This is a genomic window from Rhizobacter terrae, from assembly GCF_003852895.1.
Taxonomy (GTDB): Bacteria; Pseudomonadota; Gammaproteobacteria; order Burkholderiales; family Burkholderiaceae_C; genus Albitalea; species Albitalea terrae.
In genome coordinates this window covers 1-57,671 of record NZ_QUSW01000010.1, presented here as the reverse complement: position 1 = coordinate 57,671, position 57,671 = coordinate 1, and the positions used below count along the sequence as shown (strand labels likewise).

Below are 57,671 nucleotides of genomic sequence, written 5' to 3'. Positions count from 1 at the left end.
CGCGAACTCGACAACATCGAGTTCCATCCCAACGTCACCTTCTTCGTCGGCGAGAACGGTTCAGGCAAGTCGACGGTGATGGAGGCGCTCGCCATCGCGTTGGGCTTCGGCCCCGAGGGCGGCACGAAGAACGTCCAGTTCCGCACCGTTGAATCCGTCTCCCCGCTGCACGAAGTCCTGCGGGTGGCGCGCGGCGTGCCCCAGCCCAAGGACGGCTACTTCCTGCGGGCCGAGAGCTTCTTCAACGTGGCCTCCTACATGGACGAGGTCGGCTACGTCGATGGCTACGGTGGGTCGCTCCATGCCAGGTCGCACGGCGAGTCGTTCATGGCCGTGCTGCTGCACAAGCTCAAGGGCAACGGGCTCTATCTTCTGGACGAACCCGAAGCCGCGCTGTCGCCCAGCCGGCAACTGGCGGCCCTGAGCGCCATCCATCAGCTCGTCGAAGACTCGTCGCAGTTCGTGATTGCCACGCACTCGCCGATCCTGCTGTCCTACCCACACGCCAAGATCATCCAGTTCGATCGCGCAGGCATCAGCGAGGTCGCCTACGAAGACACCGAGCACTATGCCGTCACCCGGGACTTCCTCAACAACCATCCGCGCCGGCTCGAGCAGTTGCTCAGCGATGACGAAGATCCGGGCGATTGACCTGTCCCAGGACGGACCATGTCTCTTTCTCGATAGTGATTGACTCATTGTCGCGAGACAGACGCCACTGGAATTCAGACAATTCCGGATTGCCGATCCTTCTCGCGCCAAAGCTTCAATGACGAATTCAGCCACAGCCGCCCTCGACACTTCCGGCACCATCGCCCCGGCCCGGCCTGCCACGACGAAGCCGGCCTACGGCATCCTGGGCGCCATCAGCGGTGCGCACATGGTCAACGACATGATGCAGTCGCTGATCCTGGCGATGTATCCCATCCTCAAGGGCGAGTTCACCCTGAGCTTCGGCCAGGTCGGCCTCATCACGCTGACCTACCAGTTGACGGCGTCGCTGCTGCAGCCACTCGTGGGCCTGTTCACCGACCGCCGGCCGCAGCGCTACTCGCTGCCGATCGGGATGACCTCCACGCTGATCGGCCTGCTGCTGCTGGCCATGGCGCCCAGCTTCGGCGTGGTGCTGCTGGCCGCCGCCTTCGTGGGCATCGGCTCGTCCATCTTCCATCCCGAGTCGTCGCGCATCGCACGGCTGGCGTCCGGCGGCAAGCACGGCTTTGCGCAGTCGGTCTTCCAGGTGGGCGGCAACACGGGCACCGCCATCGGGCCGCTGCTGGCCGCCGCGGTGATCGTGCCCTTCGGCCAGCGCAGCGTGGCGTGGTTCGGGCTGGCCGCGCTCCTGGGCATCGTGCTGCTGCTCCAGGTGAGCCGCTGGTATGCCACGCACCACATCGCCGCGCCTGGCGCGAAGAAGCCCGTTGCCGACGCGCCCTACCCGCCCCGCGTGGTGGCCGGCGCGATCGTGGTGTTGCTGGTGCTGATCTTCTCCAAGTATTTCTACGTGGCGGGCCTCAGCAGCTTCTACACCTTCTACCTCATCGACCGCTTCGGCCTGTCGGTGCAAAGCGCGCAGCTGCACCTGTTCATCTTCCTGTTCGCCTCGGCGATCGGCACGGTGGCTGGCGGCCCCATCGGCGACCGCATCGGCCGCAAGCCTGTCATCTGGGCGTCCATCCTGGGCGTGGCGCCGTTTGCCTTGCTGCTGCCGCACGCCAACCTGTTCTGGACGACGGCGCTGACCGTCGCCATCGGCCTTGTGCTGTCGTCGGCCTTCTCGGCCATCCTCGTCTACGCCCAGGAGCTGATGCCCGGCAAGGTGGGCATGGTGTCGGGGCTCTTCTTCGGCTTCGCCTTCGGCATGGGCGGCCTGGGCGCCGCGGTGCTGGGCCTGCTGGCTGACCGGACCAGCATCGCGTTCGTCTACGAGGCCATCGCCTACCTGCCCTTGCTGGGCCTGGTGGCGGCGCTCCTGCCCAGGCGCGCGCACAAGGCCTGACGGCCCTCGCTCAGAACAGCTGCCTGAACAGCCAGTACAACCCACCCGACAGCAGGATCGCCGCCGGCAGGGTCAGCACCCAGGCCATCAGCAGGTTGCGGATGGTCGACATCTGCAATCCCGAGCGGTTGGCCGCCATGGTGCCGGCCACGCCCGACGACAGCACGTGCGTGGTGGACACCGGCAGGCCATACATGTCGGCCGCGCCGATGGTGAGCATGGCCACGACTTCGGCCGACGCGCCTTGCGCATAGGTGAGGTGCGACTTGCCGATCTTCTCGCCCACCGTCACGACGATGCGTTTCCAGCCCACCATCGTGCCCAGCCCGAGCGCGATGGCCACCGCCACCTTCACCCACAGCGGAATGAACTTGGTGGCATCGTCGATCTGCTTCTTGAAGGCCTTGAGGTTGGCTTTGGTGTCCGCATCGAAGCTGACCGCCCTGTCTTTCTCGATGAAGCGGATGGCCTCCGACGTGAGGTACATGTCGTTGCGAACGTTGGCCACCGCTTCCGCCGGCACGCGGGCGAGCGAGCCGTGCGACCTGACCTGCTCCCCGATGCCGCCGGCCAACGCCGCCAGCGCGGGCACCACCTCGGGCGTCAGCGCCTTGGTGCGCACGTACTCGGAGATCGTCTTGCGCGGATCGGCCGGCGCAGCACCGGGCGCCGCCTTCACCAGCGATTGCTGCGTGACCTGCGCCACCGCCACGAACTGCGTCATCTGGTCCACCGGCATCGCGCGGTTGAGCGCATAGGCCATGGGCACGGTGCCCACGAGGATCAGCATGATCAACCCCATGCCCTTCTGGCCGTCGTTGGAGCCGTGGGCGAAGGACACACCGGTGCAGGTCACGATGAGCAGGAAGCGGATCCACAACGGCGGCGGCTCGTTGCCCTTGGGCTCGTCGTACAGCGCGCGGTTCTTGACGAAGGCCCGCAGCGCCAACAGCAGCAGCGCCGCGCAGCAAAACCCCACCAGGGGCGACAGCAGCAGCGAGTAGCCCACCTTCGTGGTCTGGGCCCAGTCCACCCCCGAGGTGCCGTCGCGCCCATGCATCAAGGCATTGGCGATGCCCACGCCGATGATGGATCCGATGAGCGTGTGCGACGACGACGCCGGCAGCCCCAGCCACCAGGTACCGAGGTTCCACACGATGGCCGCGATGAGCAGCGCGAACACCATTGCGAAGCCCGCGCCCGAACCGACCTGCAGGATCAGCTCCACCGGCAGCAAGGAGATGATGCCGAAGGCCACCGCGCCGCTGGACACCAGCACGCCGATGAAGTTGAACAGACCCGACCACACGACCGCAACGCTCGGCGGCAGCGAGTGCGTGTAGATGACGGTGGCCACCGCGTTGGCGGTGTCGTGGAAACCGTTGACGAACTCGAAGCCGAGCGCAATCAGCAGCGCCACCCCCAGCAGGATGTAGGGCACGTAGGTGGTCGTCTGTGCGCCCGCCTGGTTGACGTCGGACACCAGGCTGTAGCCGGTGAACAGCAGCCCCAGCGCCAGCGCGCCGATGAAGATGATGGCCGTGACGGGCCCTGGCTGGTGGTCGAGGCGGGGGCGCGAAGAAGCGGCAGGCGACGGCGCCGCCATCGACGCGGGCAGGACTTGATCCATGGGAACTCCAGTCAGTAAACCTGAGGAACGAGCAGCTCGCGCGGCACCGGCCGGCGCGAATAGTCGTCGTGGCGCTCGCGGGGCGGAAGCTCGATAGCCGGGTGATCGACCTCCTGGTAAGGCATCTGGCCGAGCAGGTGGTGGATGCAGTTCAGCCGTGCCTTCTTCTTGTCGTCCGCCTCGACCACCCACCATGGCGCCTCGGTGATGTGGGTGCGCTCCAGCATCACTTCCTTGGCCCGGGTGTAGTCCTCCCATCGGCGGCGCGACTCCAGGTCCATGGGGCTGAGCTTCCACTGCTTGAGCGGATCGTGGATGCGACTCATGAAGCGCAGGCGCTGCTCGTCGTCGGTGATGGAGAACCAGTACTTGATCACCTGGATGCCCGAGCGCACCAGCATGCGCTCGAACTCCGGCGTGGAGCGGAAGAACTCCTCGTACTGGTCGTCGGTGCAAAAGCCCATCACCCGTTCGACGCCGGCGCGGTTGTACCAGCTGCGGTCGAACAGCACGATCTCGCCGGCGGCGGGCAGGTGCGCCACGTAGCGCTGGAAGTACCACTGCGTGCGCTCGCGGTCGTTGGGCGCGGGCAGCGCCGCCACGCGGCACACGCGCGGGTTCAGGCGCTGGGTGATGCGCTTGATGACGCCGCCCTTGCCGGCGGCATCGCGGCCCTCGAAGAGGATGACCGCCTTGTGGCGCGTGCTGACCACCCAGTCCTGCAGCTTCACCAGCTCGCCCTGCAGGCGGAACAGCTCGCTGAAGTACTGCCGGCGCGCGGCCCGCTCTTCGCTGCTGGACGGCGCGAGCTTGCCGGCGGCCAGTCCGGCCAGCGCATCGACGCTGCGGTCTTCCAGCTCCAGTTCCAGCTCTTCGTCGTAGCTGTCGCGCAGCTCTTCGTGCAGGCGCTGGACGAGGTCGTCGTCGAGTTGTTCCATGGGCCGGACCGCAGGGAATGAAAGCGATCCAGCCTATGGGTGGGTGATGTCGGTTGTGTGACACCTCGCCCTGGCCGGGCGAGGTTCACGCCTTCGATTCGCCCGGTGCCGCTTTACTTCGCGCGGGTCAGCACGCCAGGCGTCAGCGTCGCGATGCGGTACGCCGCGCCGCGGCCCACCACGTACAGCGTGCGCTTGTCCGCCCCGGCAAAGGCCAGGTTCTGCGGGGCCTTGGGCAACGCAATGGTGCCCAGGGCCGTGCCCTCGGGCGTGAACACCTGGATGCCCACGCTCGTCGCGACGTACACGCGCCCGAGGGTGTCGATCGCCAGGCCATCCGCGCCGCTGCTCGGACCGTTCTCCGTCTGCTTGAAGCCCGCGAGCTTGGCGAAGTCGCGGCGCGGACCCAGCGTGCCGTCCGCACCGATGTCATAGGCCAGCACATGCTCGCCCGCGGTGTTGGCCACGTACAGCACCTTCTCGTCCGGGCTCAGCTGGATGCCGTTGGGCCGCGTGATGGTGGCATCCAGCCGCTGCAGCTGGCCGGCCTTGGTGATGCGGTACACCGCCGGCTTGGCCGTGGGTGCGGGCGGCGGCGCGGACGCGGCGTTTGCCGGCCGGTTCGCGCCGGAATCGGTGAAGTACACCGTGCCGTCCTTGGCCACCACCAGGTCGTTGGGCCGGCCGAAGGGCAGGCCTTCATAGTTGTCGGCCAGCGTCTTCGCGTGCCCCGCCGGGTAGACGATGCCCACCCGCGTGTTCTGCACCTGCACCGCATACAGGTCACCGTTGGGCGTGAAGCCCAGGCCGTTGGAGCCGTTGCTGTTCTCCAGGAAGGTCGAGGTGCTGCCGTCCGGCGCGATCCGCGTGATGCGGTTGGCCTGCGTCTCGGTGAAGATGAGGCTGCCGTCGGGCAGCGTGACCGGGCCTTCGGTGCCGTTGAAGCCCTCCTTGATGAGCTCGATGGGCGTGCCTTCGGTGACGACGCCCGGGACGGAGGGCGTGCGGGTTGAAGCCAGCTTCTGCACCACGTCCAGGGCCTGCTTGACGTTCTCATCCGGCGCGATGCCGCCCACGGTCGTGGCGACCTTGCCGTCCGGCGTCACGATGAAGGTCGTGCGCTCGGTGCGTCCATGGTCGATCTCCTGCCCGCGCGTGTCCTTGCGGCCGGCCGGCGTCTCGGTCACGGCGAGGTCGTAGGACTTGGCGATCTTTCCGTCCGCGTCCGAGGCCACGGGAATCTTGCCGGCGCAATACTCGGGGTCGGCCGAGAAGTCGTTCAGCCGCTTGATGCTGTCCAGCGACACGCCGATGATGGATGCGCCCGCCTGGGCGAACTTGTCGGCATTCACCGCGAAGGTGTGCGCCTGGATGTTGCATCCGCCGGTGTAGGCCGACGGATAGAAGTAGACGACCACCGGCCCCTTCTTCAGCGCATCTTTCAGCGAGTACTGGAAGGCCTTGCCGGCCAGCGAAGCCTGCGCATTGAAGTCTGGCGCTGTGTCGCCTTCCTTCAGCGCGGCCATGGCCGGCAACGTGGTGGTGATGCCCAGCAGCATGGCCGCGGCCATGTGCTTTGTGATGCTCATGCAGTTCTCCTCGTGAATCGTGCGGTGGCAAGAGCAACTGTCGCGCCAGGGTGGATGGCAAGGGAACCGCTGCACTTTACGCAAACAGCAAGACCTTCTGCTGAAAATGCAGCAGCCGATGTCCGGCAGCCATCAAGCTGGCTGCCATCCGACTTGGCATGCTCATTCCTTCTTGTAGAACGTGTGGCAGGTCCGGCAGGTGCGCGACAGATCCGTCGCCGCATTCGTCGCCGAGTCGAAGTCGCTGCCGCCCACCGACTTGATGATGCTCTGCGCCAGCGTGCGGCTCTTGCGCGAGAGGTCCACAGCGTTGGCTGCGTCACCACGTTCGGTGAAATGCGCCTCCACCTTGGAGAACAGCTCGTCGAGTTCCTTCGCATCGGCCAGCGTCGCCTTCGTGTCGCGCAAGGCGATGTTGGACGACAGGCTCTTGTTGAGGTCCTTGATGGTCTGCATGATGTCCATGCCGAGTTCGGCCACCGCGGCCTGGGCCGTGGCGAACACCGCGGCAAGGGTCAGGAAGAAGAGAAGCTTTCGCATGAATGAAAAGGGCGCGCGAGTCATCGCGCGCCGAAAGTCCACCGAGAGATCGTCCGTCGCCAGCTCAGGCGAGGATGTCCTTGATCACCTTGCCGTACACCACCGTCGGCCGCTCCGACCGGCCGTTGTTGAGGAAGGTCGTCTTCAGGTGGTCCAGGCCCAGCAGCTGCAGCACGGTGGCGTGAAGGTCGTAGGTGTCCACCGCCTTGTCCTTGTCGGCCACCTGCAGGCCGATGTCATCGGTCTCGCCATAGGTGAAGCCGGCCTTCAGGCCGCCGCCCGCCATCCACTGCGTGTAGCCCCAGGGGTTGTGGTCGCGGCCGTTGCCGCTCTGGCCGTACGAGGTGCGCGAGAACTCCGAGGCCCACACCACCAGCGTCGAGTCCAGCAGGCCGCGTGACTTCAGGTCGGCCAGCAGGCCGGCGATGGGCTTGTCCACCATCTTCGCCATGAGGCCGTGGTTCTCGTCGAGGTCGCTGTGCGCATCCCAGCTGCGGCGGTCGTTGTCGGTCACGCCGTCCGGGTAGCCCGACACGACCTGGATGAAGCGCACGCCCTGCTCCACCAGTCGGCGTGCCCGCAGCAGCACTTCGCCGTAGCTGCGGCTGGTCGGATCGTCGATGCCGTACAGCGCCTTGGTCGCATCGGTCTCGCGGCTGAGGTCCACCGCCTTGGGCGCGGCCGCCTGCATGCGCTCGGCCAGTTCGTAGGACTTCACGCGCGCCTTCAGCTCGCTGTCGTTGGGGTAGCGCGAGACGCCGATGTTGTTCAGCCGCTTGAGCAGCTCCAGCTGCGCGCTCTGCTGGTTGGCACCGCGCACGTCGGGCCGGTCGAGGTAGAGGATGGGCGAGTTGCCTGGGCGGAAGGCCACGCCCTGGTACACCGCCGGCAGGAAGCCGGAGTTCCAGTTCTGTGAACCGGCGGTCGGCTCGCGGTCGCCGTTGTAGAGCACGACGTAAGGCGGCAGGTCCGGGTTGGCCGAGCCCAGCGCGTAGGTGATCCATGCGCCCAGCGACGGACGGCCGGGGTTCAGGTCGCCGGTGTTGAGCTTGAGGATGGAGATGTCGTGCGTGGCGCCGATGGTCACGCTGGACTTGATGAAGGTCATCTTGTCCGCATGCCCGGCCAGGTTGGGCAGCAGGTTGGAGAACCACGCACCGCTCTCGCCGTACTGCTTGAAGCTGCGCTTGTTGGAGACGTAGAGCTTGCCCACGCCGCCTTGCGTGCTGGTCTTGATGCCCTTGAGGAAGGACGCCGGCACGTCCTGCCCGGCCAGGCGCACGAGCTCGGGCTTGTAGTCGTACAGGTCCAGCGTGCTGGGGGCGCCGTTCTGATGCAGCCAGATCACCGACTTCACCTTGGCCGGGAAGTGCGGCTGGCGCGAGGCCAGCGGGTCGATGAGGTCGGCGGCGAAGGCCGACGACAAACCCAGGCCGGGGATGACGCCGGTCAGCGCGGCGCCGCCGAGCGCGAGCCCGGAGCGGGCCAGGAAGTCACGGCGTGAATTCGGATGGAAGCACATGGTGGTGTCCTCGATGAAGTGTGGTTGGACGCGGGCGCGTCAGAAGCGATGTCAGAAGCGATAGGCGAAGTCGTTGGAATTGGCCACGGTGTGGACGAGGTCCACGAAGGCAGCGGCCCGCAGCGGATTGATCTGGGCATCCGGCTTGAGGCCGGTGGGCACGGCCACCTCGAACCGGCCTGGCTTCTCTGCCACCTTGTGCTCGATGACCTTCTGCTGCTGGTTGAGGAAGGCCTTGAGCGCCGTCTTTTCGGACTTGGTCGGGGTGCGCGAGAACAGCACTTCGTAGAGCCGGTCGAGCTGGGCCGATTCATCCTTGCCGGCCTCGTTGATCACGCGGCCTGCCAGGGCTTGCGACCAGCCGAACACGACATCGCTGTTGAACAGGGTCAGCGCCTGCAAGGGCGTGGTGGTGACGTCGCGCTTCTGGTGCGGCTGCGCCGGGTTGGCCGGGTCGAAGCTCACGGTCAGCGGGTACGGCACGCTGCGGCGAACGAAGGTGTAGATGCTGCGACGGCGTGCATCCTCTTCGTTCTTCGCTTCCTGCCACAGGTCGCCCGCGCCCAGGTTCTTGGGCACCGGCGGGAACACCGCGGGACCGCCCACCTTGTCCACCAGCTGGCCCGACGCGTATAGCAGCGAGTCGCGGATTTCTTCGGCCTCCAGGCGCTTGCGCGGGTACACCGCGAGCAGCTTGTTGTCCGGGTCGGCCTTGAGCACGTCGGGGCGCTCGTCGGACGATTGCCGGTAGGTGGCCGACAGCAGGATCTCGCGGTGCAGCTTCTTCACGCTCCAGCCGTTCTTCACGAAGTTCGCGGCCAGGTGGTCCAGCAGTTCGGGGTGGGTGGGCTTGGCGCCGGCGCGGCCGAAGTCCTGCACCGTGCTGACGATGCCCTTGTCGAAGTACTGGGCCCAGACACGATTCACGTACACGCGCGGCGTGAGCGGGTTGCGGTCATTGGCCAGCCAGTTCACCAGCGCCGTGCGGCGGCCCGATGAGGTGGCGGTGGGCACGATCTTCGGCTGCTCGCCGGCCACCCACAGGGCGGGAATCGCGGGCTGCACTTCCTCCGTGGGCTTCTCATGAACGCCGCCGAAGCGGATGAAGGTGGGCGGCGCGTCCGCGTGGCCGAGCTCGGTCGCGGTGGTGAAGTTGTTGGTCACGCCCTCGTTCTTCGGCTTGAGCTTGTCGAACTTCTTCAGCTCTGCCGTGAGCTGCTGGTATTCCTTCCAGCGCTCGACGTTGGCCGGGTCGTACTCGGCGCTGTCCTTCTCTTCAGCGGACAGCTTGAGGTAGGCCGACGCCGCGGCCTGGTCGGTGCTCACGCTCTTGTGCCGCCAGTTCACCCAGCGGTCCAGCGGCGTCCACTCCGATTCCGGCTTGAACAGCGCCTCGCGGCTGTCGGTGAGGTAGCGCTCCTTCTGGTACTTGATGCCTTTGTCCATCACGGTCTTCAGCAGCTCGCGCTGCCGGTCGCGGATGGCCTTGGTGGCTTCACGGTAGGCGGCCTGCGCCTTCTCGTACTCGGCGTCGGTCTGCTTCGTCTTGAGCGGCGCCTTCTCGTCGAAGGCCAGGTTGGCGAAGTAGGCCTGGAGCTGGAAGTACTCCTTCTGGCTCACCTTGTCCGCCTTGTGGTTGTGGCAACGCGCGCAGCCGATGGTCGCGCCCAGCAGCGACTCGCCGACCAGGTCGGTCACGTCGGTCTCGATCTGGTACTTGCGCTGCACCAGGTCGCGCGAGTTGTTGTTGTCCGGGTAGCCCGCGATGAAGCCGGTCGCGATCTTCGCCTCCTCGCTGTCGGGAAACAACTCGTCGCCCGCGATCTGTTCCTTGATGAAGAGGTTGAAGGGCTTGTCCTTGTTGAAGGCGTTGATGACGTAGTCGCGGTAGAGGTAGTTGTTCGGCCGCGTCTGGTCGCCCTGGAAGCCGGCGCTGTCGGCATAGCGCGCCAGGTCCAGCCAGCGGCGTGCCTGCCGCTCGCCGAAGTGGTGGGAGGCCAGCAACCGGTCCACCAGGCGCTCATGCGCATCGGGCGACTTGTCGTTGACGAAGGCCTTCACTTCCTCGGGCGTGGGCAGGATGCCCCAGGCGTCCAGCGTGGCGCGCCGGATGTAGGCCGCGCGGTCCGCCTCGGGCGAAGGCTTGAGATTCGCCGTTTCCAGCTTGGCCAGCACGAAGGCATCGATGGGCGAGCGCACCCATTGCTGCTGCTTCACCGCCGGTACCTGGGGCTGCTGCACCGGCTGGTAGGGCGACCACGCCACGGGCTTGACGTCCGCGGCGGTGGTGACGGCCGTCGCGAAGGCCGCGAGTGCGGCTGCGGCGGCGAACTGCAAGAGCTTGTTGTTCATGCCATGACTCCTGACTCGATGAAAGGGTCCCTGTGGGTTGTGTGGGGATGCGGCATCGCCGCCAACATGGCCGCCGCCACGGAAGTCGATGGTGGACAGGCGATGCGCCGGCCTTGGATTGCAAGCGGCGCGCCAGCCGGAACCACTGCAAATGCAACGGAATGCCGCCGATTCGCGGCACCGGCTGGTGCGAGTGCAGCAACCGCACCCGCCGCCCCTGCGTGAAACGAACCAGCGGCGCCGCGCATCACAGCTTGCCGGCCACCTGCAGGCCGATCCAGCGCGGGTCTGCCGGCGTGATGCTGTTCCAGGTCACGGCCTGTGGCGTCTTGTCGTTGAACAGGTTCTTGGCCACCACGCTGATGTCGAACTTGCCATCTGCCCGCGCCAGTCCCACCGAGGCATCCACCAGCCAGTGCTTCTTCACCCAGCCGTAGCCCGACAGCGCGTTGTCGGTGTTGTTGCCGCTGGCGAATGCGGCGTTGACACTGGTGTGGAACACCTTGTCGCCGCGGATCGGCAGGCGGACTTCGGGTCCGATGTTGAACGTGTAGCGCGAGGCACCGGTGAGGGTTTGGCCGGACACGTCGCGGTAGGCCGGGATGCCCGTGCCCGCCTGGTAGTCGGTCGGCACCGGTGAGTACAGGAACTGCTTGTAGACCGCATCGGTATAGGCGCCCGAGAAGCGCACGACCGTGTTGCGCAGCCCGGTGTAGGAGCCGTCGACTTCAAGGCCGCGGATACGCACCTTCTCCGCGTTGCCGGTGTATGCGGCGGTCACCGACGGGTTCAGGGGGTCCGGCAGGGCCACGGCCTGCTGGTAGCCCTTCACGTTGGTGAAGAACACGTCCGTGTTGAGGAACAAGCTCTTGTTCAGCCACGCCGACTTGAGCCCCACCTCGAAGGACGTGACCTTCTCCGGATCGGCCAGGCGCGACACGCCGTTCACGATCTGCGACACGCCGCCTTTCTCGCCGTACTGCAGCGTCACGTAGCCGGTGTGGTCGGGCGTGAACTTGTAGCTGGGGCTGAGCACGAAGCCCGGCTGCGTCTTGCGAAAGCGTTCGGCCTCGATGAGCGGCCACAGCGTGCCCAGCTGCGTCGCGCGGATCGCCTTGGCCGCGGCGACCTGCGCCTTCTGCGCCGATGTGAGCGCGGCGTAGGTGGAGACGCCGAAGTACTGGCTCGCCACCGAGTTTGCGAGCGCCACCTGCGCCGGATCGGCGAGCGCGGCGGCGGTGAGGTTGCCCGCGGTGCCGTTGGTGACGTTGGCCTGGCTGAAGGCCACGCTGTCGAAGCCACCGGTGTTCACCGTGCCGGCCGTGGCAGTGCCTGCGACGCCGTAGGCCACGGAGAACGGATTCAGCCCGAAGCCGCCAAAGCCGTTGTCCACGATGGTGGAGTTCGCCTTGTTGCTGCGGTCCTCGCGCGTGAGCCGCAGGCCGGCGGTGAGCGTGGCCTTCGGGTCGATGTGCCAGTCAGCCTGCCCGAACACTGCCACGCTCTTGTTCACGATCCACTGCGCCTGGCCCTTGTTGAGGCTCTTGAGCGAGTTCTCCATCAGCAGCCGGCCAGCCGGGTCGGTGTCCAGGGTGTCGTACTGCAGCTTGGTGGCGAACCACGCGCCCGCATCGGCGCCCCAGCCGCTGTTCCAGCCCAGCTGTCCGAAGTCCACGGTGTTCCGGAAGAGCAGCACGCCGGCCTGGTAGTCCAGCGTGCCGCCCGGCTTGCTGGCGATGCGCAGCTCCTGGCTCTGCTGCTTGTACGCATCCACCTTGCCGCCACCGTTCTTGCTGATGTCGAAGGGCGTGCCTTCGTCGTTGCGCGCATGGAAGTGGTAGTCGCGAATGGCGGTGACGGAGGTCAGCTCGTGGCTGCCGAGGTCCCACTTCACCTCCAGCGAGGCGCCGTTGGTGGCGGTCATCAGCGGACGCTGGTTGTCGAGGCTGACGTTGGGGTTGTTGAGGTAGTCGCGGTCGTAGTCGAAGCCTCCGGCTTGCGTGAACCAGCGGCGTGCAAGCTTGGCGCGGATGTCGCTGGTGGAGTTGATGGTGGAGGCACCGGTATTGGTGAATGCCGCGGGCAGCTCGGTGCGGATGACTTCGCCGTTGTAGGACTCGCCGGCCTTGGGCTGGATGTCGATGCTGAGCCTGGCACTCAGGTCGGGCGTCGGCGTCAGCAGGAACTGCAGGCGTCCCGACACGCGGTCGCGGTCGTAGAAGCTCTGGTCGGGGTTGTAGGTGTTCGAGAAGGCGCCGGCCCCTTTGTTCACCGTGACGGAGCCGCGCCAGGCGAGCAGGTCGTCGATGGCCGGCCCGCCGCCGGCAAACTGGCTGATCACCGTGTGCCGCTGTCCCAGCGTGACGGCCCAGTGCGCATCGGGCACGAACGAGGGCTTGCGGGTGTTGATCACGACCACGCCCATGGTGCTGTTCTTGCCGAGCAGCGTACCCTGCGGCCCGCGCGCCACTTCCACCGAATCGACGTCGAAGAAGTCGAAGCTCGCAAGCGGCGCATAGGCGAGGTTCACGCCGTCGAGGATGACGCCCACGCTGGTGTCCTGCGCCTCGGTCTGCGACACCTTGCCCACGCCGCGCACGGACAGGCTGAAGGTACGGGAGTTGCCCAGGTTGCGCACGACGTTGGCCGCACGCTTGGTGATGCCACCGATGTCGTAGGCCAGCTCGCGGTCCAGTTCCTTGCCAGAGATGACAGACACCGAGATGGGCACGTCCTGGACTTTCTCGATGCGGTTGCGGCTGCGCACGACGACGGCATCGAGGGCGGGCGCCTCTGCAGCGCTTGCAGCGGCGGCAGGCGGTGTCGCCGCTTCCTGTGCCTGGGCAGCAGCACATGCGAACAACCCGAGGATGGACGTCAAGGCCGCCAGCGGCGACACGGCGAATGGAGCGGAATGTCTGGCCGAATGGTCTAGGCCAGTACGGCGGGTGGTCTGCGAAGCATGCATGGAATGGATCCGGTGGTCGCGTGGCGGCGTCCACTGGGCCCATCGCAGAGTTCATGCCACTTCGCGAGGCGTTTCAATTTGCGGGGAATCGGCCAGGCGCGGGCTTGAAGTTGCTTGGCATGCAACTGGGATGCTGCGGGTTGTGCGTTTGCTTGCTCTTGTCTTTGAGGCGGGTTGCCAGGGGTGTGGCAGGGGAAGCAATCGGATTGCTGAATGGGCAGCGGGTGGGGTTTGGGGGTGCTGCCTTTCGCATCTGGCGGGGTGGGCAAAGGCGTGGGTGGGCTGGCTGGGGCGCGCGGCGGAAGCGGTCGGCCGTTGGCCGACTCCGCTGCGGTGCTCGGGCTTGTGGTCCGGCGCAGAACTCACTCCGCGCCCCAGCCAGCCCACCCGCTTGCCGCGGCTGTTTGAGCGCAGCGCACCGCAGGGGCGCGTAGCGAGTTCTGCGGCACACCCCTCGGTGCGAGCAGCACAGCGCAGTCGGCCGCAGGCCGACCGCCACAGCCGCAGCCCCTGGCCCATGCCGCCTGCCGCGGCCCCACCCAACAGAGGCGAAAGACAGCAATCAGCGCAGCGCCGTATTCGCCACCTCCGCCGCCGACCGCAACTCCGCCAGGTTCACCACCCGCGGCCCATGCAGCGCCGCGATCTGCGTCACGTCCAGCTTGAGTCGGAGCACGTTCTGGTAGAGATTGGTGGTGTACGGGTTGCGGGAAGTCGGTGCAGGCGCATTGGCCGCCGGCGGGGTGTAGGCGTCGGCTTCCACCAGCACCTTCTCGGCCGGCAGGTACACCAGCGAGAACGCATCGTTGTGGCCGTTGCCGGCGATGTCGTGGATCTCGATCGTGCGTTGGCCATCGCTCAGCACATGCTTGCCGGTGAAAGTCTCGAAGCGTGGCGTCTTGCGCGACAGTGCAAGCTGGTCGGGGTTGATGCTGCGCGGAGCGGCCCAGGCCTGCTCGTAGAAGGGCCGGTTGGCCGCGTTCGTCACGATCGTGGCACCCGCATCGGCAAAGGTGCGCAGGCCCCCGGAATGGTCGAAGTGGGCATGGGTGTTCACCAGGTACTTGATGGGCTTGCCTGGTGCCCGTTCGCGCGCCTTGGCGATGACGGCGAGCGAGCGCTCCTCGTTCAACGGCGCCTCGACGATCACCAGGTGGTCGCGCTGCTCGATCAGCACGCTGTGGTGCGTGCCGCCGGTGAGGTAGTACACGCCATCGGCCAGCTTGCTGGATGACACGGTCACGGACGCAGGTCTGGCGCTGGCCACTTCAGCCGGCACGGCCAGGCTGGTGCCTGCGCCGAGTGCCGCCTGCACCTGCGCCACCTTCAGCTCCAGCACCGGATGCCCGCCCTGGCTTCGCACGATGCGCGACGGGAACGGCACGCCGCCGAAGTCCTGGTAGGCCTCGAAGCGCGTCTCCACCAGCGTGTCGCCGAGCACCGGCGTGTCCACCCAGGTCTGCACGCGCGAGACCTCGCCGCGTGCGTTGAGCCAGCCCACGTAGTGCGTCTTGGCATCCACGTCGAACGAGACTTCCGTGCCGTCGCCGGTGGCGCGCGTCCTAGCCTGGTGGGCCTGCGCGGCCTTCACGAAGCCCTGGGGTGTCGACCAGATCTCGGCGCGTCGTTCGGCCAGCGCGGCCGGCTGCGTGGTGGCTGCAGCGGTCCCGCGGTTCCAGGCCTGCGTGCCCGCCACGTATTGGTCCACCGACTGGTCAGCCGGCGCGGGCCTCTCGCGGCCGGCTTCGATGACTTGTTGGCGGGTGATCTGCACGCGGGCGGCCGGCGCGGCGTAGTCGATATCGGCGCTGTAGCGGCTGACATCGAAAGCCGGCCACGGCAGGCCGGGCGCCGGGGCCTGGCCGAACTGGAACCAGCGGCCCGTGGCCTCGATGTGCAGGGCCTGCGTCTGCGACACCTTGAGCGCCTGGCTGGCCTGGTCGAGCGAGACTGGCTCGGACGAACTGCCGGCGGTGCTGCAGGCAACGAGCATGGCGGCCGCGCCGGACGCTGCCAGGGCCTTGAAGTGTCGGGTGGTGTGGATCGATGTCATGGGGTCCCTCCGGATGGGTTCGCAATGGTCTTGAATTGAAGCGGTGGTTCAGCACAGCCGACGAATGCCGCTGCCTGCCGCGCAAGCGCAAATCGCGTGCCTGTCGAAGAGGCCTGTTTCGCCTCGAATCCACTGAGCCTTGCTGCGCAATCAGCAGGACATCGGCCAGGAACCCAGCGGCTTGCTGCGTTCCGGCCAGCGTCGGGCATCTGGTACGCTGCGGCCCTTCTCTGGAGGGGGAAACATGAAGCAACGCTTCTGGGCTGCAATCACCGCGGCCCTGCTTGTCACGTCTTGCGCATCGCCGTACGGCAAGAACACGCTGTTCGGCGGCTACAGCGACACCCGCATCGACGATTCGCACTACCTGGTGCGCTTCGACGGCAACGGCAATTCCAGCCAGGACCGGGTCTGGAACTTCTGGATCTACCGCTGCGCCGAACTCACGAAGGAAAAGGGCTACGCCTACTTCGCGCTGGAGCGTTCGCCGGGCAAGACATCCAGCGCGCGGCAGATCGAGGACCAGATCCTCGCCCTGCGCGAGGGCGGCGACGAGACCCGCCTCATGCCCACCAAGGGCGCGAGCTACGTACCCATCTACATCCCGGGCTCGACGATCACCACCTGGCACACCAACGCCGTGGTCTCGATGATGGGCGACCCGCTGCCGGAGAACACGGTCGCGTTCAGGGCGCAGGCCATCATCGATCAGCTGGACGCCTACATCAAGTCCGACGGCAAGGTCGCGCCGCCGTCGCGCGACGAGATCTTCCGCAACGCCGTGGTGCTGCGCAAGGCCACGCCCGCCACGGGCTTCAGTGGGACGCTGTGACCATGACCAGAAACACCATGACCGCACCGCTTCATGCCCTGCTGGGCTGCGCCCTCGCCGCAGGCCTGGGCGCGCAGGCCCTGGCCGCGGAATCCGCCGATGCCGCACCCGATCCGTGGCGCGACTTCTACCTGCGCACCGGGGCGTTTTCGATGCCCTCCGATCTCTTCGGCATCAAGTTCGACGGCAGCGTCGCCAATGACGACCAGCGGCTGACCCTGCTGCGCCGCATCCAGTCCGAAGCCAACGAACGCGCCAACTGCCCGGAGATCGAATCCGTCACCGCCGCGCCAAAGCCCGGCAGCGACAGCACCGCGCGGCCCGACGGCTCACGCGTCGTGCAGGAGCTGTGGACGCTGAAGCAATGCGGCTACCGCATGCCCTACGTGATGACGCTGACCTTCCCCGCCCAGGGAAAGCCGACGTACCACATTGCGCCGCAGGTGCCGCTCTTGATCTCCGCACAGGGCATCGTCGTCACCGACGAGCAGGTGCGCAAGGAATACGACGACTGGGTGAAGGTGGGCGGCCGTGTGGAATACAAGGTCCGCCACATCCTCGTCCCGAAGAAGGAAGACGCCCAGGCCGCGCTCGACCGCATCCGCAAGGGCGAGTCCTTCGAGGTCGTGGCCAAGGACGTGTCCACCGACACACCCACGCGTTCGGCCGGCGGCGATCTCGGCTGGAACGTGCCGGCCTACTTCGCACCGCCCTTCGCAGAAGCGATGCTCAAGCTGGCGCCGCGCGGCATGGTCGACGCGCCGGTGTGGACGCGATTCGGCTGGCACGTCATCGAGGTGACGCAGGCGCGGCCCAAGGTCTACCCGCCCTTCGAGCAGGTGAAGGACCGCATCGCGCAATCGCTGCGCAAACGGGCGGACGAAGGCAAGCGGTAGCACCCAGGGCACGACGGCTGCGCACCAAGGTGCAGCCGCTGCCGTGAGTGGGCGCGTCCTACTTGTTGGGGACGCGTCATGAAAACTCGAGGGGCAAACTGAAGGCCATCTTTTTGAAAGCCTTCAGATGCCATCCTTCTTCAGAACAGCCGCGAACATCCTTTTGGCATTGGCACCATTTGGCGTCCATGCACAAGGATGCGACTTGTTGTTGCGCGACGGGGTGTTCAACGTCTTCAACAACTCCTCCAGCAAATACAGCTACGACAAGTGGCACCAGGCCTGGTGCAGCGGAGTGTTGAAGCAAAGCGGCTCTTCGTCGAACAGTGGGGCGAACCTGAGCCTTGGATTTGAAGACGTCTCCGTTGGAATCGGCTTTACCGATGCAAAGTCGTTCCAGGAGATGTACCAGCAAAAGTTTTGCGGAAACAACTCGCGCCTCACGGTCGACTTGTCTCAGGAATCGGCTTTCCAGAAGACTGCCGATCCCAGTTTGATTGCGGGATACAACCAATGCCGCAAGATCGAGACCAAAGGGCTCGAAACAAGCTTCCTGGTCGCTCCGACGCAGCACGTCTTCACTGTGTCGATGCGCTACAGCCAAGCGTTCGAGAACAACTCGCGGCCCAAGGTGAAGTCCATCGGATTCTTGCCAAAGGGTGCCGTTCGCTGCACGGGCTCGATCGTGCCACCGATGTACCTGACCGCAAGTTTCAATTCGCTGCAATGCGAGCGCCTGAAGGATTCGGCGATCTCCGTGTTCGTCGACACGGAGCTGGGTGCCTTCACGCGCGACCTCCCCGCCGTGGTGCCGCCACCTTCGGACACTGAACGAGTGTTGGCCGCGCTGCCTCGCGGTGCCATTCTCGCCTGGGGTTCAAGACAACGAATTCCCGGAGGATTCCATGTGTGCGACGGCACGGCAGGCACTCCTGACCTGCGCGATCGATACGCCATCGGAACAGATACCGAAGAGAAGATCGGCGAGCAGATGGGAGAAGCCAGGCACAGCCACTCGGGCACGGGGACAGCCAGCATGGACATCACCAAACACGGCTGGGCGCCTGGTGCCCAGTTCGAATCCGAAGGCAACCACACCTACAGGCATACCCATCCCGTCTCGATCACAACGGATGAAAGGGCCAACTACCCTCCCAGCACACGCGTGGTCTACATCATGAAGCTTTGAACTCGGCATCCATCGGGAGCGCACCACATGAACGACATGGAACGGAATGCATGGCACGGCGCGGGTTCGTCACTGAAGTTCGAACCGTCCGACTTCGATGTGATCGATCTTGTTCTTGGGCTCATACCCGAATTGCGAATATGCGCAACGGCGCTGAAACGCGCCCGTGCAGCCCAACTCGCCTACCCTGTGAACAGCGTGCAAGAGCTTTTCGGACTGCTGGAAAACAGACGCTTCTCCGGTGGCGGCCACGAGTTCGGCACCAAGGACATGAAAACCTTCCTGTCACCCCATTTCTTTCCGATTGGCAACGAGGGTGAGTTGGTCAGTCGCATCTACATCGCCTTGATGAGATGCAAACTGGAAGAGAACTCCCGGACGCAATCTTCAATCGATGCACTCAAGAACCAACAAGGATTCGCAGGGAGACTGTCATGAGCGCCGGATGGGTTTTCGTTCCATCGCAACAATGGGTCCGCATCTGCCAAACCGTTGCACCCTTCGGGTTTGTCTACGTCTGGACCCAGAACGCCGACTCGGTCCCTCCCCCTCAGGTGTCGTATCGCGTCTATTCAGCGGCGTCGCCCTTCTATCACGAGGGATCAGCCAGGTTCTTCATGCCCACACCGCTGGTTGTCAGCCTGCCTTCTCCCTATGTGGAGGTCTGGATCAATTCACCTCGTGATGAATTCATGCGGGTCACCTGATGCCGCTGTGGGCACGCCTCATGCGTCACTGGCGCGGATGCTTCTGACTCGCGTGGTCTTCTGCTATCGCCTCGTGCCCGCGCTCCAACGGCTGCGCCACCTGCGGCACGCCGCGCATCCTCACCGCCTCGGGCACGGCCTTCGGCGTTGAAAAGTCGCCCGCGATGAAGTTGTCCGCCAGTGCCTTCTTCGCCCGCTCGTAATACATCTGTCGATCGGCCAGGCCGTTGGTGCCGCCGTTGATGCGCTTGGTGATGGCCACGAAGTCGGGCTTGTCGGCCAGCTCGTTCAGGCCGTTGCTCTTCCAGAACAAGCCGGCCGTGGCGAAAGCCCATTGCGGGTCGGCGGCGAGTTCTGGCTGGTCCACCAGGTCCACACCCAAAAGATCGCCGTACTTCTTGTAGTTGAAGCGGCCGGTGATCTGGATGGGCCCGCGGCCCTTGAAGCGCTTGCCGTCGCCCGGCTGCGTGTTGCCCAGCCGCTTGGCGAGGTCCGAGGGCGGCTCGTAGCGGCGCTGCGCGTCGGTGGGGCCCCAGATCTCCTCCATGAACCTGAACTCGCCGGATTCGTGCGCGAGCTGGGCGACGAAGGCCGCCGTGCGCAGCATGTTGCCGATGCCGCTGTCGGCCATCACCTTGTTGAGATGCGGCAAATACAGCTGCGCCTTCTCAACCGTCAAGTGCGGCATCACCTGCCGCAGCTGCGAGTCCGTGATCATGGTGAGTCTCCTTCATGTGCTGCCGCCACACTTCTTGACGGCGATCTCCAGGAACCGGTGCAAGGTGGGATCGGTCTCACCCGCCAAGGCCTTCTGCAAGGCCGGCAGCAGCGAAGGCCAGGTGACCAGCGCCGCCGCCTTGGCAGCCGCTGCGCGCACCGGCACGTCCGCGGCACCCAGGCGCTGGGCGATGGCGTCCTTCAGGCCGGCATGCTCCTGCTCGGCGGCGAGGGCCGCGCGCACCAGGGCAGCCGGGTCATCGGGTTGGCGCAACGCGATGTCGATGAACTCCTGCGCGGGCCGCAGCATGAGCATGTCGTTGAGCTTGGTGGCCACGTCATGCGCATGCGCATCGTCGCCCGCAATGACGCTCACGAAGGACACACCCATCGCCCGATCGCTGGTGAGGTCGATGGCCGTGTCCCGCCGGCCTTCCTGCTCCCAGCGGTCCACCGTGGTGTTGCCGAAGGTGTCCTGCTTCGCATGCCGGAACGGCGCCAGCTGGTAGCGAAACAGCGTGAACGCGGCATCCTGCACGCGCTTGAGTGCCTGCTCGGGCGTGACGCCTGCCGAGAAGACCATGTTGATGGGTCGTGCCATGAAGAATCCTTGGTCATCCTGTGAAGCTCTTGAGGAACAGCACCAGCTTGGTCGTGAGCGCCTCTGCGGCCTTGACGATATCGTCGGACGACTTGCCGGAGCCGGGCTTGCGTGCTTCGAACCAGTTCGAGAACGCCTTCGATACTTGCGCAAGTGCAGAACTGCCGTCGCCGTAGATGTCTTTGTTGGTCTCCATCAGGTGGCGCAGCTTCAAGAATATCTTGGCAATGCGCCGCTTGCGCTCGTCCCCGGCACGCTGGACCTTCTTGCGCTCGGACTTGCTGCGGCCGTCCAGCACCGACTTGTCCTTCTCCGCCGCGGCCGCCACGGCCGACTTCTCCGGCGCCATCGGGTTGTTCTTGTCCAGCACCTCGCCCACCAGGGCCTTTTCCTTCTTGGCCTGCTGGGATGGCGCCGTGGCATCCAGCTCGGCCTTGGCCGTCGCGGTGGACACGCCCAGGCTGGTCAGCACGCCGGGCTGGCGCGCGCCTTCCAGTGCGATGAGAGTCTGCGTCTTTTCCGAGAAGTCCAGCGACTTCTCCGACTTGGCGATGTCCTTGTACTTCGCGCCGCTGCCGCCCATGGCGATCACGGTGGTGATCAGCGAAGCCGACGGGTCGTCGGGCTTGCCGGTGAGCCGCGCCTTCGCGCGCTGGGCGCCGGCCTTGATGTGCTGGATGAACTGCGCGAAGCCGCCACCGGCCATGCGCATGCCGGCGACGAACTTGGCCGGGATGCTGCGGCGGCCCGCCGCGTCCAGCTTCTTCTTCAAGTCCCACGACAAGCCTGAGCCGGAAGCCTCGGCCTCCTGGAACTGGCGCAGCGTGTCCACGGAGTCGTTCTGCTTGGGCCCGTCGCCGTCGGCCTGCTCGCCCGCATCTTCCTTGGCGCGCGCCGCGTCGTACTGCTCCAGGAACTGGGTTTCCGCCGCCTGGATGATCGGCTCCAGCGCGCCGCCCAGCTTGAGCTGCTCGGCCCGGCTCACTTCCTTCTTCGGATTGACCCGCGCCTCGATCACCTCGCCCTTGAGCTTGAGCGACGACAGCCCGCTCATGAAGGCGATGCCCATCAGGCGCACCTTCAGCGACAGCTTGCCCACGCCCTTGCGCAGCAGCGCCTGCACCTTGGGCGTCGCCTTGGCCACGCCGCGGTCGAGCTTGTCCTGCTTGGCCTTTTCCTTGTCCTTCTTCTTCTGGCTCGGGTCCTTCTTCTTGGCCGCCTTCTTCGCGTCCTTCTTGGCCTTGCGCTTGGCGCGCCAGTCGCTGAACTTCTTCTTGAGGTTCTTGAACTTGCCGCCGATCTTCTTGGCGATCTTCTTCAAGGCCTTGCCGACCTTCTTCAGCGCGGCCTTGATCTTGGCCATGATCTTCTGCGCGATGGCCTTGACCTTGCTGCCCACCTTCGAGGCCGGCCCGCGCAGCTTCTTGAGCAGCCAGTTCGCCACGAAGTCGATCACCACGATGGCCGCCGCCGCCAGCAGCTCGGCGAACTGCGGCCCGGCGCCGCCGGCCTTCACCGCCTTCAGGAAGGACACGAACTTGCCCAGCGCCGAGATGATGCGCTGCACGGTGCCCCAGGCCGCCTGCAGGCCTTCGATGATGGCCATCACCGCGCCGGCGGCCGGCACGATCATCGCCACCACCTTCTCGATCAGCAGCTGGATGAGCGCCGCGGGAATGGCCGCCTTCAAGGCCTCGAAGGCCATGTGGCCCACCTCCTTCATGGAGATGCCGCCCTTCTTGAGCACGTTCCAGATGGTCAGGCCCACGCCCAGCACTTCTTCCAGCTTGTCGTTGAACCACCCCTTCACGGCCGCCTTGAAGGCCTTCCACAGGTGGTTCTTCACGCCGTCCATCACCGCCGCGCCGAGGTTGCTGATCCAGCCGCCCGGGTTGGACGCGATGTCCTTGATGAGCACGACGAAGGTACCCACCAGGTCGGCCACCGACTTGGCGAACTTGATGGCGCCATCCACCGCGGCCTTGGCCGCATCGAGCACCATGAACATCGCCTTCTTGTAGGCGTCCAGCAGGAACTCGAAGGCCTTGCCTAACAAGTCGAGCAGCTTGGTGATGCCCTTCTTCAAGGCGTCGGCCAGCTTGTTGACCGCGTTCTCGGCGTCCTTCACGCGGTTCTCGATGAAGCGCCGCCACTTCTTCTTCAGGCCGGGGAAGGCCGCGAGCAGCACGTCGCCCAGCGCGATGAGCGCCGCGCCCACCGCCTTGATGACGGCCACGATGGCCTTGCGCGCCGCCTCGATGACCGCCACCGCCAGCTTCTTGGCCTTGTCGATGATGGTGCGAACGAGCTTCTTGGCCGCGTCGAAGATCGCGGTGATGCCCTTCTTGAGCGCATCGAAGAACGAGGCCACCTTGCTGGACAGCCAGCCGAACACGCCGCCCGATTCCTTCTTGGCTTCGGACTTCTTGGTCGCCGCATCCTTCTCGGCCTTGGCCTTTTCCTCGCCGGCCTGCTTGTCGCCTTCCTCGATGTGCTTGCTCGCGTCGGCATCGGCCTTGGTCTGCTCGGCGGTGACCTTCTCGTTGCCCTTGGCGACTTCCTTGCCGGCCTTCTCGTTGGTGGTCTTGATCTCCTTGCTCTGCTCGGAGGTCCAATCGCTGCGCGCCTTGGACACCTCGCTGCGGGCGCCGGACTTCTCGGCTTCCTGCTGCGCGAGGTTGTCCTCCTTGAGCTTGGCCATCTCCTGGTCGTTCTTGGTCTTTTCCTCGGAGACCTTGGCCTGGTGCTCGCCCTTCTTGGACGCCATGTCGGCCTGCGCCTGCACCATCGCCGCGCTGACCTCGGGGCCCTTCTTCTCCTTGGCGATGATGCCCACGCCCTCTTCGGCTGCGGCCGCGTCGGCCGCCGCACCCTTGCCGCCGCCACCGCCCGGGTCGGCCACATTCGGACCCTTGATGACTTCCTTGGGCCGCGTCACGCGGATGGCGTTTTCGCCTGCGGGCTTGGCCGCATCGACCGCGCCCTGCGCCTGCTGTTCGGCGGCCGTCTTGTCGAGCTCGGCCTTCTGCTGGTCGGCCGCAGCGGGGTCGGCATCGCCCTTGAGCTCCACCTTGGGCGCTTCGCCGGCGGACACGTCCAGGCCCGGGTCGGTGGTGGGCATGTCGTCCACCGCGCCTTGCACCTTCTCGCCGTCCTCTTCCGAAATCTTGCCGCCCTCGCCGGCGGTGACCGTGGGGGCCACCACGTCCTCGCTGGGGGCGGGGCCGGCTTCCGGCGTGGCTTCGGGCTGCGGCGTTTCCTGCGACGCCTCGGCTTCGACCTCCGCAGGCTTGTCACCGCCCTCACCGCCATCGTCGGTCTTCACGCAGGTGGCCGGTGCGCCATCGGCACCCACCTCGGCCTGCGGGATCTGGTCCTGCAGCGAGGTGGCTTCCTCGCTCGCCGTGCGGTCGATGGAGCTGCTCACGCCGCTGAGCGCCGCGCCGGCCTGCACCGGGCTCATGGAGGCTGCGGCACCCAGGCCTGCGGCCGGATCCTGCGAGGCCGTGTCGGGCGGCGGACCTTGTTCGGCTTCCTGCGCACCGCCGCCGCCGCCACCACCACCGCCGCCTCCTCCGCCACCACCACCCTCGCCGCCACCGCCCACGCTCTCGCCGAGCTCGGCCACGCCCGCGCTCTTCTCGCCGGGGGCCAGTTCGCCGCCCTCGCCACCGGATGCACCCGCGTTCGCGTCGGCATGCTGCTCGGCCTTCTCCTGCGCGTGCTCCTCGCTGCCGGTCTCGGCCACCTCCTGCGTTTCCGCATGCTGCTCGCGGGCATCGTGCCCGGCCTGCTGGCGCTGGGCCGTGTCGGGTTCCTCGTGGCTGGCTTCGCTGACCGACGGCGTCTTCTCCGACACCTTGTCGGCCGCCTTGGGCGAGTCGGTGACCTCGGCAGCACCACCGGCAGCGCCGGCCGCTTCGCCTTCTTCGCCACCGCCTCCTCCACCACCGCCTGCGGATTCAGCAGCGGCTTCGCCACCACCACCGCCGCCGCCTTCAACGGCCGGAGCCGCCTCGCCACCGCCACCACCGCCTTCGGAGGCTGCTTCGCCACCGGCGCCACCAGCATCGCCGCCGTGTGCTTCCTCCGGCGAGTGCGCGGCCGATCCACCGGCCGGCGCGTGTTCACCCTCGGCATGCGCCTCCTCGGCGGCGCCTGCGGGATTGGCCTGCGCCATCCGCTCTTCGGTCTTCTCCTGCACGGTTTCAGCGGGTCCGGCGGCCTGCCCGCCGGGCGCGGATTCGGCGGCCGCTTCGGCGCCCTCGCCTCCACCACCGCCACCTGCGGATTCACCGGCGGCACCCGCGGGGCCCGCACCACCACCTCCCGCACCGCCGCCGCCACCCACCGCAGCGGCAGGCGTCGCGCCGGCCGCCTGTGCGCCGCCACCTTCGGCGGCACCACCGCCCGTGGCCTGACCGGCTGCCGCCTCGTTGGCGACGTCGGGATTGGGCTTGTCCGCCGGGCCCGCTCCCTTGCCCTTGGCATCGGCCTTGCCCGGCGTGGGCGCACCCTTGCCGCCCACGCCGTCCTTGGCGTGGGCCTCTTCGGCGTGCGCGGCATCCTTGCCGTGTTCCGCCCCTGGCTTCTTCGCATCGGCCTTTTCGCCACCCTTGCCGGTGGCCTTCTTGCCGGCCTGTTCCGCACCGGCCACGGCCTTCGGGTCGGCCTTGGCCTGCGTCTTGTCCGCAGCCTTGGCATCGGGCTTCTTCGCCGATGGTTCGCCTTGCTTGTTCTGCAAGGGCGATGCCCCGGCTGCTGCAGGCTTGCCGTCGGGCGTGGTGGTCCTGGGCGCGGCAGGATCTACCTGCGCCTGCATGCCGCCTGCACCAGTGACGCCACCCACGCCATCCTTGGCCGAGGTGGGCGTCGACGGCACCGATCCGGCTGCGCCCGAGACGGACGCGCTGGACGCGGTGCTGCCTGCAGCCGTTGGCGCGGCCGGCTGCGAAGTCATGGCACCGGCGCCGCCTGCAGTTCCCGGCGTCGCACTCGAAGCCATGCCAGGAGCCGTGCCCGTGCCACTCGCGGCGGCTCCGGGCGCTGTGCCGGCAGGCATGGGTTGCACCGGACCCGCAGCGCCGGATGCCCCGGCGGCAGCCGCGCTGGCCGCTGCACCTGCGCTCGCCGAGGATGTGGCCTGCGTCGACGCACCACCGGCCGCCTGGCTCGACGGCGAGCCGCTCGCCGCCTGCATCGATGGCGTGGCCGATGCACCCGTGTGGCTCGACGCGGACTGCAGGCCAGGCGCGGCCGTGGCGGTCGCCGTTGCCGGCATGCTGGTGGCCGCCTGCGCAGACGGTGACACGCCCGCCGCCGCTCCACCCGCGGGAGGTGAAGAAGCCCCTCCCACGGTCGACGAACCCGCCCCGCCTTGCATGTAGCGCGGCAGGCTGCTTTGCTGCGAACCACCTGCCGCAGCGCCTGCACCTTGCATCGGCGATGCAGCCGCCCCTGCGGCCGGGGCATCCTTGCCCGCCGAAGCGCCGGCCGCTTGCATGGCCGACGCACCCTGCGGCTTGGCCACCTCCGGCTCGGCATGCTCGCTGGCCGGCGCGGGCGCTGCCGGCAGGCGCCGTCGGGCGTCAGTTGATGTCGGGCGTGTGGTATCGAACACGGCGTGCCCGCGCCCTCAGAGACTGTCTGGCGCGCGCTGGCCGAGCTTGCGGTACTCCAGCGCCAGTGCCTCGCGCAGGTCGTCGGCCATCAGCGATGCGTCGGCACCCGTCTCCTGCGCACGCTGCCGCGCCAGCAAGGACGCCGTCAGCACCGCATTGCGGATGTGCCCACCGGGCAGGTCCACCAGCGCGGCGATGGCGCTCATCACCGATGCATCCACCTGCGGCGCCTCGCCCAGGTGCAGCGACCACAGCGTGCGGCGCTCGGCCACGTCGGGCAGCGGGAACTGCACCACCGAATCGAGCCGGCGCAGGAAGGCATCGTCGAAGCGTGCCTTGCTGTTGGAGGTGAGCACCGCCACGCCGTGGAAGGTCTCCAGCCGCTGCAGCAGGTAGTTGGTCTGCATGTTGGCGTAGCGGTCGTTGGCCTGCTTGACGTCGGTGCGCGCGCCGAAGAGCGAATCGGCTTCGTCAAAGAGCAGAACCGCATCGAGATGCTCGGCCCGCGACAGCAGCTGCGCGAGGTTCTTCTCGGTCTCGCCGATGTACTTGCTGACCACGGCGGCCAGGTCCACGCGCACGAGCGGCCGCGCGAGGCGGTCGGCCAGCCATTGCGCGGCCAGCGTCTTGCCGGTGCCCGAGGCGCCGATGAACAGGGCCTTCACACCCTGGCTCAGCCGGCCCCTGAGCAGTGGCCCGAGTTTTTCGCCCGCATCAGAGCGGGCCAGGCAACGCGTGAGCAGCAGGCCCAGCTCGCGGTGCACGTCCGGCGGGCCGACCCAGGCATCGGCGGGGATGCGGTCCGACGAGACCTGGGCCCAGGCGGAGAGGCTCCGCGCGCTGGAGCGCACCGCCTCCTCGATGGCGGCGTGCGCGAGTCCGTCCTGCGCGTGGGCCGCGGCTTGCGCCAGCACCGAGATGCCGCAGCGCGAGCGGGCGATGGCGTCGCGGTCTGCAGCGGCAATGCCATCGGGTGCGAGCTCGCGCAGGCCGGACCACAGCGCGAGCCGGTCCTGCGCACCGGGCATGCCCAGTTCGAACTCATGCAGGGGCAAGGTGGTCTCGAAGGCGCTGTCCGTGCCGGCCAGCACGATGAGCGGGCCAGACCAGTGCGACAGCTGCGGCACGCGGGTGGCACTGCCGGGCGCGGCCTGCGCTTCCCACACCGGCACGCCGCGGGCGGCGATGAGCGCAGGCACAGCGCCTTCGCGAGCAGACAGCACCGCGAAGGCATCGGCAGAAAGGGCCTGCACATCGTCGGCGCCGCCGATCTCGAATGCCGTGCGGCCGATGGCCGAGGCCACGCGTGCGGCCATGCCGCGCAGCTCGCCGGCATCCGCGCCGCGAAGCACGACGGCGCAGGGCCCTTGCGATGCGGCCATCAGCCCCGCCAACCGATCGCCGGCCTGAGACCATGCAGCCGGGACGGGCCAGCGAGGTTCAGCCAGAGGCCGCATCAGCAGGCGGCCCAGCGGCGTCGCATGGCGAGCCGGTTCGGGTGACGCCAGCCACGCGACGATGGACGCCGGCATCTGCACCGTGCGTGCATGCGCGAGCTGCTGCGCTTCCGACAACTGCAGCAGTCCGCTGGCGAGCGCCGCGCCCTGCAGCATGCGGCTCATGGCCTGCGCGGGCGACAGCGGCGTGTCGTCTGCAATGCAGGCAGCAAGGCTCGCGACAAGACCGAGGGTGGGACGGCCGGGACCGATGCGGGTCGCGTTGCCCTGCAGCAGCGAGACCGCGGCGGCCAGGCGTGCATCCAGCTCCACCCACAAGGCCAGCGCGGCGGCCGCTTGCTCGACATGCCCCAGGCCCAGCGCATCGACCAGCGGCGCGAGCACGCCTTCTTCCACCACCGGTTGCGCCTGCGCGTCGCGCAGGCATTGCGCATCGGGATGTTCGAGCTGATCGGCCGGCAAGGCCGCGGCCATGGCGGCCAGCAGCCGGGCATGCAGGGAGAGGCGCACCCGCTTATCCACGAACGTCCTCCTCGGGCACGGGCAGCAGGCCGGCGTCGATGAAGTGGAAGTTCACGATGCGGCCGAACCACGGCACCCAGCCGGGGTCGGCATCCAGGCCGAGGCGGCGCAGGCGCATGTCCACGTCGTCCATGGCGAAGACGACATCGATGTGGGTGGGCGTGGCGCTGACCCAGGCGGGGCGGCGCACGAGATCGGCGAGGTCCATGCGGGCGTGGCGGCGCAAGGTGCGGCGAAGGCGCAATGTCCACAGCCGCAGGGACGGATGGGGCGGGGCATCCAACCACGCCCGCTGCGGCTCGTCCTCCGGCGCTTTTGCCACATCCAGACAGCAAAGCAGCAACGCTTGCACCAGCCGTCGCCGCTCGCTGGCTTCCACGCCCTGCAACCGCCTGTCGAAGCGCAACGCCGCCAGCACATTGAGCACCAGCATCAACCCACCGCAGCGTGTGAAGGCCGCATCGACCAGCCACGGCCAGGACGGTTGGAATGCGGCGCGCGCCGCCCTCGCTTTCACCCTCGGCTGAGGCTGCGGCGTGAGGCCGGATTCGATCTTCCAGGCCTCGGGCCGCGAGGCCGTGCCGGTGTCGGCGCGCTGCCTCGTCGGATCAGCCGCCGATGCGCCGGCCCGTGCCTCCAGCGTGGGCTCATCCAAGGCATGCACTTGCGGTGCATCCTTCTCCGCGACGCCGGCCTGCGCCTGAGCCGAGCCCTCACCAACGGCCGGCATCGCCAACGACTGGCCGGCCATCCACACCGCCCGGCTCGCCACGGCCAGCACCTCGTCCATCGATGGCATCCGCCGCAGCACCGGTTCCAGCCAAAGGGCTGCCAGCAGGTTCGCCGGTGCCTCGTCCATCGGCGCCCAGGCTGACAGCCTTCGCGCCACGATGGCAAGCGGTGGAGGCAAGGCCTTGGCCGCACGCACGCGAGCCACGAGTGTGGCCACGGGTGCCGACCGCTGTGCATGTGCCGACGAGGTCAACACCTGCAGCAACCGGCGATGCGAAACCGCCGGCATCCCACGCACCAGGGCCACCAACGCTGCATCGGGCCAGCGCTTCAAGGCACCGGCCACCGCAGGCTCGCTCCCTTGCAGCGCAGACTCCATCACGCACTCGATGGCGGCGCTCACCGGCATCGCGGCCACCGCCTTCAACTCAGGCAATGCCGCGCTCCAGAACCACGCGGCCGGCACTTCACCACCGGCCACCTTCGCAAGCCACGCCATGCGCGCCTCGAACCGCGAGGCGAAGAACACCGCCTCCGACCGCCCGGCCGACGGGTGCACCGCCGGCACAGCGCGCAAGGCCGCGGCCCGCCAGGCCGTTTCCATTGCACGCGCCACCAGCGCCGGGCTCGCCCGTGGCGGCAACGCCGCCAGGCGCAGGCGGCGCACCAGCACCAGTCGCCCCGCATCGCCGAAGTCGGCAGTGTTCAGCGCATCCTCCACCGCGAAGCGCATCTGCGCCGCATCGTCGTCGCAGGCCGGCATCAGCTTCGCATGGCCCACGATGCGCGCGCGCCGGCCGGCATCCAGGGCCTGCTGGGCACGCACGATGGCGGACGCACTGCTCATCTACCGCATCCTCACCATGCGCAGCGCATCCACCTGCTTGGCCACGCGCTTCTCGGCCACGGGGTCGGCCGCCTGTTGCGCCGGCCTGGCCGCCATGGCGCCGGGGTTCCTGGGCACCGCGTCGGCCTGCACCTTCGCGGCTTCGGCACGCTGCACGGTCGCGGTCGTCAGCGGCGGCCCGGCCTGCACCTGCACGCGCATGCTGGCATCCAGCATCACCGACGGCCCGCCAGGCGCGTGGGTGATGCGCGCGGTCGCGACGCCATCGGCCAGGTCCTCGACGACGGCGCGAGCCAGCAGCGCCTGCGTGGCCGGCGAATGCACCAGCACCTGCATGCCGATGCGCGTGACCTTCGGGTCGATGTCGATGTCCAGCCGCGTGTTGACCACCGACGGCACCGGCCGGCGGATGCGCGCGCTGATGATGCGCTTGACCGGCGCGTGCGCCGCCAGCAGCATGCACACGCGCACCAGGTCGTTGATGGCCTCCTGCGCGGGCGCCTCGTCGGCCACCTGCGCAAACAGCCAGTCCACCATGCGCTGCATCTGCCGCCAGGCGATGTAGTCCACGCCCAGGCTTTCATTGCCGAAGCCGGGCAGCACGGTCAGCACGCGCAGCGACACGGTGGCATCGAGCTGCGAGAACAGCTCGGCCCAGCGCAGCCGCGTGGCCGGCGGCACGTTGCAGAACGACGCGTGCAGGCACGAGGCCACGCCGGCGATGTCATCGAGCAGTCCCGACGCTGCCAGCGTCACCTCGCGCTGCTGCGTGCCCACCTGCAGCAGGTCGCGCACGTTGGCGATGCGCTGCACCGGCTCGATCGCCTGGCGCCAGCTCGATGCGTCGAAGGCCACGAGCTGCTGCGCCGCATCCTGGTAGGTCTTGGTGATGCGCTCGGCATGCCGCTCGAAGGTGTAGTTGAGCATCTGGCCGGTGCCGGTGTGGGCGCCTTCGGTCACGCCGAGCGCACTCACCGTCTGCACGGCCTTGCCCAGGAACACCCGCTGCTGCGCCTGCGCCACCACGCGTTCGATGTCGGTGATGCGGTCCAGCTTCACGAACACCTGCGAGATCGGCTTGAGCCAGTGCACCGGCACGTCGCGCAGCGTGTCCACCATCGCCATGAGCTCCGGCGGCGCATCGTGCGCATCGTTGCGGCAGCGCGGCACCGGGTCGGACACATCCGCCGGCTGCGCATCCAGCAAGGGGACGTCCTGCAGCGTCAGCGTGAAGCGCGGACGGCGGAACACGAGGTACGGCACCTGCTCGGCAAGGATGGTCTTGCGCTTGGTGATGAGCGCGTCGATGCGCGCCTGCTCTTCGTCGCGCAGCGCGCGCGCCACCGAAAGGTCGTGCCGCACTTCGGCGAGCTTCAGCGCCAGCGAAGCCAGCAGGTCCTGGATCTTCGCGGTGACGCCCGAGATGCGTTCGCGCGCGGCCTTCGCGTCGGCCTGGAGGCGGCGGTAGTCCTCGCCGCGCAGTTCCATGCCGCGCAGGAAGCGGATGGTGTTGTCGATGGCATCGATGCCGCGGCGGAAGTACACCGCCTCGTGCAGGTCGCTGCCCACATCGGCAGCGTCCTCGTCGCTCATGTCCACGCCGCCCAGCAGGTCGCCGGCGGTGACGGTGGTCGGGTTGTCGCCGCTGGCCTTCTTGTAGCCGAAGATGGGCAGGTCATCGACCACCAGGCCGCTGGCCTTCAGGCCGTTGATGCCGGTGACGACGAAATCGTTCTTGCCCTTGGCCGCGGTGTTGCTCGACACCACCGAGGCCGGCAGCGTGAAGCGCTCGGCTACCGTGACGGTGTTGTAGGTGGCGCCGATGAGGCTCGCGCCCACCACGTCCTTGATGGCCGGCGGGGCCTCCACGCTCAGTTGCGCCGGCCGCAACGCGGCCACCGCACTCACGCCGAGGCCCGTCCGGGCCGTGGCGCCGATGATCTTCACCGGCGTGGCGGCCACTTCGGGCGTGATCTTCACCGCGCCTTCCACTTCGAGGCCCGGTCGCGCGCCGATGGCAGCCGTGGGTGCGGCCGCGATGATGACCGAGGGTGCGGCTGCAGCCACCGAGGCAATGGGAATCGCCGCCTGCGGCGCCGCTGCCACTGAAGTGAACAGCGATGAACTGGACGAGGACAGCGCGAAGGTGCTGGTCGGCAAGGACACGCGGCTGGTCGTGCCGGTGAGCCGCGTCGCGCCCAGGCTGCTGACGCCCGCGCGAGGCGCCGGGCCGCGCGACCGCGAGCGCGGCGTGGCCGGGCTGTTGAAGTCCGGCGGCGTCACGGCCTTCGCGTTCAGCTGCTTGAAGTAGTCGCTGAACTCCTTCTCGGTGGCCACGGGGTTGTCGTTGCGCTGGACGAGTTCGGCCGCCGCGGGCGAGGTGAGGAAGCGCCCCGCATCGTCGGTGCCCAGCACGCTTTGCCGGATGCGGAAGATGTCGGTGCGCGCACGCAGGAAGCCGAAGTCCACGTGGTCGCCCGCGGCCTTGATGCGGCCGTCCAGGCGCTGGATGAGTTCGTCCAGCCCGCCGTCGATGGTGCGCGGCGGCGTGGTGGCGTTGCGCAGCCCGGCGGGCTCGCCCAGCTCCACCGTGAGGATGCCGCCGCGGAAGTTCTTCCAGCTCGACAGCAGCTTGTCGAGCTCGCTCACGTGGCGGGTGTGCGGGCGCGCCACGCCCGTCGCGTCGGCACTGGTCGAGGCCGACGAGGGCGGCGCCTCGACGGGCACGCCGAAGGCCGCATCCTCCGACGCATCGGCCGGATCGCCCTGGTCCACCCACACCCAGGTCGACGCATCGATCACCTGCGCGCCGGGCGGCAGGGCATCGGTCACCCAGTAGCTCTCGATGCCGCTGGCGGCCTTGCCGGCGTAGCCCCAGCTCACCTGGCTGGGCTGCGCGCCGCCGAAGATGGCGAACGCGAGGCCATCGATCTTCTGGCCAGCCAGGCCGGCGCGCGACATGGGCACGGACAGCTTCGTCCACACGCCCGTCTGCGGCAGGTCGCCGATGCGGTCGCCGTCGGCGTCGGCCGGCACGTCGCCCCAGGTGAAGGGCTGGACGATGCGCGCCTCCTGCGGCGGATCAGCGCTGATCAGCGCACGCACGCCGATGCCAGCCGGCGCGCTGTCGATGCGCACGAAGACGATCAGCTCGTCCACCGCCTGGAACTCCAGCTTCAGATTCGCAGCAGTGAACCCGTGGATCTGCGCGCTGTTGGCAACGGCGTTCGAACGGTGGATGCGCGCGAAGGCCAGCGCATCGAGCGCGCCGGTCTCGTCGGGCAGGGCGTTGGCATCGTCCTGCGGGTAGCTGGGCGTGTCGCCCACCATCGCCTGCGTGAGCAGGTCGTAGCGACGGCGCAGCGCATCGCGCCGCGTGAGCAGCTTCAGCCGCTCGCCGGTGAGCCGGTCGACCTCCAGGTCGAACAGCGGGTTGATGTGCACATCGAGCTGCAGCAGCTCGGGGTCGTAGAAGCGCGAGGGCACCGGCACCAGCAGCTGCACCTGGTCGCGCAGCGACAGGTTGAAGGGCAGGAGCGGCGAGGCTTCGGCGATGAGCGCGTCCACCATGTCCACCGGGATGGGCTGGGCCTGCACGTCGAAGGTGGGCGGAAAGAAGCCCTGGCGTCCGGCCACGAAGTCGGCCGCGTCGCGCGGCAGGACGCCCGCTGGCGGCAGCCAGTCGAACTGCTGCGCAAGCACGGCAGCGGTGCGCTGGTCCTGCGGCATCTCGGCCAGGTGTTCGAGCAACTGAGACACGCGCGCCTGCCACAGCACGTCGTCGCCCGACCAGGGCACGAGCGCGCTGCGGTTGTGGCGGCCGCCGCCCTGGCGCACCACGGCGGCACGGTCGGCGAAGACAGGCTTGAAGCCGGCGTCGAAGGCCACGATGGACAGCGGCACGCCCAACTGCTCCCACGGCCAGGGCTTGCCGCGGTCAGCCAGCAGCGCGGCCTGCGCGGCGATGGCATCGAGCTCGGCCTGGGACATGCCGGCACGGTCCATCCACTCGCGCATGGACCGCGGCTGACTGATGGACAGGCGCTCGCGCTCGGCGTTGAACACCGCATACGCGAGTCGGTTGCGAAAACGCGCATCGATGGTCGTGCCGTCCGTGCTCCACAAGGGCAGCGGCCGATCGTCCGGCCAGGGCGACCACACGAGCTGGAAACCGTCTTCCCACGCGGCGCGTGAGAACGCGGTCTCCTCCGTCGCGTTCGGGCACGGCGAATCGTCCTCGCCGCTGCGGTCCAGCGCGATGGTGCGCGGCACCGCGACCAGCACCATCGCATGCGGCAGGAAGCTGGCGCCGCCCAGGTCGGTCAGCACCTGCTTGAGCGAGGCCTGCCGCTGGAAGCTGGACAGGCGTTGCCAGGGCGTGGCGCCGACGTGTGCGGCCTCCAGCTCCTTCTCCACGCGCGGCGAGATCACGCTGATGGCATCGAAGGCGACATGCAGCGGGTAGGCGAGCTCGATGTCCTGCCCATCGGGCGAAATGGCGTGCCCCGGCAGCAGCACCAGCGTGTTGCCTTCGATGGCCAGCTCCAGCCCGTCGATGACGCCCGGCGCCACCGACTGCCCGAGCCGCATCGCATCGGCGATGCGGCCGCGCTGCTCGTCGATGAGCGCGGTGTGCGTGAGCGAACGCTGCGGGAACAGGTTCAGCCGCTTGCGCAGCGCAGGCTCGTCGGCGCTGGCCTTGGCGTAAGGCCCCAGCGCGGGAACAGTCACGAGCACGTGCTCGCCGCCGAAGGGTTGGTCGATGCCGCGCAGGATCTTCATCTCATTGCTCCAGCTTCACGCCGGCCAGCGCGGACAGGCGCTTGGCCGAGTCGGGCGCCTTGGCCGCATCGCGCAGTTGCAAGGCGAAGTCCGCATGCTTGAGCACGGGCAGCTCGCGCACCGCGCGGTCCAGCAGCGGTGCCACGCCGCTGTCGGCCACGGCCTTCACGACCTCGGGAGTCTGCAGGTCCGTCTTCACGTCGGGCTGCGCCGCCTGGGCCAGCGCATCGAAGCCTTCGCCCAGGCTCGGGTCGCCGAACTCGCGGGCGATCTCCAGCACGTCGTCATGGCGCAGGCCCTCGTCGCCGCGCGAGTCCGAACGCACCGCCAGTGCCGTGAAGGCGCTGCGGCGCAGCAGGTCGGAGGTGGCCAGCACGTTGGTCGCCAGGGTGGTGGACACCGCCAGCTTGGGCGCCGCCAGCAGGTTCACCGTCTCGGCGCGAGCCAGCGTCGGGATCTTCGCGACCAGGCCGTTGAAGCGCGTGAGCACGGCATCGGCCCGCACGCGCACGTCGACCTCGGTGTCGATGCTCTTCGCATCGCCCGCCAGCCGCAGCGTGGCGCTGGAGATCTCCGCGGTGTAGGGCAGTTGCCGGCGGCGCAAATACCAGAACATGCCGCGCCCTTGCATGTCGGCATTGACCTGCGTGCGCGCGGCCTCGACGGCACGCTGCCAGGCCAGGGCGAGGAAGTCCGGCGCAAAGTCGCCGATGGGCGGCGCCACCAGCAGCTCGGGCTGGGAGATGCGCACCAGCGACTCCAGCGGCGAACGCTTGGCGATGAGCCCGGCCGATGCAGAACGCACCGGCCGCACCACCGTCTGCAGCGAGCGCTTGTTCGCTTCCAGTTGCTGCCGCGTGACCGGCGCGACGATGAGGATGGACAGGTGGTCCAGGTCGTCGTCGGAGGCGCGCAGGTCGATGGGCGGCAGCGCGAGCGATTCCTGCACCAGCGCCGCCAGCTCATCGCTCGGGATGAACGCGAACTGGCAGTCCACCATCGGCGGGAAGTAGTTCTGCAGCAGCGTCAGTGCACCGAGCTGCGTCTCGAAGCGCAGCGTGGAGGCCGGCAGCGGCCCCACCGGCGGCAGCGTCTCGAACTGCTTGGCCGCGGCGAAGCCCGTCTGCACCGAGCCGGTATCGATGTCGTCCATCTGGTCCTGGTGCTGCTTGAGCCAGGCTTCGAGCAAGGCACGCGGGCGCTGCGACAGGCCGGCCGCGAGCGTGGACTCGGCCCCGACCTCGCGCCGAACCATGTGCACGTCGATCCAGCGCAGCGCACCGCCTTCGAGGCACAGCATGGCCAGCGGCAGCGCGTCCTGCAGCACGCCGGGGCGCTGCCGGTCGAAGAAGATCTCGCGCGCCACGCGCGAGCGCTTGGCGTTGGCGTTCTCCACGCCGGCACGGTCCGGGTAGGGAATCAGCGTGACCGCGGTGGCTTCGATGATGTCGCCGTCGCGCACCGTGCGCTGGCCGTCCAGCGTGGTCGGATAGGCCGTCGTCGGATTCGCGCTGAACTCGATGGGGCGCAAGGCCAGCACGAACAGGCCGCTGCGGTTCACCGCGCTGGCCGAGGGCAGCACCTTCACGCCCAGCTGCGCATCGAGCTGCGCGGCCTGCGGGAGCGAAGCGATGGTGATGGTCTGCGTGGTGTCGATGTTCACCAGGTCGCCGCTGGGCGTGACGCCGATGCCCGGCTCGATCACGAGCGTGGGGCTGTTGGACGCGGCCTGCGTGCCCAGCCCCACCATCAGCCCGCGGATGACGCCCGCGCCGATGGCCTGCGCCAGGTCAGACTGCCGCGCGCGGATGTAGTTCTGGTCGGACGTGAGGTCGTCGGCCGTGAGGAAGCGGCCGTCGAAGTAGAAGGGCCTGCGCCGGCCGCTGTCCACGATGATCGCGCCGGCTGCGAGCTGGGCCTGCAGGCGCGCATCGTCCTGCGCGTCCTGGATGGTGATTTCGCTGGTGGGGGTCGCCATCACATGCTCCTCACAGCGCGCCGCGCCATGAATACGGGTTGAAGACGATGGGCCGCAGGGCGTTGTCGGCCATGTCGCGCCACTTGGGTTCGCTGTGGTCGGTGGCCGGCGGCTGCGGCTTGGCCGCGATCGCGGCGATGGCCGCGGTATCCACCGTCGGGAAGCTGGTCGCATCGGCCTGCTGCACGGGAATGGACACGCGCGCCAGCAGCACCTTGTCCCAGTCGGCATCGCTCGCGTGCTCGGCCAGCTTGGGCAAGCGCGTGGGGTCGGTCTGCGAGGGCTCGGGCCAGGCATCGAGCGCGCTTTCCATGCACCACAGGCGCCGCGCGGCTTCGAGCAGCGCGGGGTCCGTCACGCCCTGCATGTCCGCGAGCATCGCTTCGAGCTTGGGCGAGCGAGGCTGCGGCACGGCCAGCGTGCCCTTGGGGTTCGCCTCGGTCTCGCCCACGATGTGCGCGAGCTGCAGCGTCATCTCGAAGGCGTCGGCCAGGCGCGAGGGCACCACGTAGTCGGTGGCGTTGAACGGGCCGGCCGCGAACGCCGGCGTCTTGCCGTGCGGGCAGATGGCGAAGCGAAGGAACACGTCGAACACCAGCCGCTTGTTGCCGGGCGTGTCTTCACGCACCGCGTCGATGACGTTGATGCGGTCCAGTGCGCTCGTGCCCATCGCCTGGCGTTGCGCCAGCCAGCGGGTCACGTGGATGCACTGGATGCGGCGGATCTCGATGAGCCGGCCCAGGCGGTCCAGCGCGAGGCCGGGCGCGACCTGCACTTCCAGCTCCGGGTTGTCGTTGGCCGCGCAGGTCACGCGCAGGCCGGCCATGGTGCCGAAGCCGTACAGCGCGGCGAAGGCCCGGCCCATGCGGCCGCGGTTGTAGAGCTGCTCGGCGGCGAAGTCCTCTGCGCCCAGCAGCACGCCGGTGGCGTAGTTCACGCGCTCGGGCACGCCGCGCAGCGCGAGGCTTTCACCGACCAGGTCGTCGGCCTGTTCTGTCACGAGGCTCGTGTCTGCGGCACCCATGCTCACTCCTTGAAAACCTTGATCAGCAGGTCCGCCGCCTGGCTCTTGCCGGTGGCACCCTGCACGACGAGCTGGACGCGGTAGGTGCCCACGGGGAGCTTGGGGTCCACGAGGACCACAGGCTCCTTCACGGTCAGTGGCGCATCGAGCTTCAGCGTGTCCATGGATCAGCCGCGCAGCAGCGTCCAGTTCCAGACATTCACGGCACCGCCGATGTCGCTGGAACGCTCGCCGCTCAGGCGGAACGGCTTGCCGAAGGGCACGCTCACCTCCGGCTCAGGGTGGCGGTTGCCGGCCTCGTCGATGAGGTCGACGACCGCGGTCGGACGGTCCTGGTCGAGCACGATGACGGTGACGCTGGCGGTGTCGGACTGGTTGCCCGAGTCGTCCACCACCATCAGCTGGAAGACGTGCTTGCCGGGCTTGAGCGGCGTGGCCGCGCTTGCGAGCACGTCCAGCAGGGGCTCGTCGGACTTGACGGTCTCGTCGGTACCGGGAACGAACTTGGCCATGGTGAAGCTCCTTGTGTGGGGTCAGGTGGGTGGCAGGTGCGTCCAGGTGAAGCCGTCGATGGACAGTCCTTCGTCGGCACTGGATGCGCTGCCGTCGAGTTGGAAGGCTTGGGCGACGTCGGCCTGCCCGCTGGACGGCAGGCCCTTCACCGCGATGCGCGCCACGGGCCGCTCGCGCGTGGCCTGGGGCGGCAGCACGCCGTCGAAGGCGCCGGCATGGGCATCGAGCGAAGCCTCGCCGCGCAAGGTGTCCACGCCGCCCAACGACGAGGTTTCGATGCCGGGCCCGACGCGCACGGGCCGCTTCGGCGGCGCCGCGCGCAGGTAGGTGTCGGCGCCGACCAGCGAGGCCACGCCCACCATGAACGGGTAGGTGGCGCTGATGACCCGCGTGAGCACGTGCGCCGGTGCGCCGAGGTTCGCCAGGCGCTGCACCATGCCCTTCTCGTCGGGCGTGAGTTCTTCGTGCATGAGGATGGTGATGCGGTGCGCGAGGTCATCGAACAAGGCCTTCTGCGCCGCGGCACGGTCAGACTGGAGCACGGCGTTGGCCTTCGGATCGGCCGCGTCGATGTGCCGGAACAGCGCGAGGAAGGTCTTGAGCTCGCCGTCGTTCAGCGTCTTCGCATCGCCGAGGAACAGTGAATCACCCACCACCGAATTGCCGGACTGCGTGATGCCGGTCGTGAGCGGATCGGTCGCGTCTTCGAGCTGCGCGCCAAGGATGGTGGAGAGCGTGCGGCGCAGCCGGAAGTCCTCCACCACCACGATGCGGCCGCGCGTGACGGCGCCGTCGGTGGCGATGTCCAGCGCGAGCTGCAGGCCCAGCAGCGTGCCGTGGCGGCGCGCGAGCTGCGGCGCGTTCAGCAGCATCCAGCGGGCGCGCTCGGGCGGCATGCCCTGCTCCAGCGACAGGCCGATCCACGAGGCCAGCCAGGGCATGGCCTCGGCCGGGCAGGCCATGGCATCGGTCATCAGCGCGCTGGCGGCGATGCGGCCTTCGATGTCGGTGAACAGGCCTTCGAAGAGATGCAGGAAGCGGTCGAGGAAGTCCGCGCCGGTGGCCGGTCCGCCACGCTCGGCGTCTTCGCCGAAGACACGCTCGTGGTAGAGCGCGGGCAGGTAGCGGTCTCGGTAGGACAGGCGGCCCGCGTAGGCGCGCAGCACCGCGAGTTCGGGCGTGGCGCGGCCGTCGCCGAAGAACTCCACCGCCACCCACAGGCGCGAGCCCTGCAGCGCACGCACCGTGGTCGCGGCGCGCTGCACGAGCACGGTGAACAGGCCCGCGCGGCCGGCATGCTGTGCATCGGCGGCGCAGCACAGCACGCTCTCGCCCAGCGGCACTTCGGTGGCTTCCTTCACCCAGGCGGCGCGCGGCATGTCGGGCGGCAAGGCGTCCTGCACGTCCTGAGGCAGGACGCTGCGTTCGCCGATGAGGTGCGGATACCAGTGCGCACGCTGGTTCGGGTTGCCGGGCGTGAAGTCGGGCGCGTCGGCATCGTTGGCCGCGAGCCAGACGATCATCGCGCAGCCGGTGGGCACGGCGGCTTCGGCATAGAGGCGGTGCCACACCGTGCCGGGGTCGTGGGTGTCGATGCGTCCGAGCGCGGCGCGGGCGCGGTCTTCGGGCGTGCGGTCCTGCGCGGCGTTCAGCACCAGGCCGTAGCGGGCGCGGGCCGCGGTGGACACGCGCGCCACCTTGGCCGGCCCAACGCCGCTGTCGCCGCTGCGCGGATAGTGCAGGCGTTCGCCCGGACGGCCCGAGACGAAGGGACCGCCGGTCCAGCCGGCCAGCGGATAGAAGTCACCTTGCGGCTGCAAGGGCGGGCGCAAGTCCTCGGGCAGCGTGTCGTGGCCCTCGGCGCTGGCGGCGGCCAGCCGGTCCAGGAGGGTCGCGGGCATCGCATAGGTCCACACCCCCGGGTCGCGGTCCTTGCCGTCGGGCGACTTCAGCACGCCGCGCGTGGCCACGGCGATGCGCTCGGCATCGAGCCAGCCCAGCGTGTGCGGGAAGCGCGGGCCCGACAGCCGCAGGGGCAAGGAGAGGCGCCCGTCGTCGAGCACGGCCCGCACCGACGCACCGCCCGATGCACGTCCCAGGCTCAGCACCAGCAGCTTGCCGTGGCGATGCGTCGCGATGCCGACGGCCTTTTCATTGGCCGGCACGCGATCTGCCAGCACACGCCAGCGCGGCGGGTTCGGATTGGGGTTGGCCGCGCTGAACCGCGCATCGGTGTCGCGGCCCACGAAGATCGGGCTGGTGAACAGCGGCAGGCCGCTCATGCGTGCGATGCCACCCTGCTCCACGTCCAGCGCCCACACGCCGCCGCCGGGGGCGGAGGCAACGCGCTGCAGCTTGAAGCCCGTGGGCGCATCGAGCTGCGTCAGCTCGAACCGGCCCCGCAAGTCCACCATCCACAGCGCACCGTTGGCCGCGAGGTAGAGCACATCGTCATCGCCCACCGTCATGTCGGTCACGGGCTTGGCCTCGTGCGGCAAGGCGAAGGACTGCGGCGCGAGGGCATGCAACACCGCGAGATGGGAGACGCTGGTGATGCCGGTGCCATCCCACAGCACATGGTTGCCGAAGGCATCCACCGCCATCGATGGTTGCAGGACCACGTCCGCCACGCTCGCCGCGTCTTCCTTCAGCGTGAGCCCGTTCGCGCGGCTGGCCAGCTTCACGCCGGTGATGCGGTGGTTGAGCGCAGCCTCCACCGCCTCCGTCGGCTCGCCGCCAGGCAGCGGCACGCGCCACGGCTGCAAGCCGCCGCCGAAGGACAAGCCGAAGGAGCGAAGGCCGTTGACGTCCATGTCAGCAGAACTCCGGAACCACCGGCAGGTACAGCGCAGGACCGTCGTTGCCTGCGAACGGTGCATCGACGGAAGCGGGTGCATCCACGCCGTCGATCACCACGACTGCCGACAACTCCGGCAACTGCCAGGGGTCCAGCGTCAGGGTGGTGACCGCCTTGCCGGCGCCCGGCAGTTCGGTGAACACGCCATCCCTCTTCTCGAACACGCGCACCGGCGACACGCCGGCCACGCCGGCCACGCGTGCCACCACCACTTCGAGTTCGCGGTCGGTGAGCTTGCGGCCCAGCGGGTAGCCGCCATCGTTGGTCGCCGTCGCGGGCCACGGACCATCGACACCGTCGAGTCCGATCGGCAGCGACCAGAGGTACTTGCGCAGGGCGAGCCGCACGTCCGTCAGCACCTCTTCGCGCGCAAAGCCATCGCGGATCTGTACCGCCACCGAGATGCCGATCTCGCGGTACTCGCAGCCGATGACGTACAGCTCGGTGGCCAGCGGCCGCCGTTCGTTGAGGAAGGCGTGCACGGCTTCGAGCAAGGGCCGATCGGCGCGCGGCAGCGGCGCGGCGTATTCGGTGCTCACGCGCTGCGGCAGCACCATCACTGATACCGCGCCGGGCACGCCGGCATTGCGCTCGTGCGGCTTGAAGCGCGGCAGCACTTCCACGCGCGCCACCTGCACGCCGGGCGCCTCGCGGGCCAGCACACGGTAGTCCTCGGCCGTCACCGCGCGGTCGCGGTGCTGGAAGTAGGCGGGGATGCGGCGCTCGGCGGCGTCCAGCGTCTCCGCATCGCTGCCGCCTTGCAGCGCCAGCGGCTGGAAGAGGTCGATGGCCGGATCGGGCTTCTCTTTCGAGCCCTGCCGGTTGATGAGGCTGTCGAGCTTGCTCAGCGTGGCTGCAGGCAGGTTGCCCGCCACGCCGCCGCCCACGCGCAGGCCGGTGGCGACCACTCGACTGCCGGTGCTGGGTACGCGGCCATGCACGCCATCGCCGAAGCGGATGGTGCCGGCCTCGGGGTCGAGCTGGTAGGCACTGTCCAGCGGACCGGCCCGGCCCAGGTCGTCGATGGCCGACCACACGCGGCTGCCGCTCACCGGATCGTGCACGATGACCTGGAGCGTGGCCGGGTCGGCACTGCCTTGCGTGCTCACGCCCAGCTCGAAGGTCTGGTCGGAGCCGCCGTCGGACACACCGATGGCGCGGCCCGGCAACGCCTGCCGCTGCTCCACCTGCACCACGTTCACGCCGGCCCACGACAGCCGCAGGCTGGACAGCACGAAGCCGGGCTGCACGCGCAGCCGCAGCCAGGTGACGAGCTTGCTCGCGTCTTCGTCGCTTTCAAGCCGCGGCGGCGCATCGCCGACGCCGGCATGCAGGTTCTCGCGCGGGTCGTTCGAGGGGGCGCCGATGCGCTCGATGCCCGGCAGCGCCAGCCGCACGACACCGGAGCGCGTGAGGCCCTGCGTGCCGTCTTCCAGCGCATCCAGCGTGACGACGTCGGGCACTTCGGGCGTGGTCACATCGCTGCCGGTGCTCATCTCCCACACCAGCGGAATCGGGTTGCGGGTGGTGATGCCGTCGCCGCCTTCGGGCACATCGAGCGCGAGCGCGAGGCCCACGTTGATGGCGCGCGAGCTGTCTTCCGCATCGGCGGCCAGGGTCTGGCGTGCGTCTTCACGCTGCTTGGCGCTGGGCGCGAGCAGCGCGATCCACAGCGAGCCGTCCACCGTGGTCTCGATGATGTCCACGCCGGTGCTCAGGTCCTGCCCCGGCGCGAAGACCTCGGTGGTCACGTAGCCCAGCGGCGTGCCTTCGGTCGTGCGGTACACCGCCTGCAGGTCGGGCAGCAGCGCGTTGAAGTCGTCCTGCTCCTGCGCGCTCAGCTTGCGGCGGATGTAGGCCCGGCCCGCGAGCGGATACGCCGTGCAGAAGTTGAGGGTGGAGAACGGCACCGGCTTGTCGATGCTGGAGCCGGGCCGCACCTGCAGCGCCACCGCCGTCTTGTCGGCCTTCACCTTGAGCGACACCATGCCGCGTGCCGCGGTCGCGGGCTTGAGCGGCATGCCGAGCAGCCGCAGGTAAGCCAGCCGCTGCCGTTCGGGAATGAGGTTGGCGCGGTAGAGGATGGTGTCGCCCAGCCAGGCGAACAGGTCGATGAGCGTGCGGCCGGGGTCGCCGGGCCGCGGATGCGTCCATTCCGGCGTGTGCGCGGGAATGCGCGACAGCAGCTCGGCGACGAGGTCGTCGAAGCTGCGGTCGTCGAGGGCGGGGGGCCTAATGGGCATTGCGCGACTCCATCACCAGGGTGAGGCCCACACGTGCCGGTGCACCGGTGCGCTTGTGGCGATAGGCGATCTCCACACGCACGCCATCGGCCACGCCGGTGGCTGCATCGCTCACCGGGTCCACCGCGATGCCGTCGACCACGATGCGCGGCTCCCAGCGCTTCAAGGCATCGTCGATGAGGTCCTTGATGCGGCTGCGGGTGGCCACGGTGTTGGGCTCGGTGAGCAGGTTCTCCAGCCCCGCGCCGAAGCCCGGGCGCATGAGCTGTTCACCGGGCCGCGTGGACAGCAGCACCTGGATCAGCTCGCGCACGCTTTGCGCGAGGCTCGGGTAGTGCAGCTGGCCGTTCGCATCGGGCACCGGCAACAGGGGCCAGCCGATGGGTTCGGCGAAGTTCGCGAGGGTGGGCGTCGGCTTGATCACGCGCTACTCCTTGGCCTTCGGGATGGGAATGCAGATCTTCAGGAACGCCATCCACTGGAAGATCAGGTTGAACAGCGACAGGAAGATGTTCAAACAGATGAACGCGCACAAGGTGATGATGGGCAGCGAAAAGGAGCAGATCCACCCGAGGCCGATGCCCGGGTCGCCGCTGCCCTTGCCTTTCATCAGGTCGTCGGAGCTGCCTTTCAGCAGCTTCGCGAGCTTGGGCGGCAAGGCGAAAGCCACCGTCGGCTTGACCTTGCTCAACTGGTTGCGGTCCATGAGGTCCGGCAGCGGAATGACCGGCACCGGCGCGCCGGAGGATTCGAACCAGGGCGCGATCGTGAACTCATCGCTGTACTGCGACCACACGATGCGTCCGGGGCAGCCGTCGTGTTCCGGCTTGAGGCGGACGAAGGCGCGCACCACGAAGTGCGGCTCGACGCCATTGCGCCCGTTCTCGAAACGTCCGCTGGCCGGCAGCAGCTTGGCGAACTGCTGCTGCATGCACACCAGCGAGGCTTCGAAGATGGCGTTGCCAATCGCATCGCTCACCGCGCCCCAGCGGTTGGGAATGCTCACGCTGGCGCCGGGCACGGCGTCGAAGAACACGGCCTTCGCATCGAGCAGGAACTGCCAGGCGTTGCGCTTGTCGACGCGCGCAGGCTGGCCGTTGGCCGCCGGCACGTCGGTCTCGACCTGGAGCTGCTTGATGGCCGACTGCATGGCCAGCGCGCCGGTGCCGGTGCCGAAGGCGTCGTACTGGTTGTTGAGCTGAAGCAGCAGCAGGCCCAGGGACTGGTCCAGCGCGTTGTATTCGCTGCGGCTGAGCGCGGGCTGCGAGGGCGAGTCCACCGCGGTCTGCGAGGCGGTGTGGGCATTGTTGGTGCTGATGTTGCGCTGGGACGGCACGGGGAACGTGCGCGCGCCGCCGGGGAGCAGGTAGATCACCATGTCCGCCCGCAGGTTGTCGCGCTCCTCGCTGTCGGTGCCGAAGGCCGGTGCGTTGGGCGCCGCCTCGGTGAGTTCGCCGGACACCACCTTGAGGTTGCCGAACAGCAGCGTCTTGCCCGCGCCCTTGCACACGTCGGGCGGTGCGATGAACAGCGGCTGCACGTCTTCGCTCACGGGCACGGCAGAGGCAGCCAGCCGCGTCGAGCCTGCAGTGCGGATGCGCTGCTGGCTGGGTGCGAGTGCATCCAGCACCGGATGCCCGAGCGTCACCGCCTTGCCGCGCCGGTCCTGTGCAGGGTCGAGGTCTTCGTCCACCGCTTCCCAGCCGAACACCTTGGTGCCGGCCTTGAGCCAGGCGAGCTTGCGCGTACCGTCCACGCGGCGCAGCACGAAGCCGCTGCTCTCGATCTTCTTCGGCTCCAGGCGCGGCTGGCCGGGCACGTCGCAGAAGGCTTCCAGCACCAGCATGTTGAACACGCGCTGCAAGGGCGGGAACACACGCATGGTGCCGCTTTGCTTCGCCGGCGCTGCGGCCAGCACTGCGGTGTGCTGGTTCGCATCGGTGAGGTCATCGAGCAGGCCTTGCACGAACTCTTGGTCGCGCCGCTCGACGATCACCGGCTTCGCATCCAGCGCGCGCGAGCCATGGCGCAGGCCGGTGAGGTAGACCGGATGCACCAGTCCATGCGACAAGGCCTGCGGCGCGCGGATCGCGAGCGGCTTGGGGGGGCTTTGCACGAGTTGCGTCATGCCGGCCTCACCAGATGTTGCCCGCGCCGGGCGTGTAGGAGGTGGACACCACCGAGTTGGTGATGAGCGTGTCGCACTTCACCACGCCGGAGAACTGCGACATGGCCGCGTCCACCTTGACCATCCCGGCGCTCACCTCCACCTGCGCCGCCTGCACCTTCACCTTGGCCGCGGCTTCGATGGAGACACCCTGCGTGTCGATGGTCACGGTGTTGCCGGCGCACTCGATCTTCACCTTGCCGCCGGACTCGTCGGTCATGGTGAGCTTCACGCCCTGCGGCGTCTTGCATTCGATGGTGGCCGTGGCGTCGCTCTCTTCGATGATGGCGATGCGCGTGCCGGCCTTGCCGGTGATGGTCCAGCGATCGACCTTGCCGTTCAGGCTTTCGGGCGGCGAGGCGGAGCCGTTCCACAGGCCGCCCACCACCACCGGATGGCGTGCGTCGCCGTTGACGAAGACGACCAGTACCTCGTCGCCTTCTTGCGGGATGAAGAAGCCACCGCGCTTGTCGCCGGCGAAGGGGCTGGCCACGCGAGCCCACATCGCGACGTCGTTGCTGGTGTCCAGGGCGTAGAGCTCGACCTTGACCCGCGCCAGGTTCTGAGGATCGTTCACGTCGGTGACGCGGCCGAGGTAGGGCATCGCCAGCGCGTGCACCGGCACACCGAAGTCGTGGACAGGGAGCGTGTCTCGTCTCATGTCGTGCTCACGCCGGGTTGCCGAAGTACGCGCTCTCGGCGCATAGCTCCGTCTCGAAGCCACGCTTCATGTCGTAGCGGTGGGTGCAGGCCGTCACGTAGTACACGTTGTCGAAGCGCGGCGACACGTCGGCCAGCGTCACGTGCGTGCCCACGCGCAGCGAGGGATTGCCTTCGCAGCAGGCCTCCACGCGCACGAAGCGGCGCGCACGCTGCTCGAACTCGGCCTGCGCCAAGGCATCGGCTTCGGACTGCGTGAGCGCGAGACGGTGCGAGGTCTGCTGCACGCGTTCGCCGAACACCTGCTGCACCAGCTCCTTGCCCTGGCGCCCGCTGCCCGGCCCCACCGGCGCGCTGCTGCCGCTGCCCTCCACGGCCTGGCCCTGCGCGAAGTCGAAGCCGGTCACCTTCACTTCCGTGACCTGGTGGGTGAGATCGGCCACCACGCGGATCTTGTGCAGTTGGCTGTGCATGCGCAGCGTCACCTGGTTGCGCTGAACGTCCTTGCGGGCGGAGACCTGCAGCTCGGTGCCGCTGATCTGCATGTCGGCGCCGTGGCGCACCAGCAGCCGGCGCAGGAAGGCCAGGTCGCTCTCGTCGAACTGCACCTCGACGACCGAGGTGTCCGACAGGCCGGTGATGGTCGGCGTGAGGCCCATGCGGCCCGCCACCTCACGGGCGATGTCGGCCACCGACTTGTTGTCGTACACGGCGATGCGCCGCGTCATGCGCGCCTTCTGCGCCTTGTCTTCGGCCTGCACGAGGAGCCGCGGCGGGCCTTCGCTGTCGAAGGCGAACTCGATGGCGCTGATGGTGCCGGAGAAGATCTCCGTGGGCGCCGCCGCCTCGCCGGCATAGACCTTCAGCGCCGCGCCGAGCTTGAGCACCTGCTCGTCCTCGAAGGCCGGGCCCACCTGGCCGTCTTCCTTGGCGGTGAAGTTGACGAACGCGATCTCGATGGACGAGAGCCCGCCTTCCTGCTCGCGCATCACCAGCGACTGCATGAGGCCGGACGCCATGTCGTTGTCCTGCCCGTCGATGCGCAGCGTTGGGCGTGCCGAGTAGAACGCCAGGTTGGAGAGATTCATCTCGCCCATCACGGTCCTCTCAGTCGGCGGCCAGGCGCTCGATGCGCCAGGCCTCGCGGCTCAGGGCGGCGTGCAATGCGCGCTCGTCCACTTCGCTGCCGCCCTTGCCGTCGCCCGATGAGGACGACGGCGGGTTGGCGGGCTGGGGCTGCGCCTGCACTTCCAGTTCTTCGATGACGACGGCCACGGTGGTCCTTTCCTCAATCGAACTTGATGCGGGCGCTGACGCCCATGTCGGCCTTCATGCCGGAGGAACTTGCGCTCACGGCCTTGCCGCCGAGGGCGAATTCGCTGCCGACGGCCACGGATGGCGTGCGCGGCGGGGCCTGCAATGCGGAGGCATCGAGGCGGACGCTGGTGGGGGTCTTGCTGACGCCGAGACCCGCAAAGGCCTGCATGCTCGACGCGCCGGCCGAGGCTCCGATGCCGACACCGACACCGACGCCGACTCCGGCGCCTGCCGAGAACCCGACACCAGCACTCGCGCCGATGCCCACGCCGCCGCCAATGCCGACGCCGCCACCGATGCCCACACCGCCACCGATCCCGATGCCTGCACTGGCGCCGATGCCGCCACCGATCCCCACGCCCGCCGATGCGCCGGTGGAAAAACTCACCGCCGCCTTCAATTCAATGCCCCCGCCCGCCACCGCCGCCACGCCCACGCCGGGGTTGCGCATGCTTTCGAAGCCGTTGGCCGCCGCCAGCGCGCGCCCTGCACCGGGGTTGCCGCCCTGCGAGGCCATGCCGCTGGTGCCGCGTCCGCTCATCGGCGCAAGGCTCACGTCGCTGCCGGCCGCGGCCGACGCATCGGGATGGCCCGGCGGCAGCGCCGCGAACACATCCTTCGGGTCCTGGGACGACAGGCCGATCTTCAGCGTCGAGCGCAACGGCACGCCTTCGGACGAGAAGAAGTCCAGGTTCTCCTTGAACGACTCGACGATGCCCTTGAACAGGAAGGTGCCCCAGCGGAAGCCCACCAGCGGCGGCGCCTGGTCCTTGTTGGTGGACTTGTCGCCCGGGTTCAGGAACTGCTTGATCTTGTCCGTCTCCGAGCGCACGTCGCCACCGTCGTGGGTGCTGTCGAAGGTGAGGTCGAACTCCAGCTTGGCCGTGGTCTGGGCGACGAACTGCTTGGCGTTCGCGTCGCGGCCCTTCTTCTCCAGCGTGTTCTGCACCGAGTACGACAGGCTGGTCGGGTTGAACTGCACCAGCACCGCATCGGGGCTGTCGGCATTCGGCTCCTGGCTCGGGTTGGCCTGGTTGACCTTGTAGAGCTTCGCCTTGTGTTCGTCAGGAATGCGCATGTCACACCGCCTCGAAGAAGAGGCCTTCGTGGGCCAGGTGGATTTCCTCGATGCCGACGTCGCTCGCCCGGCCGTTGAAATCCGCCGCCTTGAACTTCACCGGCATCGCGCGCTCCAGCCGCCACTTCAGGCGCGGCGTGCCGTCGATGTCCAGCATCGTGATGCGCACCGTCAGCCGGTGCGCGAAGGCACCGTTGGTTCGCGTGTTGCCGTCGGTCGTGCCGCCGCCGCTGAACAGGCCCCACCAGTTCCACAGGTCGCGTTCGGCCGTCATGCCACGCTTGAGCACCACGGTCGCGAAGCTCACCTGCCCTGCGCGCTGGTGGGCGCCGTAGTTGGCGCCGCCTTCCTTGATGGTCTTGCCCTCCATCGAGGCTTCCAGCCCGGTCACTTCGGCGAAGGCACCCTCGCACAAGGGCTCGTCGCCGCTGGCGCCGGTGCCGCCGCCGCGCGCGGCGATGGGCTCGCGCGTGAAGGCCACGTTGAAGCGGAAGCCGAACAGCGGCGGGTCGAAATCGTCGTTGGCGTCAGGCATGGCGATCTCGTTCAGGCGGCGTTGGCGAAGGCCGAGGCCGGACCGGCGTCGCGCAGGTTCAGCACGACGACGATGCGCTGGATGGGTTGCGCGGGCTGGATCTCGATCTGCGCGATCAGGCGGCCCGCGTCGATGTCGTTCTGCTGCATGGTGTCGCGTCCGCAGCGCACCGCGAAAGGCACGCCGTCGGTGGACAGGGCGCCAGCCGTCAACAGCACGCGCATCAGGTCTGACAAGCGCTCTCGCACACGCGCCCACAGCCGCTCGCCGTTGGGCTCGAAGCTCAGGTCATTGCCGGCGTCGCGCGAGGCCTGGATGACGACGTTGATCAGGCGCCGCACCGCGGCCTGGCGGGTGCGCGGGTCGTCGGAGCAGGTCACGTCGGACAGCAACTGCGGGCCGCGCGGCGTCGGGCCCAGCAGGCACACGCGTTCGGCCAGGGTGAGTGAACCGAGCGGCGTCCACACCGCCTGCTGCGTGGCCTGCGTCCAGGGCATCAGCGGCTCGCTGTCCTGGAAGCGGTGCAGGTCGCGCGTGGCGGCGGAACGGTACGAGCCGCGTTCCAGCGCGCTGCGCGCCAGCACGCCGGCCAGCGTGCCTTCGGGTGCCTCGGCGCCGCCTTGTGCATCGGCGCTGTCGCCCGTCCTGATCCACGGGTAGGCCAGTTGCAGGCGGTCGCTCAGCAGGTTGCCGATGCCATCGGTGGCCGGTTGAATCCAGCCGGCTGTCTCGGCCATCCAGGCGATCCACCCGGCCGGGGGCGGCAGGTCGGTCGCGTCACTCAGCAGCGGCAATGAGGCCAGAAACTGCACGTCGCGGCGGTGGAAGGCACGGCCGGCGTTGTCCATCAGCGCCAGTGCACGCAGTTGCAACTGCCGCCACAGCTCGAGCCCCACCGCGTCCAGGCGGGGCGGCGGCAGGCGGCGGCCCACTGGCAGGCTGTCGGGCGGCGCTTCCTGAACGCACTCGACAAAGCGTTCATCCGCAGCCACCACCTCGGCCGGCGGCACGGTGGAGGGCACCGGTCGCGCGCAGGCGTCGATGAGGTCGGGCAGCAGCGCGAAGCTCACGTCGGCGAGCCCGTAGACATGCTCCAGCCCCACCCAGTCCGAGGCCGACAGGGCCACGGGCTGCGCATTGCCGCGCAGGCCTTTCATGTCGCCGGCGTCCACAAGGCGGCGGATGCCGGGAAGCTGCGGGCAGCGGTCCACGTCGTCGTCGAACACGGTCGGATCACTCGGCCCCGTCGGCTCAGGGAAGCAAGCCGAGAAACGGCCGATGCGCGTGTCGAACACGTCGCTCGGATCGCCGCTGCGAACCACGTAGCACCGCCGCCCGCCTTCACCGAAGAAGGCACGGACCGCCACGCCCAGCGCCGTCGCCAGCACGGGGTCGTCGCTTCGGATGATGCGGTCGCGGATGCCGCGCTGGTCCCATGCAAAGAGCGCGTCGAAGGTGTCGAAGCTCTCGATGGGCACCGGCAGGTTGTGCAGGCGTTGGATGCGCAGCCAGGCAGCGAACTCGTCGGTGCCGAGGACGCCGCGCGGCTGGAAGCCCCGCCGGCGCAGGTCGTCGATGAGCGCATCGGGCACCGGTGTCAGCGTGCGGCAGGCCTTCAGCAGGTCCGCGAACACGAGCTTGCTGGTGGTGCCGCCCGTCTGCGTCGCGAGGAAGTCCGACAGCGTCGTCTTCTCTTCGCCGGCGGCCTGCGCCACCAGGGTGTCCACGAAGCGCGTGCCCGAAGCCAGCGACACCCGCAGCTGCCCCACCGGCACGCCGCCCACGCGGTCGATGCGGTGGGCCACCAGCCAGCGGGCCAGCACGTTGGGCATCACCTGCACATCGTCGGGAACGGGCACGCGGCGGCGCGCGACCGTTCCGATCAGGCAGGCGATGTCCGTGCGCAACGGGTGGGCCGACGCAGGCGGCGCCACCTCGAAGCTCAGGCCGAGTCGCGGGCGGGTGGTGGACATGGTGGTCTAGGCCAGTGTGGTCAAACTCATTCGACCAGGTAGCCCTCGCAGGAGAGCACCAGCTCTTCCATCGCCACGTCGCCGCCGCCCTTGCCGGCCAGCGTGGGGCCGGTGTACTTCATCGGCATCGCACCCTGCAGGCGCCAGGTGGCGACGGGGCCGCTGCGGGCCTCGTCCTGCAGGTGGATGACGACCGTGCGCTTGGCCTTGTAGCCGTCGGTGCGGGTCTGCTTGATCCAGTCGAACAGGTCCTTGCTGCCCATGAGGCCGCGCTTGAAGGTCACGTCGCCGACCTTGTGCACGCCGGGGATCTTGCGCACGTGGTTCTCCGCATCGTTGCCGTTGCGGTACTCGGCCACCGTCATTTCCGTGACCAGGCCCGACACGTCGGAGAAGCCGGCGACCACGCCGGTGCCGAGGTCCACCTGGAAGTTGAAGGCACCGTAGGGGGTGTCGCGTTGAATCATCTGTGTGCTCCTTCAGCAGATCAGCTCTTGGCGTCGGCCGTCTTCTGGCCGATGCGGAAGATGACGAACTCGGCCGGCTTGACCACCGCCACGCCGATGAGGCAGATGAGCTGGCCGTTGTCCAGGTTGTTCTGCGTCATGGTCGTGCGGTCGCAGCGCACGAAGAAGGCTTCTTCCGGCTTGGTGCCCAGCAGCGCGCCGCTGCGCCATTCGTTGTAGAGAAAGTCGCCGATGGTCCCGCGCACGTTGGCCCACAGCATCTCGCCGTTGGGCTCGAACACCGCCCACTGCGTGCCGCGGTCGATGCTCGCGCCCAGGTAGTTGAAGTAGCGCCGCACGTTGAGGTACTTCCACTCCGGGTCGCTGGAGATGGTGCGTGCACCCCACACCCGCAGGCCGCGCCCGTCCAGCGCGCGCAGGCAGTTCACGCCGATGGGGTTGAGCAGCTCCTGCTGGCCGAAGTTGACCGACGGCTCGAAGCGAAGCGCACCTCGCACCACTTCATTGGCCGGCGCCTTGAACACGCCGCGCTCGATGTCGTTGCGCGCATAGATGCCGCACACGTGGCCCGAGGGCGGCAGCGCGATCTCCACCGGCTGCGTGCTGTTGGGGCCTGCCAGCGGGTTGGCGCTGATGATCCACGGGTAGTAAAGCGCTGCACGGGTGGAGTCCACCGCGCCGCGCAGGTCGCGCATCTGGTTCGGCGTGACATCGGGTGGCGAGTCGAGCACCGCCATGCGGTAGCGGCGCGGGTCGGCCACGTGCGTGATCAGCGCGTCCTGGATGGCGCGGTAAGTCGAGCCGCTGGCCACGTCGAAGAACGCGGAGTAGCCCGGGCAGGCAACGACGGACACATCGTCGAGCGCGACGAAGAACGACAGCGCATCGGCGTACTCGTTGGAGTCCGGCGCGCTGCCGTCGGTACCGCCACTGAGCGTGTAGGTCTTGCTCGGCTCGCTGCCATCGCTGGCGAGCTTGCCGCCGCCGAAGGCTGCGAGCAGGTCCTCGGCCTTCACCGCTGCGCCGCTGAACTTGAGCGCGATGCCCTGCGCGAGCTGGTCGGCGCGCTTGCTGGGTTTGTCGGCCAGCCGGCTGCCGATGTATTGCGGATGCTCGCTGCCCAGCGTGAGGCCTTCGTAGACCACGCGCGTGCCGGCGGTGGTGTCCACCGCCACGTCGAAGGTCAGCGCCACGGCGGTGAACTTCTCGGCATCGAAGTCGGCCGGCAAGGTGGTGATGCTCGGCGACGGCGCGGGCGCGGGTCCCGGCGCAGGTGCGGGGGCAGGCCCGGGGGCGGGTGCCGGCGGCGGTGGTGGCGCGGCGGCATCGGCCACCTTGTTCCACGCGCCCGTGGTCTTGGCCCACAGGCCGACCAGCGTGGCGTCCTTGTCCTTCAGGTGCACGCGCACCACCGTGCCGTCGGGCGCGATCTCTAGGCCCTTCTTGCCGATGGGCGTGGCGACCTGGTTCACCGCGATGGTGGCGCCGTTGTAGTGCGTGCCGGCAAAGCGGGCCTCGAACCAGGCGCGCGGGCTGGGTGATGGTGCCGGCGCGGGGCCTGGGGCAGGCGCCGGTCCGGGTGCGGGGGCGGGTCCTGGCGCGGGCGCAGGGGCCGGCGCGGCTGCCGCCACCACCGGCGTGCCCGATGCCGTGGCCGCCTTGGCATCGTCAGTCAGCGCGCGGCTCACGTACAGCCGGCCGCCGCCGTTGTTGAAGAAGGCCTGCGCCGCATGCGCGATGTAGTTGCGGTTGTGCACCGCGTTCGTGTCGCCGTCGAAAGCCAGGTCTTCGACGCCGCCGTAGATGCGTTCGAAGTCCGCGAAGCTGGTCAGCAGTTCGGGCGAGACGCCGCTGGGCCCCTTGCGCGTGGGCCCGGCGAACGCGCAGGTGCTGGTCCCCACGCCCTCGATGGATTTGGATCGGAAGCTGACTTCCTCGACGTAGACACCTGGTGCAAGATATTCAGGCACGGTTCACCTCCTAGTGGATCGATCGGCTAGGTCCAAGACACCTTCGCCAGGGAACGCCGGCTCGTCCCGGCGGAGAGAAGCTGTTCGCCGGCGTCCACCGCGGTCACGGCAGGGTCGGGATCGGCAGGAACCATCGCGGCCAGTCGGTCCAGCACGCGCTTGGGATCGGGAATCGGGATGGACGGGTCGGTACTGCGGCGCACCACGTCCTTGTCCAGCACCAGCCGCAACGCCACCTTGAACTCGCGGGTGAGGCCGGCGGGGCCGGGGTCGGGCAGCATGGGCGGTGCGCCGGCGATGACGACCAGCGCTTCGCCGTTGAAGTCGGTCATGGTCCGCTGCACGGTCAGGCCCGTGACGGCCGGCGTCGCTTCGACCAGCACGTTCGCCAGGCCCACCTCCGGGCCGGCGGCATCGACCACCACGCGCAGGCGCATTGCCGCCCAGGTGCCGCGCAGCGTGAGCGATGCCGCGGGGCTCAGGCGGACCTGCACCGGCTTGACGGCGTTGTCCGCATCCGTCACCGGCGAGGTGGGCGTGCGCAGCAGGCGAGGCAGCGCGACGGTGAAGCCGCGCGGCAGGTAGCGGCGCTCGGGGTCCTGCACCGTCATCGCCACGTCCGTGCGCGGCGGATTGGCCGGTGCGTCGTCGAAGGCGCGGGTGTAGTCGTCGTGGCCGTCGAAGGTGCGGATGACGTAGAAGCCGCTCTGGCTGCGCATCAGGCCCACGCCGGGCGCCTGCACGGTCAGCGGCGCCAGCACACGGGCTTCGGTCACGTCATCGACGAACTCGATGGCACCGAAGACGCGGCGGTCGATGGTCTCGATCATTGCGCACCCTCCGCCACCTCGGCCACGTCGTCGTCCAGCGCGAAGCGGGTGGCGACCACGCGCTCGGCGTCGGGCTGCGACTCGATGTCGATCATCACGTTGCGCGCCACGTAGCCCAGCGAGGGACGCAGCGGCGGCACCAGCACCTGCCAGAGCTTGCTCAGGTCATCGAGCGTAAGCTCCTCGGGGAACATAGTGACGAGGTCGTTGACGCCGAAGCCGCCGACGTCCGCGAACATGCTCTTGTCCATCACCGGGCGCATGTGCAGCTCGCGCAGCGTCCAGGCGATGAGGCTTTGCTCCTTCAGCGCCGAATCGGCCCACACCGTGATGAGCATGTGCAGGTTGACGGTGAGCGGGCATGGCTTGCCCGTGGGCAGCATGGGCGGCGGCCGGTTGCGCAGGTGCTCGTTGTGGGAGATGCGGTACAGCACGATGCTGACCTTGGGGTCCGACCCGTCCAGCTTCTTGAAGTCCGAGATGCCCAGCGGCTCGAACTTGCACGTCACCCCCGCCAGCGGGCGCAGCTGGTAGGCACGCGACAGCACCTGCGCGATGCCGCTGGTGATGGCGTGGATGGCGGAGGCGGTGGCCATCTCAGTGCACCTGCGGCGGGCCTTGCGTCGGCGAGCCCGAAGGCATCACCGACTGCGGGTCATCGGCCAGCGCGTCGAGCTTCGCGTCGAGGGCGTCGTCCGCGCTGGCGCGGCGGTAGCGCACGCGTCCGTCGGCCGCATGCAGGGCCTCGACCACGCCGCAGGCCGACATCCAGCCCAGCGCGCCTTCCACCAGCGTTGCCGGTACGGGCTGCGGGTCCACGTCGATCCACCAGCGCGCGATACCCTCGGACGTGTCGCATGCGTCCGGGTGCTGGCGCCAGTAGCGTGATAAGTGCGAAACGATGGTCATGACGTCGGGATCGATGGGCATACCTGCCCCCTCGGATGTCGTGACCTTCTATGCGCAAGGGCGGTGCCAGCGCGTGGTGCGATTGCAAGTGCTTGTCGGGATTGGGGTTTGTGGGTTCTAGGGATGAGGTGGAGGTGGATGGATTTGTCTCAGCTCGTTGGGACCATGACCGGGCTGCAGGGCGCGTGGATGCTGGGTTTGAGGGGTGGGATGGATTTGTCCTGGTGGGTGAGTGCCGGGTCTCAGGGATTGCGTGATGTCGACGGTCGTACGTTCTGAGCAAGCACGCGGGGCTCGCCGAAAGGAGGGGTGTCCGCCGCGGGTATCGCCTCGATCAATGCCGTTGCTCGAGGCCGAGAGGTCAAGCCAAAGAAAGTCGCTATCCGCGGGATTTTGGGCGGTCTAAACTGCTGGCGGTCTCGTCCGACGGGACGGGGTTAGTAGGCCGCCAGAGAGAAAGAAGAGGATGATTGCGATGGACGAAACGACGCACGTTAGGCCGATGTCGAGGGGACTCCTCGTTCGGCCTATTTAACGTTAGGCGGCAAGAATTCGTTGCGTCACTACACTAGTTCGATGAAAGACCTTGTCAAGAACCCGATCGGGATCGTCGCCCTGTTCATTTCGCTGATCTACGGATTCGCGAACCTGCTGCTCGGCACCACCGCAGGCACACTGACGCCGGATGAGCGATACCCGCTGATCATCTTCATCACGGTGTTCCCCCTCGTCGTGTTGGGTGTCTTCTACCTGCTGGTCTCACGACACCATGGCAAGCTCTATGCACCGGGTGATTTCAAGGATGACAAGTCCTTCCTCCGCACCCTGTCCAAAGAAGAAGTCGAACGCAAGCTTCAACAGGAAGTCACAGAAGCAGCCCTGCCGGCAGTTGTTTCCGACGCGGACCCTCGACCGGCTCCAGTGCGTGCGGTCACGCATGACGCCGCCTCTCCGGCAGTACAGCAGCTGGTTGATGAAACGGCGAGATTGGAGACTGCGGTCGTTCAACAACTCGAGAAGGAGTACGGAAAGCCTGCGGTGCGAGATGTGGAAATTGCCTCCACCGGCGTGAGCTTCGACGCCCTATTGAAGGACGAGCCAAAGCTCACGTTCGCTGAGGTCAAGGTTCTGCGGAATCCGCTATTGAATATGAGCCTACTTGACAGGGTCCTCTACAACGCCTTGCTCGCTGACCGCTTCATGAATGGGAAGTTCAAGTTGGTACTGGTGATCGTCTACCACTTTGACAAAGGCGAGCTTCCGCGGATAGAGAGAACTTGGCGAAGAAAGGTAGAACGCTGCCCAGCCGAAATCGAGCTTCGCTTTCTTGCCGCGAGTGAGCTTGCCGCCTAACCCTTCCATCGAGCGGACGTGGCAACGGCGGGCAACGTTCGGCTGTCTTCGGAGCAGCCGTGCCGCCGTTGTCCGCCCTTTACCTTCAACGTTAGCCCCTCCCTGACTCCATGCAGCAACAAGCCCGCTCCTTCGCTATCCACGCTCATGCCGAGCAGAAGTACGGTGATTACCCATACTCGTTTCACCTCGATGCTGTGGCAGCCCTGGCGGCACCCTATGGTGAAGAGGCAGTTGTTGTCGCATATCTCCACGACACGGCCGAAGACACAGAGGCGACCATTGCGGAAATCGAACACAAGTTCGGTCCAAAGATCGCAGCCTGCGTGAGCTTGCTCACCGACGAGCCCGGCGCCAACCGGAAAGAACGAAAAGCCAAGACGTATGCCAAGCTGGCTCAGGTGCATGGGCCAAATGAACTTGCGCTGGTGGTCAAGGCAGCAGATCGGCTGGCAAACGTCCGTGCTTGCCTCGCTGACCGCAAGGAAAGCCTGTGGCAGCTCTATCGGAGCGAGCACAAGGCTTTCAGAACTTCGGCCTACAGGGTGGGGCTCTGCGACCCGCTGTGGGTCGAGCTGGATTCGTTACTTTCTGAAGGTGCCTTCGATGCAAAGGTCTAACCCTTCCATCGAGCGGACGGTTTCCAGCGGGCTGCGCCCGCCTCCAACCGCCGCTCATGTCAAACGTTAGGCGCCAATGATCGAGACTCCATCTGTACACGTGCTTCTCATCAACGGCGAGTCGGTAGGTGAGTTACGCTACGACGCCCCCGAGCAGCCCTGGTTTGTAGGAAGCTTCTTGCCGCTGCCAGGCTATGCCAAGTACGAGGCGCTGCTCATCGCCTCATCGATGGCTCCTTCCGAAAGGCAATGGATTGACGCGCGCGCGAGGCTGGAACTCCTGAAGCTGCAGGTTCGCTTGCCAGATGGAAACGTGAAGACCTTGAATAGAACGCTCTTTCAGTTGCGAGGTGGAAGTAGATTTGCACATCGGATGTGCGCTGAAGACTTCCTCAGCGTCTACAAGCAAGAAATCAAGGAATATCTATGGGTTGAGCGCCGGCCACTAAAGTTATTGATCCCGTGCTATAGGTTCGCTCGACTGCATGCCTCCTTGATGCTTGAGGCTATTCAGCGGAGGCTTAATGGCAATCAAGCTTGGTAGCCTGTCGCCTAACCCTTCCATCGAGCGGACGTGGAGCTTGTCTCGGTTTCGTTGACACTTCCACCTAACAGAGGAAGTGTTCAGTGGGTACTCCCGGACCTCAGAAGATCAATCGTTACGGCGTCGCCTTCAAGTTGAA

Annotated in this window: 44 protein-coding genes (1 of these 44 running past the window's edge); 11 read left to right on the top strand and 33 right to left on the bottom strand. The window is 68.0% G+C overall.

The window, feature by feature from the left end:
* On the top strand, positions 1–651 hold the 3' portion of the coding sequence (locus tag DZC73_RS26710) for an AAA family ATPase (RefSeq protein WP_124543442.1). Its footprint begins 96 nt before the window's first position; 651 of the gene's 747 nt are visible here — the last part of the coding sequence; its start codon lies beyond the left edge, outside the window; its stop codon occupies positions 649–651.
* A gap of 118 nt (positions 652–769) precedes the next feature.
* Positions 770–1,999: an MFS transporter gene (locus DZC73_RS26705; RefSeq protein ID WP_124543441.1), complete on the top strand. Its 1,230-nt coding sequence runs from the start codon at positions 770–772 to the stop codon at positions 1,997–1,999.
* Positions 2,000–2,009: 10 nt separating this feature from the next.
* Here DZC73_RS26705 and DZC73_RS26700 read toward each other — a convergent pair whose 3' ends face one another.
* From DZC73_RS26700 to DZC73_RS26665, 8 genes are all read right to left on the bottom strand, one after another.
* On the bottom strand, positions 2,010–3,629 hold the full coding sequence (locus DZC73_RS26700; protein ID WP_124543440.1) for an inorganic phosphate transporter: 1,620 nt from the start codon (positions 3,627–3,629) through the stop codon (positions 2,010–2,012).
* 11 nt (positions 3,630–3,640) lie between these two features.
* Complete coding sequence (ppk2, locus tag DZC73_RS26695) at positions 3,641–4,567, bottom strand: polyphosphate kinase 2 (RefSeq protein WP_124543439.1); 927 nt, start codon at positions 4,565–4,567, stop codon at positions 3,641–3,643.
* A 113-nt stretch (positions 4,568–4,680) separates the two neighbouring features.
* Positions 4,681–6,156 (bottom strand): SMP-30/gluconolactonase/LRE family protein, encoded by a 1,476-nt coding sequence (locus DZC73_RS26690; RefSeq protein ID WP_235835302.1) that lies wholly within the window; start codon positions 6,154–6,156, stop codon positions 4,681–4,683.
* A 162-nt stretch (positions 6,157–6,318) separates the two neighbouring features.
* Entirely contained in the window at positions 6,319–6,696 is a 378-nt protein-coding gene (locus DZC73_RS26685) for a hypothetical protein (protein ID WP_124543438.1), read from the bottom strand.
* 64 nt (positions 6,697–6,760) lie between these two features.
* A complete protein-coding gene (locus DZC73_RS26680) occupies positions 6,761–8,218 on the bottom strand; it encodes a DUF1501 domain-containing protein (RefSeq protein ID WP_124543437.1) in 1,458 nt (485 codons plus the stop codon).
* Positions 8,219–8,269: 51 nt separating this feature from the next.
* Positions 8,270–10,570: a DUF1549 and DUF1553 domain-containing protein gene (locus DZC73_RS26675; protein ID WP_124543436.1), complete on the bottom strand. Its 2,301-nt coding sequence runs from the start codon at positions 10,568–10,570 to the stop codon at positions 8,270–8,272.
* Between the two features lie 247 nt (positions 10,571–10,817).
* Positions 10,818–13,538, bottom strand: a complete 2,721-nt coding sequence (locus DZC73_RS26670; RefSeq protein ID WP_124543435.1) for a TonB-dependent receptor — start codon at positions 13,536–13,538, stop codon at positions 10,818–10,820.
* Between the two features lie 562 nt (positions 13,539–14,100).
* Entirely contained in the window at positions 14,101–15,591 is a 1,491-nt protein-coding gene (locus DZC73_RS26665; protein ID WP_198414990.1) for an MBL fold metallo-hydrolase, read from the bottom strand.
* Between the two features lie 244 nt (positions 15,592–15,835).
* Between DZC73_RS26665 and DZC73_RS26660 the strand changes: the two genes are divergently transcribed.
* The 5 genes from DZC73_RS26660 to DZC73_RS26640 all read left to right on the top strand — a co-directional run bounded on the left by DZC73_RS26660 (position 15,836) and on the right by DZC73_RS26640 (position 19,215).
* Positions 15,836–16,423, top strand: coding sequence for a CC0125/CC1285 family lipoprotein (locus DZC73_RS26660; protein WP_124543434.1), 588 nt, complete (start codon positions 15,836–15,838; stop codon positions 16,421–16,423).
* Between the two features lie 17 nt (positions 16,424–16,440).
* Entirely contained in the window at positions 16,441–17,319 is an 879-nt protein-coding gene (locus tag DZC73_RS26655; protein WP_161974763.1) for a peptidylprolyl isomerase, read from the top strand.
* Between the two features lie 127 nt (positions 17,320–17,446).
* Positions 17,447–18,508, top strand: coding sequence for a hypothetical protein (locus DZC73_RS26650; RefSeq protein ID WP_124543432.1), 1,062 nt, complete (start codon positions 17,447–17,449; stop codon positions 18,506–18,508).
* A gap of 27 nt (positions 18,509–18,535) precedes the next feature.
* Positions 18,536–18,946 (top strand): hypothetical protein, encoded by a 411-nt coding sequence (locus DZC73_RS26645; protein WP_124543431.1) that lies wholly within the window; start codon positions 18,536–18,538, stop codon positions 18,944–18,946.
* Positions 18,943–19,215 carry a hypothetical protein gene (locus DZC73_RS26640; protein WP_124543430.1) on the top strand — a complete coding sequence of 91 codons (273 nt, stop codon included), beginning with the start codon at positions 18,943–18,945 and terminating at the stop codon, positions 19,213–19,215. The genes DZC73_RS26645 and DZC73_RS26640 overlap by 4 nt, the downstream gene beginning before the upstream one ends.
* Positions 19,216–19,240: 25 nt before the next feature.
* Here DZC73_RS26640 and DZC73_RS26635 read toward each other — a convergent pair whose 3' ends face one another.
* From DZC73_RS26635 to DZC73_RS26625, 3 genes are read right to left on the bottom strand one after another with little or no spacing between them, the layout of a single operon-like run.
* Positions 19,241–19,933 carry a glycoside hydrolase family 19 protein gene (locus tag DZC73_RS26635; protein ID WP_124543429.1) on the bottom strand — a complete coding sequence of 231 codons (693 nt, stop codon included), beginning with the start codon at positions 19,931–19,933 and terminating at the stop codon, positions 19,241–19,243.
* Positions 19,934–19,945: 12 nt separating this feature from the next.
* A complete protein-coding gene (locus DZC73_RS26630) occupies positions 19,946–20,533 on the bottom strand; it encodes a hypothetical protein (RefSeq protein WP_124543428.1) in 588 nt (195 codons plus the stop codon).
* A 13-nt stretch (positions 20,534–20,546) separates the two neighbouring features.
* Positions 20,547–25,355 (bottom strand): hypothetical protein, encoded by a 4,809-nt coding sequence (locus DZC73_RS26625; protein ID WP_124543427.1) that lies wholly within the window; start codon positions 25,353–25,355, stop codon positions 20,547–20,549.
* Between DZC73_RS26625 and DZC73_RS26620 the strand changes: the two genes are divergently transcribed.
* The gene (locus DZC73_RS26620) at positions 25,354–25,920 is read left to right on the top strand and encodes a hypothetical protein (protein WP_124543426.1); all 567 of its coding nucleotides are present in this window, start codon (positions 25,354–25,356) and stop codon (positions 25,918–25,920) included. The two genes, DZC73_RS26625 and DZC73_RS26620, sit on opposite strands and share 2 nt — an antisense overlap.
* A gap of 248 nt (positions 25,921–26,168) precedes the next feature.
* Here the strand turns inward: DZC73_RS26620 and DZC73_RS26615 are convergent, their stop codons facing one another.
* The 22 genes from DZC73_RS26615 to DZC73_RS26520 are packed head-to-tail and all read right to left on the bottom strand — an operon-like array spanning position 26,169 to position 55,015.
* Positions 26,169–28,121, bottom strand: coding sequence for an ATP-binding protein (locus DZC73_RS26615; RefSeq protein ID WP_198414988.1), 1,953 nt, complete (start codon positions 28,119–28,121; stop codon positions 26,169–26,171).
* Between the two features lie 4 nt (positions 28,122–28,125).
* The gene (locus DZC73_RS26610; RefSeq protein ID WP_124543425.1) at positions 28,126–29,712 is read right to left on the bottom strand and encodes a hypothetical protein; all 1,587 of its coding nucleotides are present in this window, start codon (positions 29,710–29,712) and stop codon (positions 28,126–28,128) included.
* Positions 29,713–34,494, bottom strand: coding sequence for a hypothetical protein (locus DZC73_RS26605; RefSeq protein ID WP_124543424.1), 4,782 nt, complete (start codon positions 34,492–34,494; stop codon positions 29,713–29,715).
* A 1-nt stretch (position 34,495) separates the two neighbouring features.
* Positions 34,496–36,472, bottom strand: coding sequence for a hypothetical protein (locus DZC73_RS26600; protein ID WP_124543423.1), 1,977 nt, complete (start codon positions 36,470–36,472; stop codon positions 34,496–34,498).
* Between the two features lie 10 nt (positions 36,473–36,482).
* On the bottom strand, positions 36,483–37,496 hold the full coding sequence (locus tag DZC73_RS26595; protein WP_124543422.1) for a hypothetical protein: 1,014 nt from the start codon (positions 37,494–37,496) through the stop codon (positions 36,483–36,485).
* Between the two features lie 2 nt (positions 37,497–37,498).
* On the bottom strand, positions 37,499–37,660 hold the full coding sequence (locus DZC73_RS29850; protein WP_161974762.1) for a hypothetical protein: 162 nt from the start codon (positions 37,658–37,660) through the stop codon (positions 37,499–37,501).
* A gap of 3 nt (positions 37,661–37,663) precedes the next feature.
* Complete coding sequence (locus DZC73_RS26590) at positions 37,664–38,008, bottom strand: hypothetical protein (RefSeq protein ID WP_124543421.1); 345 nt, start codon at positions 38,006–38,008, stop codon at positions 37,664–37,666.
* Positions 38,009–38,029: 21 nt separating this feature from the next.
* Entirely contained in the window at positions 38,030–40,822 is a 2,793-nt protein-coding gene (locus DZC73_RS26585; protein ID WP_124543420.1) for a phage tail protein, read from the bottom strand.
* A gap of 1 nt (position 40,823) precedes the next feature.
* Complete coding sequence (locus DZC73_RS26580) at positions 40,824–43,109, bottom strand: putative baseplate assembly protein (protein WP_124543419.1); 2,286 nt, start codon at positions 43,107–43,109, stop codon at positions 40,824–40,826.
* Positions 43,099–43,533, bottom strand: coding sequence for a GPW/gp25 family protein (locus tag DZC73_RS26575; RefSeq protein WP_235835301.1), 435 nt, complete (start codon positions 43,531–43,533; stop codon positions 43,099–43,101). The genes DZC73_RS26580 and DZC73_RS26575 overlap by 11 nt, the downstream gene beginning before the upstream one ends.
* A gap of 3 nt (positions 43,534–43,536) precedes the next feature.
* Positions 43,537–45,237, bottom strand: coding sequence for a hypothetical protein (locus DZC73_RS26570; protein WP_124543418.1), 1,701 nt, complete (start codon positions 45,235–45,237; stop codon positions 43,537–43,539).
* A 7-nt stretch (positions 45,238–45,244) separates the two neighbouring features.
* Complete coding sequence (locus DZC73_RS26565) at positions 45,245–45,937, bottom strand: phage baseplate assembly protein V (RefSeq protein ID WP_124543417.1); 693 nt, start codon at positions 45,935–45,937, stop codon at positions 45,245–45,247.
* Positions 45,938–45,944: 7 nt separating this feature from the next.
* On the bottom strand, positions 45,945–47,024 hold the full coding sequence (locus tag DZC73_RS26560; RefSeq protein ID WP_161974761.1) for a phage late control D family protein: 1,080 nt from the start codon (positions 47,022–47,024) through the stop codon (positions 45,945–45,947).
* Positions 47,025–47,043: 19 nt separating this feature from the next.
* Entirely contained in the window at positions 47,044–47,211 is a 168-nt protein-coding gene (locus DZC73_RS29845; RefSeq protein WP_161974760.1) for a hypothetical protein, read from the bottom strand.
* Between the two features lie 13 nt (positions 47,212–47,224).
* Positions 47,225–48,331, bottom strand: a complete 1,107-nt coding sequence (locus tag DZC73_RS26555; RefSeq protein ID WP_124543415.1) for a CIS tube protein — start codon at positions 48,329–48,331, stop codon at positions 47,225–47,227.
* Between the two features lies 1 nt (position 48,332).
* Positions 48,333–48,866, bottom strand: a complete 534-nt coding sequence (locus DZC73_RS26550) for a phage tail protein (protein WP_124543414.1) — start codon at positions 48,864–48,866, stop codon at positions 48,333–48,335.
* Positions 48,867–48,877: 11 nt separating this feature from the next.
* On the bottom strand, positions 48,878–50,839 hold the full coding sequence (locus DZC73_RS26545; protein ID WP_124543413.1) for a phage tail sheath C-terminal domain-containing protein: 1,962 nt from the start codon (positions 50,837–50,839) through the stop codon (positions 48,878–48,880).
* Between the two features lie 26 nt (positions 50,840–50,865).
* Positions 50,866–51,306, bottom strand: a complete 441-nt coding sequence (locus DZC73_RS26540; protein WP_124543412.1) for a phage tail protein — start codon at positions 51,304–51,306, stop codon at positions 50,866–50,868.
* A gap of 20 nt (positions 51,307–51,326) precedes the next feature.
* Positions 51,327–53,276 carry a phage tail sheath family protein gene (locus tag DZC73_RS26535; protein WP_124543411.1) on the bottom strand — a complete coding sequence of 650 codons (1,950 nt, stop codon included), beginning with the start codon at positions 53,274–53,276 and terminating at the stop codon, positions 51,327–51,329.
* Between the two features lie 26 nt (positions 53,277–53,302).
* A complete protein-coding gene (locus tag DZC73_RS26530; protein ID WP_124543410.1) occupies positions 53,303–54,106 on the bottom strand; it encodes a hypothetical protein in 804 nt (267 codons plus the stop codon).
* Complete coding sequence (locus tag DZC73_RS26525) at positions 54,103–54,702, bottom strand: DUF4255 domain-containing protein (protein ID WP_124543409.1); 600 nt, start codon at positions 54,700–54,702, stop codon at positions 54,103–54,105. The genes DZC73_RS26530 and DZC73_RS26525 overlap by 4 nt, the downstream gene beginning before the upstream one ends.
* Position 54,703: 1 nt before the next feature.
* Positions 54,704–55,015 (bottom strand): hypothetical protein, encoded by a 312-nt coding sequence (locus DZC73_RS26520; RefSeq protein ID WP_124543408.1) that lies wholly within the window; start codon positions 55,013–55,015, stop codon positions 54,704–54,706.
* Between the two features lie 576 nt (positions 55,016–55,591).
* Here DZC73_RS26520 and DZC73_RS26515 point away from each other — a divergent pair.
* The 3 genes from DZC73_RS26515 to DZC73_RS26505 all read left to right on the top strand — a co-directional run bounded on the left by DZC73_RS26515 (position 55,592) and on the right by DZC73_RS26505 (position 57,532).
* On the top strand, positions 55,592–56,368 hold the full coding sequence (locus DZC73_RS26515) for a hypothetical protein (RefSeq protein ID WP_124543407.1): 777 nt from the start codon (positions 55,592–55,594) through the stop codon (positions 56,366–56,368).
* A 110-nt stretch (positions 56,369–56,478) separates the two neighbouring features.
* Entirely contained in the window at positions 56,479–56,988 is a 510-nt protein-coding gene (locus DZC73_RS26510) for an HD domain-containing protein (RefSeq protein ID WP_124543406.1), read from the top strand.
* 100 nt (positions 56,989–57,088) lie between these two features.
* The gene (locus DZC73_RS26505; protein WP_124543405.1) at positions 57,089–57,532 is read left to right on the top strand and encodes a hypothetical protein; all 444 of its coding nucleotides are present in this window, start codon (positions 57,089–57,091) and stop codon (positions 57,530–57,532) included.
* Positions 57,533–57,671 lie beyond the last annotated feature (139 nt).

What these genes read in the sequence shown, in the direction of transcription:
- DZC73_RS26640 (WP_124543430.1), top strand. Translation starts at nt 18,943, where the DNA reads ATGAGCGCCGGATGGGTTTTCGTTCCATCGCAACAATGGGTCCGCATC.
- DZC73_RS26705 (WP_124543441.1), top strand. Translation starts at nt 770, where the DNA reads ATGACGAATTCAGCCACAGCCGCCCTCGACACTTCCGGCACCATCGCC.
- DZC73_RS26685 (WP_124543438.1), bottom strand. Translation starts at nt 6,696, where the DNA reads ATGCGAAAGCTTCTCTTCTTCCTGACCCTTGCCGCGGTGTTCGCCACG.
- DZC73_RS26545 (WP_124543413.1), bottom strand. Translation starts at nt 50,839, where the DNA reads ATGTCCACCACCCGCCCGCGACTCGGCCTGAGCTTCGAGGTGGCGCCG.
- DZC73_RS26605 (WP_124543424.1), bottom strand. Translation starts at nt 34,494, where the DNA reads ATGAAGATCCTGCGCGGCATCGACCAACCCTTCGGCGGCGAGCACGTG.
- DZC73_RS26700 (WP_124543440.1), bottom strand. Translation starts at nt 3,629, where the DNA reads ATGGATCAAGTCCTGCCCGCGTCGATGGCGGCGCCGTCGCCTGCCGCT.
- DZC73_RS26525 (WP_124543409.1), bottom strand. Translation starts at nt 54,702, where the DNA reads ATGGCCACCGCCTCCGCCATCCACGCCATCACCAGCGGCATCGCGCAG.
- DZC73_RS26570 (WP_124543418.1), bottom strand. Translation starts at nt 45,237, where the DNA reads ATGACGCAACTCGTGCAAAGCCCCCCCAAGCCGCTCGCGATCCGCGCG.
- DZC73_RS26515 (WP_124543407.1), top strand. Translation starts at nt 55,592, where the DNA reads ATGAAAGACCTTGTCAAGAACCCGATCGGGATCGTCGCCCTGTTCATT.
- DZC73_RS26635 (WP_124543429.1), bottom strand. Translation starts at nt 19,933, where the DNA reads ATGATCACGGACTCGCAGCTGCGGCAGGTGATGCCGCACTTGACGGTT.
- DZC73_RS26630 (WP_124543428.1), bottom strand. Translation starts at nt 20,533, where the DNA reads ATGGCACGACCCATCAACATGGTCTTCTCGGCAGGCGTCACGCCCGAG.
- ppk2 (WP_124543439.1), bottom strand. Translation starts at nt 4,567, where the DNA reads ATGGAACAACTCGACGACGACCTCGTCCAGCGCCTGCACGAAGAGCTG.
- DZC73_RS29850 (WP_161974762.1), bottom strand. Translation starts at nt 37,660, where the DNA reads ATGGACACGCTGAAGCTCGATGCGCCACTGACCGTGAAGGAGCCTGTG.
- DZC73_RS26555 (WP_124543415.1), bottom strand. Translation starts at nt 48,331, where the DNA reads ATGCGCATTCCTGACGAACACAAGGCGAAGCTCTACAAGGTCAACCAG.
- DZC73_RS26610 (WP_124543425.1), bottom strand. Translation starts at nt 29,712, where the DNA reads ATGAGCAGTGCGTCCGCCATCGTGCGTGCCCAGCAGGCCCTGGATGCC.
- DZC73_RS26655 (WP_161974763.1), top strand. Translation starts at nt 16,441, where the DNA reads ATGACCGCACCGCTTCATGCCCTGCTGGGCTGCGCCCTCGCCGCAGGC.
- DZC73_RS26510 (WP_124543406.1), top strand. Translation starts at nt 56,479, where the DNA reads ATGCAGCAACAAGCCCGCTCCTTCGCTATCCACGCTCATGCCGAGCAG.
- DZC73_RS26600 (WP_124543423.1), bottom strand. Translation starts at nt 36,472, where the DNA reads ATGGCGACCCCCACCAGCGAAATCACCATCCAGGACGCGCAGGACGAT.
- DZC73_RS26560 (WP_161974761.1), bottom strand. Translation starts at nt 47,024, where the DNA reads ATGAATCTCTCCAACCTGGCGTTCTACTCGGCACGCCCAACGCTGCGC.
- DZC73_RS26665 (WP_198414990.1), bottom strand. Translation starts at nt 15,591, where the DNA reads ATGACATCGATCCACACCACCCGACACTTCAAGGCCCTGGCAGCGTCC.
- DZC73_RS26565 (WP_124543417.1), bottom strand. Translation starts at nt 45,937, where the DNA reads ATGAGACGAGACACGCTCCCTGTCCACGACTTCGGTGTGCCGGTGCAC.
- DZC73_RS26595 (WP_124543422.1), bottom strand. Translation starts at nt 37,496, where the DNA reads ATGGGTGCCGCAGACACGAGCCTCGTGACAGAACAGGCCGACGACCTG.
- DZC73_RS26550 (WP_124543414.1), bottom strand. Translation starts at nt 48,866, where the DNA reads ATGCCTGACGCCAACGACGATTTCGACCCGCCGCTGTTCGGCTTCCGC.
- DZC73_RS26540 (WP_124543412.1), bottom strand. Translation starts at nt 51,306, where the DNA reads ATGATTCAACGCGACACCCCCTACGGTGCCTTCAACTTCCAGGTGGAC.
- DZC73_RS26520 (WP_124543408.1), bottom strand. Translation starts at nt 55,015, where the DNA reads ATGACCATCGTTTCGCACTTATCACGCTACTGGCGCCAGCACCCGGAC.
- DZC73_RS26670 (WP_124543435.1), bottom strand. Translation starts at nt 13,538, where the DNA reads ATGCATGCTTCGCAGACCACCCGCCGTACTGGCCTAGACCATTCGGCC.
- DZC73_RS26675 (WP_124543436.1), bottom strand. Translation starts at nt 10,570, where the DNA reads ATGAACAACAAGCTCTTGCAGTTCGCCGCCGCAGCCGCACTCGCGGCC.
- DZC73_RS26620 (WP_124543426.1), top strand. Translation starts at nt 25,354, where the DNA reads ATGCCGCCTGCACCAGTGACGCCACCCACGCCATCCTTGGCCGAGGTG.
- DZC73_RS26680 (WP_124543437.1), bottom strand. Translation starts at nt 8,218, where the DNA reads ATGTGCTTCCATCCGAATTCACGCCGTGACTTCCTGGCCCGCTCCGGG.
- DZC73_RS26530 (WP_124543410.1), bottom strand. Translation starts at nt 54,106, where the DNA reads ATGATCGAGACCATCGACCGCCGCGTCTTCGGTGCCATCGAGTTCGTC.
- DZC73_RS26690 (WP_235835302.1), bottom strand. Translation starts at nt 6,156, where the DNA reads ATGAGCATCACAAAGCACATGGCCGCGGCCATGCTGCTGGGCATCACC.
- DZC73_RS26580 (WP_124543419.1), bottom strand. Translation starts at nt 43,109, where the DNA reads ATGCCCATTAGGCCCCCCGCCCTCGACGACCGCAGCTTCGACGACCTC.
- DZC73_RS26660 (WP_124543434.1), top strand. Translation starts at nt 15,836, where the DNA reads ATGAAGCAACGCTTCTGGGCTGCAATCACCGCGGCCCTGCTTGTCACG.
- DZC73_RS26625 (WP_124543427.1), bottom strand. Translation starts at nt 25,355, where the DNA reads ATGCAGGCGCAGGTAGATCCTGCCGCGCCCAGGACCACCACGCCCGAC.
- DZC73_RS26585 (WP_124543420.1), bottom strand. Translation starts at nt 40,822, where the DNA reads ATGGACGTCAACGGCCTTCGCTCCTTCGGCTTGTCCTTCGGCGGCGGC.
- DZC73_RS26650 (WP_124543432.1), top strand. Translation starts at nt 17,447, where the DNA reads ATGCCATCCTTCTTCAGAACAGCCGCGAACATCCTTTTGGCATTGGCA.
- DZC73_RS26590 (WP_124543421.1), bottom strand. Translation starts at nt 38,008, where the DNA reads ATGGCCAAGTTCGTTCCCGGTACCGACGAGACCGTCAAGTCCGACGAG.
- DZC73_RS26645 (WP_124543431.1), top strand. Translation starts at nt 18,536, where the DNA reads ATGAACGACATGGAACGGAATGCATGGCACGGCGCGGGTTCGTCACTG.